A 55266-nucleotide genomic window follows, 5' to 3' on the forward strand; every position below is an offset into this window, starting at 1 on the left:
TGGGAGCTACGAGTTCAAGGCCGCCATCAACGGTTCCTGGGCTGAGAACTACGGCCTCGGCGGAGCCCCGAACGGCAGCAACATCGCGGTGAAGCACGACGGCGGCCCGGTCACCTTCCGGTACGACCCCGCCAGCCACCTGGTCACGCTCCGCTAGCCCAACTAGGTAACAGCAAACGTCGCTCTGGACTGTCAGAGCGACGTTTGCTGTTACTCAGATGGGGTTATTTGTAGCTCAGGCTCAGGAGCATGGACTTCAGCTGGGCGTACTGCGTGGTGCCCATATAGGCCTTGGCTGCCTCGGGAGTTGCGAAGGTGGGCTGCTTGTCGAAGTCGAACAGCACGTAGGCGTTCATGAATCCATTGGGCATCCTGATCAGGTTGGTTCCCGAGTCCGTCTCCCCGGACTGGAGCTCCGAGGCCAGGCGAACGTCCATGAAATAGTACGGATCACCCAGGACCTTGGCACTGCCCTCCGGTGCTCCGTACGGAACATACCTGGACTGGTTGGCCGCGAAACCAAACTCCACAAGATTGCCGGAGATGTCCCTAAGTCCCGGGACTGCAGCCCGGTCATAGACAGTCCGGGTTACCTCGCCTGCGGTGCCGTCTCCGTAAAACCCGCTGCCCACCATTGCTACCTTGGTGCCTGCACTGTCCAGGACGGTGGCCCCTTGGGATGCAGCCTTCGTTTCCTCGGAAAGATACGGCCCCGGCTCTGTATATGCGCTCCAACCAACCGGAAGCGTGAAGGAGAGGTGCCCGTCGGGGAAGGTAAAGGTCCGCGAAAGGGAAGCGTGCGGCAGTGTCGTGGTGGAAACGGGGGTAGGCGCCACCACGGGAACCGTTGGAGCCGGCGGGGAAGTGGGCGCGGCGGCCGTTGCCGTAGCCGTGGGCTTGGCTGATGGCGTAGCCGGCGGCGTGGTGGGTGTTGGCGTGACGGAAACGCTGGGCGTGGGTTTCGCTTCTGTCGTGGTGGCCGTGACGGCAGGTGCCGGCGCAGTGTTCACCGAGCCAAGGTTGGCGGCTACCAGCACTCCCGCCGTGACGGCCGCAGCTGCGAGCAACAGCCCGCCCGCAATTTGTGCCTTACGTCGCCTGCGCTGGTCAAGGGACGTCACCGCCGCCACCGGGTGGCTGTCGCTGAACACCGTGGAGCCGGAAAGGATCCTGTGCAGCGCTTCTTCTCCGTTGGGCTCGGCAACTGCATCGACAGTGAGCGGGTCAATCGCTGAAATCTGGTTCTTGATCGGATCCATTGTCTTCAGACCCCCATCTTGTGTGTGGTGGTTTCGGCCCCTGCAGGCATCTGTTTCCGGAACGCCGTTCGGGCCCGGTGGAGGCGGACTTTGGCCGCCGATTCACTGCACTGCAGCACGCCTGCTATTTCTGCGCTGCTCAAGCCGTCCCAGTAGGCCAGCTGCAGGATGTCCCGGTCCTGTTCACGCAGCCGCATCATGGCATCCTGTACCGCGACGTTTTCGGACTCATCGCCAAACCGCTCCACCGCCGTCGTCCGCAGCTTTTCCTGCAGTGCCAGCCGCCGGTCGCGGCTCCTGTACGCGTTCCCCACCAGATTCCGCGCAACCGTCAATAGATACGGGAGCTCCGGGCGTGACTCGTCGGTCCACTTCTGCCAGACGACGCGGAACACGTCAGCCGCGATCTCCTCCGCTGCCTCGGCAGATTCAACGCGTCGGCAAACGAATTTGAAGACGGATGGGTAGCTGTCTTTGTGAATGGCGATGAACGCCAATTCGCGCTCTGAAAGCACGATTTTTCCCCCTGATATAGAGCCCTGAACTGCAGGATACTTGTATAGTTTCCGGCCGGGCCGCCACGGTTACAGGTCCTGGCAGGTTTCTTCAGTCACCCGCGATAGATTCGACTCACAGACCCCCCGAACGAGAGCGTGGAACAACCATGGTGGAAACAGGCCCCTCCGCAGACTGGGCCCGCAAGCAGGTAGACCTTGGGCGCCTGCCCGTTGCTGTCCTGGGGATCGCTTCCAGCCACGGCATCGAGGACGTTGTGGCGTTCGGGACCGACGGCGGCAGGCAGGCCACGGCCGACGACCACTTTGCGCTCTTCTCCGTGTCCAAACCCATCAGCGCCCTAACCGTGATGCGGCAGGTGGAGCAGGGGAAGTTGTCCCTGAGCGCCTCCCTTGGCGCGGCCGTGCCCGGCTTCGGCGTGGGCCGCACGGACACGGTGACCTTGGAGCAGCTGCTCAGCCACCGTTCCGGTATTGCGGACCCAGCGCTCGACGGCGGCACTCCCCTCCGCGAGGCTCTCACCTCAGCGGAGCAAGCGTTCTACGCGGGCTCGTTGGTCCAGTACTGCAACATCGCGTTCGAGGGTGCCGCGGCCATGGCCGAATGGGCTGACAGGCGTCCCTTCGAGGAGCAACTGCTTGCCCTGGCAGCGGACACCGGCGCTGGATCGCTCACGTTTAGCTCGGGCTGCAACCCTCATACGGTCCACGGCACCGAGGCTGCTGGGCTGAATGTGGAGGGTATGTACCGGCACAGGCATCCCGGCGCGGGCCTGTTCGGGACGGCCACGGACCTGCTCAATCTTGGTTCTGAGCTGTTGCGGGATTCGGGGAAAGCAGTAAGGCCCGCAACCCTCGCTGCCATGCGCCGGCCCCGCACCACGGAGGTTTCCCACATCACCACCCGGCCCGCTCCCCTGCGGCACACGGGTCTGGGTTTCCAGCTGCCCGCCAATGAGTCGGAGCTGTTGGCGAAGGGGATCTACGGCCACCCCGGATGGTCCGGGACTGAGTGGTGGATGCTCCCGGAGCAGGACCGCTGCGTCGTCTTCCTGACGAATGTGCTGGACGCCCCGGACCTGGGCGTGGATACGAACGAGTTGTTCAACGCGGTGGCAGCTTCCTAGCCCAAGTAGGTAGCATTTGCGGACTTAGATGGGTTGCGCTGACCGCACATGCCGGCCACGCCAGGCTGATACTGCCCATGCCACCACGAACAGGCCCACCAGGATCAGGCCGGCGTCGCCAAGGTCAATGCTGCCCAGCCACGAGGTCAGGGGATCCTCGAGTTCAAACGCGGAATTCGCGAATCCTCCCAGCGTGATCACAGCAATGAACAGCGCCGAGACGGCCGAAATGCCGGTGATCACGGCGTTGAAACCGAGCTTCCGCTTCGGGCTGTATATCGCGGAGGTGTACATCTTCATCATGGCCACTCCGTTGATGGAATCGCACAGGGTCATGGCGGCTGTGAACGCGAGCGGGAGGGCCATCAAAGCGAGCGGTGAAACCCCGGCGAGTGACGCCGTCGTGGTGATGACCAGCAGCCCGATGGTGGTGGCGGTGTCGAACCCGAGCCCGAACAGGAAACCGATGACATAGATGTTCCGTGGCCGCTCCACCTTGGACAGTGGCTTGGCGAGCAGGCGGGCCACGAAACCCTTCGCTTCGAGGTCCTCTTGGCGCACTTCTCCGCCGGCCTGCACCTTCCGGTACACCTGAGTAGCACGGACGAACGCGGAGCCGTTGAACAGGCCCATCGCCAGCAGGAACAGCCCGGAGACACCGCTGCCAATCAGGCCCAACACCTTGTTGCCCGTGGTGCCGTCCTCCATGAACTGCCCAATCAACGTGGCACCCGCCACCACCAGCAGCCCCGCCAGGATCACCACGGAACTGTGGCCCAGGCTGAACGCAAACCCCACACTCACGGGGTCCTTGCGCTGCGCTACGAACTTCCGGGTCGAATTGTCGATCGCGGCAATGTGGTCCCAGTCGTAACTGTGCTTGATGCCGGCCACATATGCGGTGACCACCAGTCCCAGCGCCAGCGGCTGCGCGGCGCTTGCCGTACCCGCAAGCAACAGCACGACGGCGGCAACATGCAACGCGGCTACGGCACCGAACGTGAACAGCAGCCGGGTCCGCAGGGACAACGTGTCCCGTTCCCGGTACATGGTGGCGAACTCGGTCAGTGCAGTCATCAGTATTTCCTCAGGTTCAAGGGTCCCTGCCCATACCAACGTTCCCGCAGGACGCCGGTGCAAACACCCAGCAATGTGTTAAGTTCCTCAGTGCTGTTGGACAACGATCGCAGCACAAGCCCAGCAGTCCCGGCAATAGTCGCCGTCAGGGAAACTCCCGTATGCGCGTCGAAATCACGGGATATAAGGTCCAGCTCATCAGCGAGCCCCTGGTCAACCCGCGGGTCCACCACCACCAACGACCCCAGATGGCTGAAGCCCTCCATGAACCCCATCCCGGTCACGTCGTTGACGGGTGGGAGAATCAGCAGGTTATCGAGGGCCAACAGTTTCGGTCCGTCCCTGCTCTCGATCCAGATCTCATTCCGCAGCCGCACCTCTTCGAATCTGAAGGATGCCCCGTCCGGCGACCACCCCGGCGTGATGACCTCTGCCATGACAAGGCTCGACGTCGGGTGGAGACTCATGCGCGAATTCTGCCGGTAGCTCGCCTCCCGATACGCAATAAGCTGGTCCGGCATCAGCTCCAACCGCGAGCCCTCCCCCAGCCGGACCTGCATCCGTTGCTCAGCGAACGACCCCGGAGTCCGATAGATCTTCGTGGCAGACTGCGTGGTCAGCAATAGCTCAGCCCCCGCATCAACCTCCACCTCAACAACAAACAGATCGGCCCCAAGATACGCCCCGCCAGGGTTGACCATGACATAGCAAACCTGGCCGCTCTGATCCAAGTAATGGGGCCGGAGCACCCTTAAAGCGCCCTCATGAAACTGCCGCACAGCAACGGACTTCCCCCCGCGCACACCAACGCCAAGCTCCAACCGCCCCCGCACCGGCCGCTCCCCGACAGCCAACGCAGCGTCGAGCACGGGTACGGACTCAAGCGGGGTCATTGGGCCAAGTCGAGCATCAGGACGTCGCGCCGGATCCAGTTGAGGACGGCTTCCAACCCTTCGTCGGTCTTCAGGTTCGTAAAGCAGAACGGTTTGTTGCCGCGGAATTCCTTGGAATCCCTCTCCATGATGGCGAGGTCCGCTCCGACATGGGGTGCCAGATCGGTCTTGTTGATGATGAAGAGGTCGGATTTGATCATTCCCTGGCCGGCTTTGCGGGGGATTTTTTCGCCTTGTGCGACGTCGATGATGTAGATGGAGAAGTCGACGAGTTCGGGGCTGAAGGTGGCGGAGAGGTTGTCGCCTCCGGATTCGACGAAGATGACTTGCAGGTCGGGGTGGCGGGTTTTGAGTTCTTCGATGGCTGCTGTGTTCATGGAGGTGTCTTCGCGGATGGCGGTGTGCGGGCAGCCGCCGGTTTCGACGCCGATGATGCGGTCCACGGGGAGGATGCCGTTGGCGGCGAGGATCTTGGCGTCTTCGATGGTGTAGATGTCGTTGGTGATGGCGGCCATGGAGATGTCACCGCTCATGTGGCGGGTGATGCGTTCCACAAGCTGGGTTTTGCCTGCTCCGACGGGTCCGCCGACGCCGATTTTGATGGGTTCTGTCATGTCTTCTGTCCTTTGCACTAGCTAGCTCATGAACATGCGGGCGCGTTGCCGCTCGTGCCGCATTTGCGAAATTTCAAGTCCGGGGCTGACGGCCCCAAAGTCGTCCCAGCACAGCTGTGCTATATCCAAGACGGCGGCAGCAACGGCGTCGTGCGCATGGCGGAGCACCCGCTGCCCCGCGTTCTGTCCGAGCGGGATGGCCCGCACGGCGTTCTGGGTCAGCGAAGTAACGGTGGCGAACAAGTAGGCCGAAAGTGCGTCCTCCAAAGGAACGCCGAGAGACCGGGCAATGACACCAAAAGCCAAGGGCTGATGCCCCCCGGCCCCACCCCCACGAACCAACTCCCGATACGCTTCCAACTCCCCCGACGGGAACACCTCCCCACCGATTTCCAATAGCCGTCCCCCCATTTTCAAAGAAGCCTCCCGAACCTCCCGGGCCAACAACTGCGCAGAGAGAACAGAGTCCAACAAACCAACGTCCACCCCCTCATAAAGGAAGCGCAAAGCCAACCCATCCGAATAAGTAAGTTGCTGCCCCACAAACACCCCCAACCACTCCCCAAAAGTGACCTCATCAAAAACAAGCTCACGATGTATGTAGCTCTCAAACCCCAAAGAATGAGCAAACGCCCCCGTAGGCAAAGCCGAGTCGGTCAACTGCTGAAGAGCCAGCTGATATGTCGCACTCACAGCCCACCGCCGGAGGTGAGGCCGGGGCGCTTGAGCGGAGCTGGGAAGGGGGCCGCGGCGTGGCGGGCATCGCGAAGCGGGCACGGCCCCCTTCCCAGCGGAGCGCAAGCGTGCGCACCCCACCTGACACGGCGCACAGCTTTAGTGCGAATGCTCAGCATGGCGGAAAGGCACCGGCATGACCCGCTCTTGCCTGTCATAGGGGACGCCGACGCTCTTCAGATAGTCCTCGACCGTGTGGTCATACTGACAAACCATGACTTCGGCCCCGTACTCAGACGCAGAGTCGAAGAACTGTGCCTGCAGATGCCGGTTGCCGAGCGAGTGCGCCACCACCCCCATTTCATGGATGCTTCGCGGCCCGATCACCAGGACGTCGGTGGGCAGTACGGAGATGACGATGAGGTTGGCGTCACTGATGGCTAGGATGTCGCCGTCGCGGAGGTCGCCGGTTCCGGTGGGGAGTCGGATGCCGAGTTCTTTGCCGTGGTCGGTGGTGACGCGTTGGATGCGTTTGACGAGCAGGGCGCTGGGGAGCACAACTTTTTCTTTGTGGTGCCCGGCGTAGGCGTTGGGTTGTTCGTGGAGGTTGCCGAGGATTTTTTCGATGATCATGTGGATTCCTAAACGGCTTAGAAGAGGAAGTAGCGCTGCGCCATGGGCAGCACGTCGGAGGGCTGGGAGGTGACTTCGACGCCGTCGACGGTCACTTTGTAGGTTTCGGGGTCGACGGCGATGTCCGGGGTTTCGCCGTTGTATTTGAGGTCCGCTTTGGTGAGGTTGCGGATGCCGGTGACGGGTTTGATGATGCGTTCGAGGCCGAGTTCGGCGGGCACTCCTGCGTCGATGGCGGCTTTGGACAGGAACGTGATGGACGTCTGTTGAAGGGCTTTGCCGTACGTGGCGAACATGGGCCGCATGGTGCGGGGCTGGGGGGTGGGGATGGAGGCGTTGGCGTCGCCCATGAGTGCGTAGGCGATCTGGCCCCCTTTAATGACGAGCTCGGGTTTCACACCAAAGAAGGCGGGGTCCCAGAGGACGAGGTCCGCGAATTTGCCCTCTTCCACGGAGCCGATGACGTCTGACATGCCTTGGGCGATGGCTGCGTTGATGGTGTATTTGGCGACGTAGCGTTTGAGCCGGAAGTTGTCCGATCCGTCGGATCCGTGGGCAGCGCCTGTCGGGTCTTTCAGCACGCCGCGCTGGCGTTTCATGGCATCCGCTACCTGCCAGGTCCGCGTCACTACTTCGCCAACACGACCCATTGCCTGGGAATCTGAGGAGGTGATCGCGAAGATCCCCAGGTCGTGGAGGACGTCCTCGGCGGCGATGGTTTCGGCGCGGATGCGGGAGTCTGCGAAGGCTACGTCTTCCGGGATGTCGGGGTTGAGATGATGGCAGACCATGAGCATGTCCAGGTGCTCTTCGATGGTGTTGCGCGTGTAGGGCAGTGTGGGGTTGGTGGAGGCGGGAAGGACGTTGGGTAGGCCGGCGATCTTGATGATGTCCGGGGCGTGCCCACCGCCGGCACCTTCGGTGTGGAAGGTGTGGATGACGCGGCCATCGATTGCCCGGATGGTGTCTTCCACGAAGCCGCACTCGTTGAGGGTGTCGGTGTGGATGGCCACTTGGACGTCGTATTCGTCGGCAACGCGCAGGGACATGTCGATGGACGATGTGGTTGAACCCCAGTCCTCGTGCACCTTGAGCCCGACGGCACCGGCGAGGATCTGCTCCGCGAGGGGCTCGACGGCGGACGCGTGGCCCTTTCCGAACAGGCCGATGTTAACGGGCAGTCCCTCGGCGGCTTGCAGCATCCTGGAAATGTGCCAGGCGCCTGGCGTGATGGTGGTGGCTTTGGTTCCTTCGGCCGGGCCGGTGCCACCACCCACCATGGTGGTGATGCCGTTGCAGAGGGCTGCCGGGACCTGTTCCGGGGAGATGAAGTGGATGTGGGTGTCGATACCACCGGCGGTGAGGATCTTCCGTTCGCCGGCGATAATTTCAGTGCTGGCGCCGATCACGATGTCCACGCCGTCGGCAATCTGCGGGTTGCCGGCTTTGCCGATTTTGAAGATGTGCCCGTCTTTGAGGGCAACGTCCGCCTTGTAGATACCGGTGTAGTCCAGCACGATGACGTTGGTGATCACGGTGTCAGGGATGTTTTCCGAGCGGGTCAACTGGCCGTTCTGGCCCATGCCGTCGCGGATCACTTTTCCGCCGCCGAACACCACTTCCTCGCCGTAGACCGTGTAGTCCTTCTCGATCTCGAGGAACAGTTCGGTGTCGGCCAAGCGGATGGCGTCGCCCGTCGTCGGGCCGTACAGCTCGGAGTATTGCTTCCGGGAAATCTCGAAGCTCACTTGGCGTCTCCTTTACGGCGAGTGCCGCCGTCGAGCTTTCCATTGACAGCGTTACTGAGCCCGAAGACCTCGCGCGCCCCCGCAATTTCGACCAACTGCACGGTCTTCCGGTCACCAGGCTCGAATCGCGCGGCGGTGCCGGCCGGGATATCCAAGCGGCGGCCGTGGGCGGCGTCGCGATCGAACTCCAAGGCGCGGTTCGCCTCGGCGAAGTGGTAATGCGAACCGACCTGGACGGGGCGGTCACCGCGGTTCACCACCTCGACGGCGATCGCCTCACGGCCGCTGTTGCACGCGATGGAACCGGGTTGGAGCCTGTATTCGCCGGGGATCATGGGGGGCTCCTAGCGGATGGGTTGGTGGACGGTGACGAGCTTGGTGCCGTCAGGGAAGGTGGCTTCGATCTGGACGTCGTGGATCATCTCCGGCACGCCCTCCATCACGTCTTCGCGCCGGAGCACGGTGGTCCCGTAGCTCATCAGTTGAGCGACCGTCCGGCCGTCACGGGCGCCTTCAATGAGTTCGTAGCTGATGATCGCCACGGCTTCGGGGTAGTTCAACTTCAGCCCGCGCCCTTGGCGGCGCCTGGCGAGGTCGGCGGCCACCACGATCATGAGTTTCTCCTGCTCGCGGGGCAAAAGATGCATCGATTCTCCTCATACGTGGGCACGTCCGTTACAGATGTGACCAGCGTAGGGAGCGGAAGTTTCAGCGACGTTTCCAAACCGTCTCAACCAGGGGTCGAATAGACCCGAATTGACCTCAACTTAAGTTGAGGTCCTAGCATCGTTCAGGTGCGCGTCGACAGCGACGCCATCCCCAACCAGTCCCACGAAGGTTCATGAATGTCCCATCACACCCCCTTGCCGGCAGAGCCGGTTGGCGAGCTTTTCAAGGCCGCCTTCCGCTCTCATCCAGCAGGAGTTGCCATCATCACCGCGCCAGGACCGGAAGGACCCGTAGGGCTCACGGCGTCCTCGGTGGCATCGGTTGCGGTGGATCCGCCGACACTTGCCTTCTCCGTCACCGGCGGCCGGTCAGCTTCGCATATCGCCGCCGCGCAAACAGTCGTGGTGCATCTGGTGGGGGCGGACCAGGTGGGACTGGTGCGGACTTTCGCGGACCCGCAAGCCCCGCGCTTCACCGGTGGAATGAACTGGGAACTTCTGCCCACAGGCGAGCCCCTGCTCAGGGAAGCTCCATGGGCGCTGCGCTGTGAAATCGTCCATCGGGCACCGCTGGGCGGCTCTGTCTTGTTGGCCGCAACCGTTGTGGATATCCGGTTCAACCCCGCCGATTCAGCCCCGCTGGTCTACTACAACCGGGAGTTCCACACCGTGTTCGATAGGGTTCCGGTGCTGGGCTAGTTGTTGCGCCCGCGGGCTGCCACAGCCCACTGCTCCACCACGGCACCATCGCGCACCACCGTGACCTCATCCACGAGGTTCATGGTCAGGCATACATGGTTGGGGATCACCCGGAGCCGGGTGCCAAGCGCCGGAAGTTCGGACGAGTCCGGCCAGACAACCGTGGCGTGGTGCTCAGACAGCGCAGTGACCCTTGCTTCAGGGTATTCGGGAAGCCGTGCGTATCCGGTGGCCCAATCGGGGCGGTCGCTGCCCAGGATCTTACTGCCGGCATCCACCACCACCCGGCGGACGTTGCCACCTGCAGCCTCGTGCCTGCTGACGACGGTGGCCGCGACAGTCAGCGCGATGTCGTCCCACGTGCACCGTTCAAGTTCCAACTGCTGGGCGTCGCCAAACACATACACACCGGGACGAAGCTCCGTGGCCACCGTTTCGCTGTCAATCAGGGCTGTCGGCGTAGATCCCCCGCTGATGGTGGTCACCTCGAAGCCCGCCTCGGACAGTGCCGTCGCAGCCAAGCCAAGCGCCTCATTTTCGTTGCTCGCCGCCCCCGTGGGCATTCCAGGCTTGTAGCTGTGGCCGGGGAATGTGAAAACGCCGGACACCAACAACCCGGCGGCAGCCGCTGCCTGGGCGACGTTCACCACCTCGTCCGGTAGAACGCCGCTGCGGTGATGACCACTGTCCACCTCGATCAGCACCTCAATGCTGCCGGCATCCGCACCGAGCCGGCGACCCATCGCCGTCGCACTTTCAGCGGAATCCACGCCAACGGCGACGCGGGCCGTGGACGCCAAGTCCCGCAGCCGGTCAGCGTGGCGGGCCTCCACCCAGAGCGGGTAGGCGATGAAGATGTCCTTCACGCCGTCCGCCGCGAAGACCTCAGCCTCGCCGATAGTGGCAACAGTGATCCCCACGGCGCCGGCCGACAGCTGCCGCCGCGCGATCTCCAAAGTTTTGTGCGTCTTCACATGGGGTCGAAGCTTAAGTCCCCTGCTGAGCATGCTTGCTGCCATGCGTTCGATGTTCCGGTCCAGGACGTCGACGTCGATCAGGACAGCAGGGGTAATAACTTCAGCGGGGATCACGTTCATTCCTCAAACCCTAACGGCCTACGGCGCCGACTGCCTGACCCGCAGCTCAAATGCCGCCTCCGGCTGCTGCACTTTGTGCGCGGCGGTCCTGCCCTCAATCCGGTCAATAAGGAGTTCGACGGCGCGCTCCGCGATTTCCGCACGCCCCGGCGCCACGGTGGTCAGCGACGGCGAGGCAAAGCTCGCCTCATCGATGTCATCAAAACCGGCTACAGCGATCTCCTCAGGGACCTTCTTGCCACGGACCAGCAGCTCGTGAAGCGCACCCAGGGCGAGCGCGTCGTTAAGTCCGAAAACAGCATCGAATTCCACGCCGCTGGCCAGCAGCCTGGCAGTTGCGTCAGCACCGCCGTCGCGCCGCCAATCGCACCCAACCACCAAGGCAGGATCGTACGGCACCCCGGCGTCAGCGAGCGCAGCCTTGTACCCCTCAAGGCGCAGGCCGTTGCTGCCGGTAGTGTCGCCGTCGTCCGCGCCCAAGACAGCTATACGACGGCGGCCGCCTGCCAGCAGGTGCGTGGTGACTGCAGCGGCGGCTCGGTGGTTCTGGATGAGGACCATGTCCAGCCGGGGGTCCTGCACGTATTCGCCCAGCAGGACCAGCGGCTTCTTGCCGGCGCCGGCAATAATCTGCTCAGCGTCAAGGGCGAGGGGTATGAAAAGGAGACCGTCCGTGAGGGTGCGGAATTGGCCCTGGAGCGCCGCCTTTTCGTGCTCGGGCTCATTCCCGGACTGCTCCACCAGGACGCGGTAGCCCCGGGCCCAAGCGGCCTTCATGATGTCAGACGCCAACTCGGCGTAGTACGGAATGGAAAGGTCGGCCAAGACCAGTCCAAGCATGTTCGTCTTGCCTGAGCGGAGGCTGCGGGCTGTCAGGTTGGTTTCATAGCCCAACTCATCGATGGCATCAAGGACACGCTGTTTGGTGGTGGGCCGGATGAACTCGTAGTTGTTGATCACGTTGGAGACCGTCTTCAACGAGACCCCGGCAACCCGCGCGACGTCGTTCATGGTGACGGCCATCAAGGTGCTCCTTTTGTCCTGTTGGCATACATCGTTGCAGATCAGACCCGTCTGGAGTCAGTCGATGACGGCGGCGATGGCTTCGATCTCCACCAGCTGGTGGTCGTAGCCGAGGACGGTGACGCCCATGAGGGTGCTCGGGACGTCACGATCTCCGAATGCAGCACGCACCACGTCCCACGCTGTGATCAGGTCTGCCTGCTGCGCCGATGCAACGAGGACGCGGGTGGAAATGACGTCACCTATTCCTGCTCCGGCGGCTTCCAACACCAGGCGCATGTTTTCGATGGCCTTTTCCGCTTGGGCTTTGTAGTCGCCGATGCCCGCGGTGGTCCCGTCCTCGTTCAGCGGACAGGATCCCGCCAGGAAGATCAGTCGGGCTTCCGCGGGCGCAGTGGCCGCATAGGCGTACTGGGCTGCGGAACTGAGGCGTTCAGAGCGAATGAGGGTCACAGCGCTGGGCATTGGAGGTCCTTTGATTGTCGCTTTAAATACATCCCATCACACGCCTTCGCCCTGTCATGTTGATGGGCAACGGCGTAGTGTCGGAAACAGGAGATTTCGGGTGCTGTGGGACCGGGGTTGATATTCGGGCTTTGCGCGAATACGAGCGTACTGCCGCCCAGTTGGAGTTGCGTTGACTCCGGCACTGCATGAAGCGAGGCCCCGTGGCCCAGCACAACACAGCCCCATCAGCTCAACAACAGGCCCAAGCGGACCTGACAGATTTTCTGGTGCGGCTTCAGGATCTTTTGGTGGGTAACGCGGATATGCGCGAGTTTCTTGAGGACTTCGCTTGCATGACCGCAACCAAACTAACCAAGGACGGAAATACCATCGCTTGCGGAGTGACGGTCATTCGGCAGAAAAAGCCGGTGGCCGTAGCGGAAAGCGATAGCCTTGCCCGGAGACTGGACGAAATTCAGAATAGTTTTGACGATGGACCGTGCCTCACGGCCCTCCGGACCCGGACCATTTCCCATGTCCCTGACGTTAATGCTGAGCAGCGTTGGCCGGATTACATGAAAGCGGCCGCCGCAACCAACGTCGGCTCCATCCTGGCCCTGCCCATGGAACTGAACAGGACCGCGGAGGCCGTGGTGAACCTCTACTCCACACGCCAGCACGGCTTCTCGGAAAAAGACATCATGGCCGCTGAGCGGATTACGGACACTGGGGCCAAGGCGCTTCACCTCGCAGTAAAAATGGCACAACTGCAGGACACACGCGACAACCTCACGGCCGCGTTGGAGTCCCGCGCGACCATCGATACCGCCGTCGGTATCATCATGGCCCAGAACAGGTGTTGCCGCGACGCAGCCTTCCAAATCCTGGCGAAGGCCTCGAGCCATCGGAACGTCAAGCTCAGGACCGTGGCCGCCAGCGTCATCGCCAAAGTTGCCGGGGACCAAAAGGTCACGGCGAACTTCGAAGAATGACCTTTTTGCTGCTCCCCAATAGCCGTCACACATCGCTCATCCCCTTGCAACGCGCCTGCAACAAACATGCGGAATGCTGGGATCAAATGGACGGCGAAGAGTGAGGGGAGCAGACATGAGCATCGCAAACAGGGATCTTTTCCAAGCACTTAAGATGCAAGCGAGCCTGGCACAGGCATTCGGCACCATGCCGGGCAGCAAGGAAGAACCGCACCGGCTGAGCCCCGGCGACTACATCGAGGCTTGGCATAACGGCCGCCTCTATCACCGGGGCAGCGTGGTGAAAACCGTCGCGGGCACCGACCTTTTCTGGCTGACGGACGATACCGGAAGCCGCCGGCTCCTGGACATGGAGTCCATGGAGATAGTGACGGTTGACCAGCCGGCCCCGGCACCTGCAGCGCAGGCGCCGGAGCCAACTCCCTCAGCCACGGTCACACCGATCTCTGCGTACCCCATGTTCCACGACGGCTCGCAGCAGATCGCCTAGCCTTCAGTTGACCTGGTCCTCAAGCGACAACCGGATCATGGTCCAGCTCACGGCCGGAAGACCAGCGGTGAGGCGACCGCCGTCGAGCTTTACACTGACGTTCTCAGTGGGCAGGACCGATGTCGAATCGTCGGCAGTGGCCTGCCAGTACGGGTCCTTGTTCGAGTAGGTGACGGCCTCAATGACTTTGCTTGCGTTGAGGCTTCCGACGGCGGCATCCAGCGTCAGCGCGTCCGTCGCCGAGCGGTTCACTGCGAACACCACGGCCTCTTTGGCTTCTGCATCATAGGTCGCCACGGCTGACAGGGCGGTGACGCCCGCCGTCTTTTCGGTCTCCAGCAGCGGGGATTCGACGGCGAGGTTCAACACCGCGCCCGAGGCATTCTGCGAAGTGAGCGCAAACGGGTGGAACGTGGTCTGCTTCCATGCCCGCCCACCCGGCTCGGTCATGATGGGTGCGATCACGTTGACCAGTTGGGCAAGGCTCGCGGAGTGGACGCGGTCCGTGTTGCGCAGCAGCGTGATGAGAAGATCTCCCACCACCACGGCGTCGGCAACCGTGTAGCGGTCCTCGAGGAGCACTGGCGCCACGGGCCAGTCGTCGCCTGTGGGCACCTTGGACTCGTCGCGGGACATGTGCCAGACGTTCCACTCATCGAACGAGATATTGATCTGCTTCCCAGACTTTTTGGCCGACTTCACGTGGTCGATGTGGGACACCAGGTCCTTGATGAACGCCTCCATCCGGTGCCCGGCTGACAGGTGCTCCTGCAGGTCACCGAAATCCTCAAAGTACTGATGCGCCGAGATCAGGTCCACCAACTCGTACGTCTCATTGAGGACCACGCGCTCCCATTCGCCGAACGTGGGCATGGTGGGTCCGGAACTTCCACAGGCCACCAGTTCCAGGTCCGGGTTGACCATGCGCATCGCCCGCGCCGTTTCGGCGGCAACCCGCGCGTACTCGCCGGCCTTCTTGTGGCCGATCTGCCAGAAGCCATCCATCTCGTTCCCGAGGCACCACATCTGGATGTTGTGAGGCTCGACGGCGCCATTCGCCTTGCGCTGTTCGGACAAGGCCGTTCCACCCTTGATGTTGGAGTACTCCAGCAGGTCCAGAGCTTCCTGGGTTCCCCTGGTGCCCAGGTTGACGGCCATCATGGGTTCAGCGCCGGCCTTCTCCGACCACTTGGCGAACTCGTCCACGCCCACCAGGTTGGGATCGCTGGAGTGCCAGGCGAGGTCCAGCCTTGTTGGGCGGTCTTCTTTGGGCCCCACTCCGTCTTCCCAGCGGTACCCCGAGACGAAGTTTCCGCCCGGGTACCGGACTGTTGAGACGCCGAGTTCCCTGGTGAGTTCGAGGACATCGGTGCGGAAACCGTCGTCGTCGGCTTTAGGGTGCTCAGGCTCGAAAATGCCCGAGTAGACGCAGCGGCCGAGGTGTTCCACGAAGGCGCCGAAAGTCTTCCGCCTGACGGGGCCTACGACGAACGCGGGGTCGATGGTGATTTTGGCCGTGGGGTTTTCTGGGTTTCCCAAAGGGTGGGTCCTTGTCTGCTGATTTTGCTTGTTCTGCTTGCCGATTTACAACGTTATAGAAACTATGCTGACGTGGCCTTGGCGTGGGAGTCAAGAGATTTCTTGCCGGGCGTTCGGGCTCCTAGGCTGAGTTCCATGACGTCCGGAGTCGTGAGAGCCGCCTATTCAGCCCGTGCAGCCGAGTACACCTCGATGTTCGGGTCCATCAGCAGCACGCATCCGGTCGATAGGGAGCTGGTGTTGTCATGGGCTCAGGGGTTATCCGGAAAGGTTCTCGATGCCGGCTGCGGGCCTGGGCAATGGACAGCCTTTCTGCACTCCGACGGGGTGGACGTCCAAGGCGTGGACTTGGTACCGGACTTTATTGAGACGGCCAAGCAATTCTGCCCGGATGCCCAGTTTTCTGTCGGGTCACTTCAACGGCTGCCTGCGCCGGATGACTCATTGGCGGGAATCCTCGCCTGGTACTCGCTGATCCACATCCCCCCTGCTGAAATCAGCCGGGTTCTGGATGAGTTTGCCCGCTGCCTCAAACCAGGCGGTGGCCTCCTGATCGGCTTCTTCGATGGCCCGGCGGGTGAGTCGTTCTCGCATGCAGTGACGCCTGCCTATTTCTGGTCTCTGGAGGAGATGTCGGGACGGTTGCAGGAAGCCGGTTTCAGCGTGATTGGCACGCACTCGCGCGCCGACCCCGGAGTGCGTCCCCACGCGGCCATCGTCGCGCAACGGCTGCTCACTCCCACTCGCGTTGGCTGAACGTACCTACGCGCATTGATAACTGTGCACCAGCCCAGAGTCAACAAGGGGCCGGGGCTCTTCAGCTCTACTTCGTGATTGGTGAGGGGCTGTCGCTTGCTTCCTGCCTGTCCAATTCCTCATAGATTTCGTGTTGGTTCCCGGCGATGCAGACGGTGTCCATCTCCAGACTGGAGCCTTTGATGTTTGCGTAGTAGGACAGAAGGTGTCCGCCGTTCTCGTCAGCGTAGAGGCGGATGAGACCTGGGTCCCGGGGGTTGGTTTCGGTTCGGGTCGTGAAGCCCTTGGATTCCCAGAACGTTCTGACGACGTTTACTGACGCTTCCAGATCGACGGGGTCGGAAGTTTGGCTCAGGATACTGTAGTTCACTCCGTCTTGCCGGTCGGATGTGCTGCAGGCGCTGTTGACAGGGTTGTCTGTATCCGCCCATTTCTGGGTTCCGATGACTTTTTGGGTTTCGGTTTTGAAGGCGTGGAGATCCTTGAGGGCTTGTTTTAGTTCTTCTACCTGGGCTTTGACGGTTGCGGGGTCGCTGGGATTGCTTGAGCCGGTCATAGCGTTCTCCGTAATGGGTGTGCAGGCGCTCAGTGCAACGGCCGCGCAGACTAACGCGGCGAGTATGCGGCTGGTCTTCATGCGGGCCTAGGGTTCATGGGGCATATGGTTCACTCTTCCTGAGTTGTTCAACGGCCAGCAAACACCGCCGTATCAAAGATCCCCACGCCGAGCCCCCCTCACGTGAATAGTTAATCCATCGAATAGCATAACCGATGGAATTGGAGTGTGGGACGTGACCGGAAAAATAAAAACAGGCCGGAGACTCAAGGTCTCCGGCCTGTCTTGGAGGGTGGGCCCTGTGGGGATCGAACCCACGACCCACGGATTAAAAGTCCGATGCTCTACCAACTGAGCTAAAGGCCCCTCCAGCTGTAGAAACAGCCATGAATACTGTACCCCAACGTCACGGCAGACGAGGAACTCAAGGTGACGTACGCCGTCGCTACCTTCTTTGGGCGAACGTTCGACGGCGGCGCGCGGCGGCAGCAGCGTGTCGGGCCCAAGGCGGCGGCAAAGTAGGTGGTGGCGGCCCGCCAGCGCGCCCGGCAACCGTTACTCGACCCCACCAGAGCACAGGAGTACGGTGAACTCATGAGCGAACAGCCAGGACCACGCGCGTACGGCGGAGCAAACAGGCACCACAAGCCCAAGCCTTTTGCTCCGATCGATTTTGAACCGTTCGCCGGCGGGGCAGACCCCGCGCGGGTTTCCGAGGCCGCCCACCTTGCTGCGCAGGCGTTGGTGAGGCGGGGCCGCGACAGCGACGACCCCAAGGTCACCCGTCGCCTGGTGAAACTGGCCGACGAGCAGGGTCTGGAAGCCATAGCCGAGATGTGGGCCGAAAGCCCCGCGCGCAGCCTTCCCGGCGCGCTGTGGCGGCTCTACGCCCTCCGCGCCGCCACCATCCAGAACCCCGAGAAGATCTCCGTCTACTTCCGGGCCGGACGCGATACCGCGCAGGTTTCCAACGTGGTGGCCGGCGCAGCGGAGCCGCCCGGAGCCGATGAAATGAAAACCATGGCTGACGCCATTTTGTCCGGCGCATTCGACGGCGAGTTCGACGTCGCGCTGGAACGTTCCGCTGCTTTCTGCCGCGTGGTGGCACTGGGCCAGGCGACCCTCGCCGACGGCGCAGAGCACAGCAATGAAAGCCACGCGAGCAAGCTGACCCGCAACTCGCACCAGCTCGTAAAAACGGCCGAGGACCTTGAGCACGCCGCCAATGCATGGCGCCTGGGCGAGCTGGACTAGCCAGCAAAGAGGGCGAAACGTACCCACGTCGGCCCCGGACTGTCAATGTTGACTTAGCCCGCCGGACGGTGAAAACTAAAACTGGTGTCGAACCGCGAAACCCCCGGGCTTCAACTTATAGCCGCTTCGAGCGGCCTACCGCCGAGAGGCGTATCCGGTTCGGCACCATTTTTATGCCCGAACGCAGATTGCCCGGGCCGGCGCTCAGGCCAGCCCGGGCAAAGCTGCAAGGAACTACTTCAACGTGACCGTGGTGTCCGCCGTTTCCTTCTTGTCGTGATCGAGATCGCCTGCGGCGTCCTGGGGCGTCAAGGTCGCCTTGATCTCCGTTTCCTTACCGGCCGTGTAGGCGAAGTTCTCCGCAATGTTGAACGACTCCCCCGGCTTCAGCACGAAGGGGGCCTTTTCCTTCAGCTTGGTCCCGCTGCTGGAAAGCCCATGCTTCTTGTAGCCGTCACTGCTGGAGTCCGACGGCATGCCGCCGAGGTACTTCCAGTCCGTGTACTTGGCCGAAGGGGTGACCAGGGAGTGGCTCAGGGGAATATCTGCTGATGAAGTGTTGGTGACCACGTAGTTCAGGTAAACCACAGGCGCACCCTTCTTCAGCAGGTTCTCCTTGGTGTCCTTGTCCACGAACATGCTGTCCTTGGAAGCCACGTCGGTGGCCACCTGATAGATGTCCACACTGAAGCTATCGCCCTTGAGAGTGCCGAGCTTGTCACCTGCATCTGAAATGGGGAGCGCCCAGGCCGCGGCGGTGTAAGCGCCGGACGAGGTCCCGGCTCCTTCGGAAGAGGCAGCGGACGGCGAGGCCGACGTTGACGCCGAGGCTGACGAAGAAGGAGACGAGGACGACGACGATTCGGCACCACCCGTCGTCGAGCCCGCCGTGGTGGTGCCGCAGGCACTGAGCGCGAGCATTCCAGCCGCCGCGAGGCTGGTGATTTTAACAATATTATTGAGACGCATAGTTCCCCCATTGAGTGGATTAATCCGGAGCTTGCCCAGTCTTTCACAGTGACGGAGGCCTTGCGATGGGGACTTCTCCCCGCGACGCCCCGTGTACTGAGCGGACGCACCCAACGGACCGGTAAAGTTGGGACCGAAATGGGCTGCGTCAAGTCAAGCCGCCCACGCCCATCCGTCCCCAGCCCGGAAAGCGATATGAAGCTGCGCCTTTTCCCCCAGGAACCTGCCGGGCTCGTCCTCCTCGCGCAGATGGCCAGTGTGATCGTGGCCGGCACCGGGACGCTCTCCGAGATTCTTGGAGCCCCCGCCAGCGAGCACGAGCGCCTCGCCGAAGAACTTCACGAGCACGAGTCCAAGTCGTTGGACCTGCACTTCGCCCTGCTGACCCACATGCGCACCAGCTTTGTGAACCCGCTCCCCCGCGAGGACATGTACACGCTGTCCCGCCACCTCACCGAGGCCATGGAGAAACTCGACGCCGCCGGTGACCTTGTAGCCATCTACAAGCTGGACCGACTTCCCAAACGCGCAGCCGACCAACTGGAGATCATCAGCCGGCAGGCCGAGCTCACCGTGGACGCCATGCGGAAACTCGAAGACCTGGACGAGCTTGAGGACTACTGGATCGAGATCCTCCGGCTGGCCAAGCGCGCAGAACGGACCCACCGGATCTGGGTGGCCGAGATGCTCAAGGACATGAAATCCACGCAATATGCGCGGCACAGGGACATCGCCAACCAGTTGGTGGAAGTTACCAAGGACATGCGGAAGGTCGCCACCCAGGTAGGCAGCATCATCGTCAAGGAATCATGACGTGACCATCGCTATCCTGGTCCTGGTAGTTGGCCTGGCTTCCGGTTTCGCATTCCTGAACGGCTTCCGCGACGTCTCCAACGCCGTCGCGCTTTCCACGCGGACCCGCGCACTCACTCCCTCGATTGCGGTGCTCCTGGCCGCCATCTTCAACTTTGTGGGCGCCATGCTCAGCGGCACTTTCATCCTGGCCTTCACCCAGTCCTGGATCACACTGCCGAGCGGCACCAGCGGCCTGACCATCCTCGCCTCGGCCCTCACGGCAGCCATCCTGTGGGGGGTGTATGCGTGGTGGCGCGGCATCCCGCTGTCCTCCACCAACTCACTGGTGGGCGGCCTGATTGGTGCAGGTGCAGCGAGCGTCCTGGTGGGCGGCAACGCGGTAGGCGGCATGGACAATGTCCTGCTCACCCAGGTCGCGCTGCCGTTGGTCTTGTCGCCTGTCATCGCGTTCGTGGCGGCATACCTGCTGGTGTGGCCGGTGACGTGGGCTGCCCGCTATACGCAGCCGAATGTGGTGAACCGGCGGTTCCGGCGGGCGCAGGCCGTCTCCTCCGCCGCCGTAGCGTTCGGCCACGGGCTCCAGGACGGCCAGCGCACAGCTGCGGTCATTTTGCTGGCCATGGTGGCTGCGGGGTTGTCCGGCGGCAACGATGTGCCGCTCTGGATCCTGTTGGTCACAGCCATCATGCTGACTGCGGGCACCATGTTCGGCGGCTGGCGGATCTCCCACACTCTTGGCCACAAGCTCATCAGGGTGGATCCGCTGCGAGGGTTTGTTTCGCAAACACTGACTTCCGTGATGCTGTTCATCGGCGCCATCGCCTTCCACCTGCCGCTCTCCACCACCCATACACTGACAGCGTCCGTGCTGGGTGCGGGGGTCAATCAGCGCTTCCACACCGTCAACAGGCGCTTGGTGCGGAGGATCCTGCTGTTCTGGGTGGCGACTCCCCTGGTCACAGCCGCCGCTGCCTTCATCCTGGAGCTGGCGTTCTCGCCCCTCGCGGACCTGTAGTTGGACAACAAAAAAACGACGGCGACCGTACCCCCAAGGCGACGGCCGCCGTCGTTCTGTGCCGACTCCCCCAGAAGCCGGAACCTGCGAAACCCTTATCCGAAGCGGCCGGAGACGTAGTCTTCCGTGGCCTTCTGGGCGGGGTTGTTGAAGATGCTGGTGGTGTCAGCGAACTCGATCAGCTTGCCTGGCTTGCCGGTGCCTGCGATGTTGAAGAACGCGGTCTTGTCTGACACACGCGCAGCCTGCTGCATGTTGTGGGTCACGATCACCACGGTGTACTGATCCTTGAGCTCGTTGATGAGGTCCTCAACGGCCAGCGTGGAGATGGGGTCAAGGGCGGAGCAGGGCTCGTCCATGAGGATCACCTGGGGCTCAACAGCAATGGCGCGGGCGATGCACAGGCGCTGCTGCTGACCACCGGAAAGGCCGGAGCCGGGCTTGTCCAGGCGGTCCTTGACCTCGTTCCACAGGTTGGCGCCCACCAAGGACTTCTCCACCAGGGCATCCGCTGCGCCCTTGGAGATCTTCTTGTTGTTCAGCTTCACGCCGGCCAGTACGTTGTCGCGGATGGACATGGTGGGGAACGGGTTGGGGCGCTGGAAGACCATGCCCACCTGGGTGCGGACGGTCACGGGATCCACGCCGGGGCCGTAGAGGTTGTCGCCGTCCAGGAGGACCTCGCCCTCGACGCGTGCGCCGGGCAGGACCTCGTGCATGCGGTTCAGCGTGCGGAGGAAGGTGGACTTGCCACAGCCGGACGGGCCGATGAAGGCTGTAACGGATTTGGCCTGGATGTTGATGTTGACGTCCTCGACGGCCAGGAAGTTGCCGTAGTAGACATTGAGGTCTTTGACGTCGATGCGCTTGGACATGGTGTTCCTTTGTTCCTTGGGGGTGTGGAAGTTTTGGATGAGGCCGCAGAAGGGCAGCCTACCGCCCCGTCTTGGGAGCGAACAGACGGGCGATGAGGCGGGCTCCGAGGTTCAGGAGCATCACCAGGATGATCAGCACCAACGCGGCGCCCCAGGCACGCTGGTCCGACGGCTCCGGGTTGGACGGCGACGTCGGGTTGAGGATCTGTGTGTAGATGAACGTAGGCAGCGAGGCCATCCAGCCACCGAACACGTTGTTGTTGATGGTGGTGGCGAATCCGGCGGTGACCAGGATCGGAGCGGTCTCACCGATAACGCGGGCGATCGCCAAGGTGACACCGGACGCGATGCCGGAAATCGCCGTCGGGATGACCACCTTGGTGATGGTGCGCCACTTACGGACGCCCAGCGCGTAGGACGCCTCGCGGAGCTCGTTGGGGACGATCTTCAGCATTTCCTCGCTGGAGCGAACCACAACAGGAATCATCAGGACGGAAAGCGCGACGGCGGCTACCGCACCGGTCTTGGTGCCGGGGCCAACGATGGCGAAGAAGAACGCTGCCGCGAAGAGGCCGGCCACGATCGACGGGATGCCGGTCATGACATCCACGAAGAACGTGATGGCGCGGGCCAGCGGACGGTCGTTGCCGTATTCCACCAGGTAAATGGAGGTGAGGAGGCCCACGGGAACGGAGATCACTGTGGCAAGGAGTGTGATCTGAAGGGTGCCCAGCAATGCGTGGTAGATGCCGCCGAGGACCGGCGCGCCCTCCTCCACGGCTTTGTTGTCGTAGGCGCCGGTTACGCCATTCATGGACGTGCCCAGGAAGCCGGGGGTGATGAGCCCGGGGATGCCGTTGACCAGCACTGTGACGATCACCGAGATCAGCGGCAGCAGCGCAATCAGGAAGGCGCCGACCACCAAGCACGTGGCGAGCTTGTCCTTGGCTTTGCGGCCACCTTCAACGGCACCGCTCCACGAGACCAGGCCCACGGCGAACAGAATGGCGGAGACGATGCCCCAGCCCAAGGCGTTGAAGCCGATGAGCGCCATGATGGCCGCGCCCACAACAAGTGCGATGGCCAAGACAATGTAGGGCGCGAATTTGGGCAGTTGGCCCTTGGTGAGCGCTGAGCGCTTGCGGACTACTGTGGCGGACATTTAGTTGGCTCCCGAGAATTCTTTGTGCCGGGTGATGATCCAGCGGGCGATCATGTTCACGCCCAGGGTGATGACGAACAGCACCAGGCCGGCGGCGATCAATGTGTTGACCTTGAGGCCGCTGGCTTCGGGGAAGTTCAAGGCAATTTCCGCAGCGATGGTCTGGTTGCCGGACTGGATGAGGCTGGCTGTCAGGACACCGGAGGAGAGCACCAGGGCAACGGCCATGGTCTCGCCAAGTGCCCGGCCGAGGCCCAGCATGATGGCGCTGATAATGCCCGGGCGGCCGAAGGGCAGAACGGCCATCTTGATCATTTCCCAGCGGGTGGCTCCCAGCGCAAGCGCTGCTTCCTCGTGCAGCTTGGGGGTCTGCAGGAAGATTTCACGGGACAGGGAAGTGATGATGGGCAGGACCATGACGGACAGGACAATGCCGGCGGTCAGGATGGTCTTGCCGGTGGCCGAGGCCGGACCTTCGAAGATGGGGATCCATCCGAGGTAGGTGGCCAGCCAGTCGTAGGCCGGGGAGATTTCCTTGGCCAGGAAGGCAGCACCCCAGGCGCCGTAGACAACGGAGGGGATGGCCGCGAGCAGGTCCACCACGTAGCCGAGGCCCGATGCGAGCCGGCGGGGGGCGTAGTGCGAGATAAACAGGGCCACACCAATGGCCACGGGGGTGGCGATGACGAGTGCGATGATCGCGGCAATGAGGGTGCCCACCACGATTGGGGCGATGTAGGCGAAGAAGCCGTTCCCGCCCTGGATGTCTTCGGCAGGGGCGGTGAGCGCGGGGATTGCCTGCACCACGAGGAACAACGCGACTCCGAAGAGAACCGCGAGAATCAGGCACCCTGCGGCCATGGCGGCCCCGGAGAAAACCTTGTCCCCGGCGCGTCCTGCGCCTTGGGAGGTTGTCAGGGAGTTGGTGGTCACTTCACGTTCCTTCAGTCTGGAGTGAACTGGTCTTACATGGCTAAGTTCCCTGTCCCGCGCCAGCGGCTCTGCGGCCACGTCGCGCGGGACAGGGAACTTCAGTGTTCAGCCGGGTCAGCAAACCCGCCGGGAAACCTTAGGACTTGGCCTTGATGGTTTCGATAGCGGCCGTGGCCTTTTCCTGCAGCGCCTTGGACAGCGGCGCGGACTTTGCGGCGTCAGCAGCGGTCTTCTGTCCTTCGTCGGAAACGACGTAGCTTTCGAAGGCCTTGACCAGGTCAGCAACTTCCTTGGTCTCGTAGGTGGTGCAAACTACGTGGTACGAGACGAGGACTACGGGGTAGGCGCCCGATTCGGTGGTCTTGCGGTCCAGCTTGATGGCGACGTCGTTTGCGGCGCGGCCGTCAACGGGCTTGCCGGCTTCGACAGCCTTGGCAGCAGCTTCGGCGGAGATCTTGACGAATTCCTCGCCCACCTTGATGGAGGCGGTGCCCAGCTTGCCGGAAACGGCGGAGTCATCAGCGTAGGTCACAGCGCCCGGGGTGTCGGTGACGGTCTTGACGACGCCGGAGGTGCCCTTGGCGTTTTCGCCGGCCAGGGTTGCGGGCCAGATGCCGGCAGCCTTGTCCGTCCAAACCTCGGGAGCAGCGGCTGCGAGGTAGTCGGTGAAGTTGGTGGTGGTGCCGGAGTCGTCAGAGCGGTTGACCGGGGTGACCTTCAGGTCCGGCAGGGTGACGCCTTCGTTGAGGGCGGCGATGGCGGGATCGTTCCAGTTGGCGATTTCGCCGCGGAAGATCTTGGCAACCGTGGCGGCGTCGAGCTTCAGTTCCTTGACGTCCGGAATGTTGAAGGCAACAGCGATCGGGGAGATGTACACCGGGATGTTGATGGCGCCGTCGGGGCCGCACTTGGCCTTGGAGCTCTCAAGCTCCTCGTCCTTCAGGTAGGCGTCCGAGCCGGCGAACTGTGCCGAGCCGTCGATGATGGCCTTGCGGCCTGCGCCGGAACCGTCCGGGGAGTACTGGACTGTGGCACCGGAGTTGGCGGTGGAGAAACCGGCCTTCCAAGCGTCCATGGCTGCGCCGGTGGAGGAGGCGCCAATGCCGGTCAGGGTGCCGGTGACCTTGGGGCCGGACGCTGCCGACTGGGTACCAGCAGGCGTGTTCGTTGCGTTGTCTGAACCGCAAGCAGTGAGCGCGAGAGCGCCGGCTGCGATGACCGCGATTGCCGCGTTGCGGCCGAAGTGAGTTGCCTTCACTTGGATGTGCCCCTTCCAGGGATTCTTCGATGCGGGCCGAACGGAGATTTCGGCGTGCGCGAGCTGAGGACCTTTTGTTCCTTTACTGAAGGTAAGGAGCGCAGGTAACGGGATCTGCAGTGAAAGGTGAACAGAAGGTGAACGACGGCGGACCATTGGGTTATGTGGCGCGCGCCACCTTGAGCGGCACCCGGGATGCGGTTTGCGCCTTCGTCGGAACCCGGGCCGGGCAAATAGACTGGACGACATGGCTGCCGCGAAAGGATTTTCTGCAAGCAAGAGGTTCCTGCGTGCCAGAGTCCGGACGGGTTTGGTCCGCAGCCGGAATTCGTTGACGCCGGCCATCCAGATGACCGTGTGCGCCGTGGGTGCCTACGCTTTCGCCGAATATGTGCTGGGTCACCAGGGCCCGCTGTTCGCCGCGACGTCTTCCCTGATTGCCCTCGGCTTCTCCCGCGATCCGCGCCTGCGCCGGGTGATCGAGGTGGGCCTCGGCTGCACCCTGGGCATCGTTGTTGGTGACCTGCTGCTCCACTGGCTGGGCGCTGGGATCTGGCAGGCCGCCGTCGTGCTTCTTTTCTCCATCCTCCTTGCCAGGTTCCTGGACAGTGGAACCATTTTCACCACTCAACTGGGCCTGCAGTCCTTGCTGGTGGTGCTGCTGCCGGCACCGGCCGGTGGGCCCTTTACGCGCAGCCTGGACGCTGTAATCGGTGGCGTTTTTGCGCTGCTGGTGACCATCCTGGTGCCGAAGGATCCGCGGCGGGAGCCCCGCAAAGATGTCCAGAAGATCCTGCATGAACTCGCCGAAGTGCTGCGCGAATGCGGCAAGGCCCTGACCGAAAGCGATTCCACCATCGCCTGGCACGCCCTGATCCGCGGACGCAACTGCCAGCCTTTGGTTGACCGGATGCGGCAGACGCTGCGCGCCTCTGGCGAAGTGGCAACCCTGGCTCCCGCGCACCGGAGGCACCGCGACGAACTGGCCGGCCTGGAGCACTCCCTGGAGTACATCGACCTGGCCCTGCGTAACAGCCGGGTGTTTGCGCGGCGGCTCACCAGCGCCATCAATCATGCCGCGCTGTCCGATGAAGCGATCGACAGTATCTCCGAAGTCCTGCAGGAAACCGCCGCAGCGATCGACGAGATGACCATCGGATTGTCGGAGCAAAGCGAAGGAACGCGGCGGGTTCATCTGCGCCGCGCCCGGAACGACCTATCGGATATCGCCGCGCGCCTGCACCCCAAGATGCTGGACGTCCAGAGACTTGAGGGTGAAACCGTGGTGATGCTGTTCCGGCCCCTCATGGTGGACCTGTTGGAGGCGAGCGGGATGGAACCGGATGAGGCCCGCGCGGTGCTCCCGGCGCTGTAATTTGCGTGCCCCTGGCGCAGCCTCCCAGAGAAGCCCCAGACCCGTTTGGCAGAATGAACCGATGACCCCTGCCTTTTCCACGCGCTTCCGGGCGGCACCGGCGCTCAAGCTTCGGCAGCGGCCCCTGTTCCTGTGGGCAGGCATTTTGCTGGTGGCCGGGGACGCCATCTTCTGGCTAATGTTCGCCGCCGTGCTGTCCGAGACGGGGCTTGCCACGGTGGACGGCGCGGTCCACAGCTTCATGGTTGATTCGCGCAACCCCTTGCTCACCGCCCTCCTTACGGCAGTAACCACCGTGACCTCACCCCTGTGGATCACCATCATGGCTATGGCGTTGGCAGTGGCGTGGACGGTACGGAAGAAGGAACTCTGGCGGCCGGCCGTCCTCCTGGGCGCCATGGCGTTTGCCGTCATCCTGTCCGCGGTGGTGAGACAGGATGTGGGGCGCTCCGGTCCGCCGTCCTCCGATGTTCTCCTGGGCCCTGGTGCCGCACTGTCTTTCCCCTCCGGCCACACGCTCGGCGCCGGGATCTTCGTGCTTGTCCTCACTTATCTGGTCGTCTCGCGTTCCGGCTCACGGGTAACGGCGGTCCTCGCCTTCTGTGGTGCCGCCCTCTTGACGCTGTTGGTTGCCTGCAGCCGGATCTACCTTGGCTACCACTGGCTCACGGACGTGGTGGCTTCCCTTGGGCTTGCGCTTGGCGTGACGGGCATTGCGGTGTTTGTGGACGCAGCCCGTCACGGCGGACCGCGCGGCTAATACTGTCAGTCCCCGCCACTACGCTTGAACCCATGGCTTCCAAGACGTCCCGCGCATCCAAAACACCCGCCTACAAGTGTGCAGAATGCGGCTGGACCGCCATCAAATGGGTGGGCCGCTGCGGCGAGTGCCAGGCTTGGGGAACCGTTGAGGAATACGGCGCCACGGTAGCGCGTACGACGGCGGCCGCTACAGTTTTGGAACCGGCCCGCCGTATCGCTGAGGTGGATGGCACCACCGCGGCTTTCTTGCCCACGGGCGTGGACGAACTGGACCGCGTCCTCGGAGGAGGGCTCGTCCCGGGTGCCGTCATCCTGCTCGCGGGGGAACCCGGCGTCGGGAAGTCCACGCTGCTGTTGGACGTTGCGGCGAAGTTCGCACGCACCGGCCAAGACGTCCTCTACATCACCGGAGAAGAGTCTGCGGCACAGGTCAAGCTCCGCGCGGAACGGATCGACGCGGTAGCGCACACCCTTTATCTTTCTGCCGAAACCGACCTTGGCCAGGCACTGGGACAGGTGGAGAAGCTTGAGCCCAAGCTGTTGATCGTGGACTCTGTGCAGACCTTGAGCAGTGCCGACGTGGAGGGCAGCGCCGGCGGAGTTTCGCAGGTGCGTGAAGTTGCTGCGTCGATCATTGCCGCAGCCAAGCGGCGCAACATGACCACGCTGTTGGTAGGCCATGTGACCAAGGAAGGCACCATTGCCGGGCCGCGGCTGCTGGAACATCTGGTGGACGTCGTGTGCCAGTTCGAAGGCGAGCGCCATTCGCGCCTTCGCCTGCTCCGTGCTGTGAAAAACCGCTATGGCGCCACGGACGACGTCGGCTGCTTCGACCTGAACGAGGCCGGCATCGAGGGGCTAGCCGATCCCAGCGGGCTGTTCGTTTCGCGGACCCGTGAGCCCGTTTCGGGCACCTGCATTACGGTGACCATGGAGGGTCGCCGGCCGCTGCTGGCAGAGGTTCAATCCCTTCTTGCCGAGAGCGCCAATTCGCAACCACGCCGTGCCACCAGCGGCCTGGAGAGCTCACGCGTTGCCATGCTTCTGGCGGTCCTGCAGCAGCGCGCCGGCTGCATGCTGCACAAGGACGATTCCTACGTGGCAACAGTGGGCGGTGTGAAGCTCACGGAACCGGCGACGGACCTCGCTGTTGCTCTGGCCGTAGCGTCGGCCAAGGCCCGGAAGGCTCTCCCCCAGCGCCTGATTGCCTTTGGTGAGGTTGGCCTGGCTGGTGAAGTCCGTCCTGTTCCCGGTATCAACCAGCGCATCCAGGAAGCACACCGGCTCGGGTTTACGCACGCAATTGTTCCGGCCAGCCCTGCGGGTGCCGGTGTGATTCCGGACGGTTTCTCGGTGCGGGAGGTTGGCCATCTTGCCGAGGCACTGGAATTGCTGATCACGTAGCCATTCCGGGGTGTCGGGGCCGTTCGGGGCACACGGTCGGCAAGGATGGGAAGCATGACCAAACGGAATGTGCTTATTGGGGGACGCTTTTTCTTTGGGCTTTTGACGTTGGTGGCGGTGGGAACCCAGCTGACGGTCCATCTGGGCATGGGCTATGACCTCTGGAACTTCTTCAGCTATTTCACCAACCTGTCCAACATCTTCGCCGCACTGGTGCTGCTGATCAGCGGATACCGGGTGCTGATCCGGAAGCGGCCTACAGAAGCTGACGATGTCACTCGCGGCACTGCCACCATCGCCATGGCCGTGGTGGGTCTGGTTTTTGGTGCTTTGCTGGCCGGCGAGGACCTCGGTTCCCTGTTGCCTTGGGTCAACTTTGTGGTCCATTACTTGATCCCCGTGGTGATGGTGGCTGATTGGCTCTTCCAGCCGCCCCGGGCAACTCTGCAGCTCAAACACGTTTGGTACTGGCTGCTCTACCCCGTTGGCTACTTGGTCTACAGCCTGGTCCGTGGCACCTTGGTGAACTGGTACCCCTACTGGTTCATCGACCCGGACCGAGCCGGCGGTTGGGGCGGGGTGGTGGTGTTCGCACTCGCCATCTCCGTTGGCTTCCTGGTGGTGAGCCTGGCGATGCTATGGCTGGGGAACAAACTCAAACGCCAGGTGGATTACTAGGCGCTTTTCGCTGCGGGTGCGGGCTCAGAGGCTTCGTCACGACGGTTTGCCTCGCCATACCGGCTGATGAGTTCGCTGCTGGCATCCCTCACCGCCTGAATCTTTTGCCTGAGGCCGGCCAGGATCATCACCGTATCGGCCGTAGTGGACGCCGAGTCCGTTGCGATCAGCCCGTCCGCGCGGAGGTTGATCAGTGACTCGACCAGCCGAAAAGCGGTGTCGCCCAGGCCCGGGTCTGCGTCGGAGACCGCCATCAGCTCCCGTCCCAAGTCTCCGTAAATGGACCGGAGTTCCTGCCGTGCTGCCATGAATGGCTGGAAGACTTCCGCCCTGGCTTCCGGCAGGTGATAGAGCACCCCGAGGTTCCAGCGGGAAGTGCAGAGCTGCAAGCCGTCGAACAGGACCACTGCGTGCAGTCGTGCCGCAGCCGACGCAGCGTCAGCCGAGTGCTGATGAATTGCACGCGCGAAGTGAAGGCTGGTGGACACTGTCCCGCCGAGGAGTTCGCCAAGGATCTCGTCCTTGGTGGAGAAGTGGTGATAGAGCGATGATTGCCGGATTCCGACGGCGTCGGCAATGGCGCGCGTGGACGTATTGGCGAATCCTTGGCTGGTAAAGAGTTCGGCTGCGGCATCCAGGATTTCGTCGCGTGCAGTGGCTCCCGGGCGTACAGCTTGCTGCTTGCGGGGGCGTCCCGGTCCGGTTGTAGTCACACCTCATTCTTGCATCGCCGCAACACCAAAGGGCCTGTTCACGACGTGCTGCCGGAACGGTGAGATTTCCTTTACACGGTTGAAACGAGCGGTAACCAAGGCTTTACATTGCCGAAACGCCATGGGGACACCCCGCTGGAAAACTATCAAGTGACCGATATTGACGGACAGGCAGTCAAAACCTCTCCGAACTGGTCCCATATCCCGTTCCAGACACGGAGAAACCCGATGACTTCAACCCTTTCGACGGCGACCCACCGCACCGACGATGCAGACCTGACAGCACTTGGCTACCAGCCCACGCTGCACCGCAAGCTGGGCCGCTACGCGTCGTTCGCCGCAGGTTTTTCGTTCGTCTCCATCCTCACCACCATCTTCCAGCTCTTCGCCTTCGGCTACTCCTTTGCCGGCCCGGCCTTCTTTTGGACGTGGCCCGTGGTCCTGGTCGGCCAACTTCTGGTGGCCCTGAACTTCGCTGAACTCGCCGCCAGATACCCGTTGTCCGGTGCCGTCTACCAATGGTCGCGCCGTGTAGGCGGCGAAGTGGTGGGCTGGTTCGCTGGCTGGTTCATGTCCATCGCCCAGGTCATCACGGCTGCCGCAGCAGCCATCGCCCTCCAGGTGGTCCTCCCCCAGTTGTGGGACGGCTTCCAAGTGGTGGGCGGCGACCCCGCCCTGACGTCCCCCACGGGCGCAGCCAACGCAGTGATTTTGGGCGCCGTTCTCCTGGTGATCACCACCGTGATCAACTGCCTCGGCGTGAAGCTCATGTCACACGTCAACTCCATCGGCGTCACCTGCGAGATTGTAGGCGTCGCTGCGGTAATCCTGGCCCTGTTCTCAGCCGCGCAGCGCGGCCCGGAGGTAGTGGCCGACGTCAGCGTGGTCACAACTTCGGACCTTGGCGCTGTGGGTGCTTTCCTGGTCTCGGGTTTGATGGCCGCGTATGTGATGGTCGGCTTCAACTCAGCCGGCGAACTGTCCGAGGAAACCAAGAACCCCCGCAAGACCGCACCACGCACCATCCTCTCCGCGCTCATCATCTCGGGCATTGGTGGCGGCCTCATGATTATCGCGGCACTGATGGCAGCGCCAAGTCTCGACGACGGCAGGCTCGCCACCGAGGGACTCCCCTACGTGTTGACGGCCGTGTTGGGCACGTTCTGGGGCAAGGTGCTCTTGGTGGACGTAGCGATTGCCATCTTTGTCTGCACCCTGGCCATCCAGACGGCGGGTTCGCGGTTGGTGTTCTCCATGGCCCGGGACGGCAAGCTCCCGGCCTCGGAGATGCTCGCAAAGGTCCACCAGAAGCGCGGAACTCCCATGTGGCCCTCCATCGCGATCGGCGCCTTGGCTGTGGGCATCCTCGCCATCAACATCGGCAACTCCGCGCTCTTCACAACCCTCTGCAGCGTGTGCATCGTGATGGTGTACCTGGCGTACCTGATGGTCACTGTCCCGCAACTGCTCAGCCGCTTCCGTGGTGACTGGGACCGGGTGGGCCAGACCATGCCGGCCGGACTCTTCTCACTGGGCGGGTGGGGCTTGCCAGTCAACATCCTGGCCGTACTCTACGGCGCCCTGATGGTCATCAACCTCTCCTGGCCCCGCCCCGAGGTGTACGACCCCTCCGGCGAACACGGGATCCTGCTCTTCTCCGCCCCCATCATGGTGGGCGCCGTCCTGCTCCTGGGCCTCTGGGTCCGGCGGAACATCCGGGTCCGGGAAAACAAGGCCGCAATCGCCGCAGAATCCGTCAACGCCGGCTGACCCCGCCAAACACCCAAGCACAGAAAAGACAGCCATGACCCAGACTCTTGAAACACGCACTTCTGACAACGGAACCGCCACGACTACCGGCGCCAAGCTGCACGCACGGGCCCAGCACGGGCGCACGGCCGAGACCATGATCCACGTCCCGCCGGCTTCGGCCCCGCCACGTTTGACCGAGGTCCTCCCGGCGGAGGCAAAGGACTCCCTGACGTGGGCGGAAACACTTGCCTTTGGCCGCTACACCCATCTGGAACTGGCCCGCGGGACGCGCATCAGGATCACAGACCTCGACGGCGATGCCTGCGTTCACGCTGTCCTCATCCGGAGCGGCGCCCAGCACGAGCGGCTCAACGTAGCTGATACGGTCAAGGTCCCCTGGCAGGCGTACATCACTACAGGCCATCCCCTGCTGTCCGACGCCGGCCGGCTGATGGCCACCGTCGTGGCCGATTCCTCAGGTAAGCATGATGCCCTCACCGGCACCACCCACCTGGTCGGAAACACTGCCAAGTACGGTGCCGGATCAGCCCACAGCCAGTCACCGGCGGGCCGTGAACTGCTGACCCTGGGCGGCATGAAGCATGGCATCAGCCAGAAAGAACTCCCACCGTCGTTGTCGTTCTTCAAAGGCGTCACCGTGAAGCGGGACGGCAGCATGACGTTCGCCGGCAGCGCCGGTGCCGGAGCCGCCGTCGAACTCCTCCTCCACATGGACACAGTGCTGGTACTGGCCAATACCGCCCACCCGTTGGACCCGCGTCCGGAATTCGCAGGACGCGCCGTGGACATCGCCGCGTGGCGGGCTCCGCAGGACCTTGAAGCTCTCAAGAACGGAACCCTCAACGTAGACCTGGGCCCAGAGGGACGTCTGGCCCTCCACAACACAGAACTCGACTACAACGCAAGGACCTCCGCATGAACGCCATCGCAGAAATCAGCCCCGCCCTGGTCCCTGGCCGCGTCATAGTGGACGAGCTGGTGGAAGCCCGTGGCCCCTGGTCCGCCGTGATTGCTGCCGGCGACGTGCTCACCATTGTGGACCTCGACGGGAACCAAGCCGTGGACTGCATTCTCTACGCGGCACGGGACACCAGTACGCGCTACTCCGCCGCCGTGACCATCGCAACGCAAGGCAGCATCTTCCTCACCACTGGCTCAGTTCTCCGCGCCGACAGCGGCCAGGAACTGATGACGGTGGTGGCGGACGAGGTTGGCGTCCACGACACGATCGGCGGTGCCTGCTCCCAGGAATCCAACACACTCCGCTACGGCCAACACACCCATGAACAGCATGCGTGCGTGGAGAACTTCCTCATTGAAGGTGCCAAGTGGGACCTCGGTAAGAAGGACCTGGTGTCCAACATCAACTGGTTCATGAACGTGCCGGTAGATCCCGACGGCGCCCTGGGCATCGTGGACGGGCTGTCCGCACCCGGAAAGCGGGTGGCCCTCCGCGCCGAGGTGGACACGCTGGTGCTGGTGTCCAACTGCCCCCAGATCAACAACCCCTGCAACGGCTTCAACCCCACGCCGGTGCGCATGATCGTCACACGTCCGGAGGACCGCGCATGAACCGCTTCGACACCCTGCTCATTGCCAACCGTGGCGAGATCGCCTGCCGGATTATCGAGTCAGCACGCAAGGCGGGGCTGCGCACCGTGGCCGTCTTCTCCGAGGCAGACCGCGGCGCCAAGCATGTGAAGCTCGCTGACGAAGCTGTCCTGCTGGGACCCGCACCCGCCAAGGAGTCGTATCTCAAGGTTGACGCCATCCTCAGGGCGGCGGCTGCCACCGGGGCCGGGGCCATTCATCCCGGTTACGGATTCCTGTCCGAGGACGCAGCCTTCGCGGAAGCCGTGGAGGCAGCCGGCTTGGTCTTTGTGGGGCCCACTCCCGAACAGCTCCGGATTTTCGGCACCAAGCACACCGCCCGCGACGCTGCCCAACGCTCCGGGGTACCTATGATCGCGGGATCCGGCCTTCTGGAGGACCTGGACGAAGCCGTCGCAGCAGCGAAAACCATCGGCTACCCCCTCATGCTCAAGGCAACCGGGGGTGGCGGCGGAATCGGCATGGCAGTTTGCCGTGACGAAGCCGAACTCCGCGACAACTACTCACGGGTGGCCCGTTTGGCAAGCTCCAGCTTCGGAACCGCCGGAGTCTTCGCTGAACGCTATATCGAGCATGCCCGCCACGTGGAAGTCCAGGTGTTCGGAGACGGTGCGGGCCGTGTGGTGAGCCTTGGCGACCGTGATTGCTCGCTGCAACGCCGCCACCAGAAAGTGCTTGAAGAGGCGCCCGCTCCGGATCTGCCGGAGGCTTTGCGGGAGGAACTGCACCGCAGCTCCCGTGCCCTCTGCGCCTCGGTGGGCTACCGTTCTGCAGGCACAGTGGAGTTCGTTTACGATCCCGTCCGCCAGGAAGCCTCCTTCCTGGAAGTCAACGCACGCTTGCAGGTGGAGCACCCCGTCACCGAAGCCATCACCGGCGTTGACCTGGTGGAGTGGATGCTGAACCTTGCCCGGAATGAGCCGGTGCTTGATGGCGTGCCGGACAGTGTGCCCGTTACAGGTCATGCCGTGGAAGCCCGTATCTACGCAGAAGACCCGGCCCGCAACTTCCAGCCCAGCGCCGGAACGGTCACCAACGCGCAGTACCCGGCCTCCGACGTCGTGCGCATTGACGCCTGGGTGGAGACCGGCAGCGAAGTCTCCACCAGTTACGATCCCCTGCTGGGCAAGGTCATCACGTCCGGTACTACCCGCGACGCCGCCTTCGACGCCCTGGCTGCGGCGTTGGCGGAAACCCGCATTGATGGCATCGAGACCAACCTGGGCATGCTGCGCGCCGTGGCCGGGATGGACGTGGTCCGCGCCGCGAAGCATTCCACCGGAACTCTGAACTCCGTGGGCGATCCTGAACCACGGATCACCGTTGAACGGCCGGGACTCCAGACCAGCGTGCAGGATTGGCCGGGCAGGACCGGGCTCTGGCAGATCGGAGTGCCTCCGAGTGGACCCATGGATGATTTGTCGTTCCGGTTGGGCAACACCGCGCTGGGCAATCCTGAGGGCGCACCCGGTCTGGAATTCACCATGGCCGGACCGGCGCTCCGCTTCACCCACGCCACCACAGTGTGCGTCACCGGAGCGGACGTCACGGTGACCGTCAACGGCCGTCCGGCCCCAGCGTGGGAACCCATCACCGTCCCGGACAACGGTCTCCTGGATGTCGGATCGGCCGACGGATCCGGGCTGAGGGGATACATCCTGTTCGAAGGTGGGCTTGATGTTCCCCAATACCTGGGGAGTGCATCAACCTTCACCTTGGGCCAGTTCGGCGGCCATGGCGGCCGCGTCCTGCGGGCCAGCGATGTAATCCGCACCGTCACCGGGCACCTCCCTGAGACCGTCCCCGGCCCGGTTCCCGTGGAGAGCCGCCCGGCCCTCACCACGGAGTGGCAGCTGAAGGTAGTGGAGGGGCCGCATGGCGCCCCGGAATTCTTCCAACGCGAAGACATTGAGGAACTCTACGCCGCCGAATACGAGGTCCACTTCAACTCCGCCCGCACCGGCGTCCGCCTGATCGGTCCCAAACCGCGCTGGGCACGCAATGATGGCGGCGAGGCCGGACTGCACCCTTCGAACATCCACGACACCGCCTACTCTGTGGGTGCCTTGGACTTCACCGGCGATACCCCCATCCTGCTGGGCCCTGATGGTCCCAGTCTGGGCGGTTTCGTCTGCCCCGTCACCGTGGTGGCCGGCGAGCGCTGGAAGCTGGGGCAACTCCGCCCCGGGGACAAGGTCCGCTTCGTGCCGATCCGCTCGGCTGAGGCGCCTTCGGTGAAGGAACTTGGCGCCGCGAGGCAACTGATACTGCCGGGTGCCGGCGGGTTCGGCACCGGCTCGGCTTCCGGCATGGCATCAGGCACGGCCGAGTTGCTGCGCGGCGACGGCGACGACGGCGTGCTGGGCCGGGTGCTCGAAGGTGACGGACGGCCTGCTGTCACCTACCGCCGCTCCGGTGACGACAACCTTTTGGTGGAGTACGGCGACATGGTGCTGGACCTTGGCCTCCGCGCCAGGGTCCACGCCCTGCACCAGGAACTTGAGCGTCTCGCCGTCCGGGGCATCGTGGATCTGACGCCAGGTATCCGTTCCCTGCAGATCAAAGCCGATCCCTCCGTCCTTCCCACATCTAAGCTGTTGGGCCTGGTGCAGGAAATAGAGGCCGCACTCCCTGCAAGCTCGGAGCTGGTGGTGCCCAGCCGCAGCGTTCGCCTGCCCTTGTCCTGGGACGATCCCGCTACCCGTGAGGCAATCGAGCGCTACATGGCCGGTGTCCGCGACGACGCCCCGTGGTGCCCGTGGAACATCGAGTTCATCCGCCGCATCAACGGTTTGGACTCCGTCAACGATGTCTTCGATACGGTGTTCAACGCGGAGTACCTCGTCCTGGGACTGGGTGATGTGTACCTCGGAGCGCCGGTGGCAACACCGTTGGATCCGCGGCACAGGCTGGTGACCACCAAGTACAACCCTGCCCGCACCTGGACGCCGGAGAACGCCGTCGGAATCGGCGGAGCCTACATGTGCATTTACGGCATGGAAGGTCCCGGTGGATACCAGTTCGTGGGACGTACCACCCAGGTTTGGTCGCGCTACGCGGATTCGGCGCCGTTTGAGCCGGGCTCGCCGTGGCTGCTCCGGTTCTTCGACCGTATTTCCTGGTACCCCGTCAGTCCCGAGGAGCTCCTGGACCTCCGCGCCGACATGGCTGCTGGCCGTGGCCATGGCGTCGAGATCCAGGAAGGCACGTTCTCACTTGCAGAACATGAGGAATTCCTGGACCGCAACAGCGTCTCCATCGCGGAATTCCGCGAGACCCAGTCGGCGGCTTTCGCCGTGGAGCGGCAGGCCTGGGAGGAAGCCGGCGAGTTCGATCGTGCCGAGCAGGCAGTCTCGCTGGCCCCGCCGGCCGACGACGTTGTTGTTCCCGACGGCGGCACCCTGGTGACGTCGCCGTTCGCAGCCAGCGTGTGGAAAGTGGACGTGGAACCCGGAGACTTGGTGGTGGCCGGCCAATCGCTGGTTTCCCTTGAGGCGATGAAGATGGAGACGGTCATCCAGGCTCCGGTGGATGGCCTGGTCCAACAGGTCCTGCCCGCCGCCGGTGCTCAAGTGGTGGCTGGTGAGGCGCTGGTGGTCCTGGAACCAGTGGACGTCCGGGCACCCGCACTCGTCCTGGAGGGAAGCGCATCATGACTGGAACCACCGTGGTGCGAGTCCTTGCCGCGCTCGAGGCGGTTGACGCCGTCGACCGTCCCGAAATCTGGATCCACCTGCGCGGGCGGGACGAACTGCTCGCGGAAGCGGGCCGGATTGACGCCGCCGTGGCGGCCGGCGGGAACCTGCCGCTTGCCGGTCTCCTGCTCGCCGTGAAAAACAACGTGGATGTTGCCGGGTTAACCACGACGGCGGCCTGCCCCGGTTTTGGGGATGTACCCGCCAGGGATGCGGTGCCAGTTGCGAGGCTCCGCGCTGCCGGCGCTTTGGTGCTCGGGGCCACCAACCTTGACCAGTTCGCCACGGGCCTGGTGGGTACCCGCAGCCCGTACGGTGCTGTCCGTGATTCGAGGCGTCCCGAGAGGATCTCCGGCGGCTCCAGTTCCGGATCTGCCGTGGCGGTGGCCTTGGGTCTTGTGGACATCGCCATCGGCACGGATACCGCGGGTTCGGGCCGGATTCCCGCCGCGCTGCAGGGAATCGTAGGGATCAAACCCACCCTGGGCGTGGTGTCCACCGAGGGTGTGGTCCCGGCATGCCGTTCGTGGGACACCGCCACGATCTTCGCCCGCGATCTCGCCACTGCCGAGCTCGCCATGGGCATCATGGCCGGGCAGGGCCGCACCTGGCCCACCGACGTGAAGGTTGCGGCACCTTCCACCCCGCGGGTGGCCTATCCGGCTGCCCTGCCGGCGCTCCCGGCAGCGTGGGCGTCGGAGTTCCAGGCGCAGATCGGGCGGCTGCGGTCCACAGGAGTGGTGGCGGAACCCATCGACCTGCACGTCTTCCTGCAAGCAGCCCGGCTGCTGTACGACGGCGGATTGGTGGCCGAACGCTACGCCGCCGTCGGCAGCTTCATTGATTCGGCGACGTTGGGCGGGGTAGGTACTTCGGACGGTGCAGCCCAGTCCGGCGAGGTGCCCGCAACGCTGGACCCCACAGTCGCCGGCATCATCAAAGCCGCGGGCAAAGTCCCGGCACACCGGTACGTCGCGGACACGGCGGCGTTGGAGCAGCTCAAACGCCGCGCCATGGAGCGCCTGGACGGATTCGACGCATTGGTTGTACCCACGGCACCGTTCCATCCGACGCTGGCCGAGGTGGCGGCCGATCCGGTGGGGGTCAACTCCCGGATGGGCACCTATACCAATTTCTGCAACCTCTTTGATCTCAGCGCTGTTGCCGTACCGGCGGGCACCGTAACCGAAACAGACGGCGTTGAAACAGGCAGTACCTCCCAGTTCGGCCTGACGGTGGTTGCCCGGACCTTCGAGGACGGGGTGGCCGCGGACATTGCGCGTCGGATCGAGCTCACCCCGGAGCTGCCCGAACTGTTCGCGGCGGGAGCCGCGGCGGGCGCGGCGACAGCACCAGCTCAGTCTCCCGCGCCCAAGGTCCCCTGGCCGGTTGCTGCGGGAGCCGCCGTCGTTCCCCTCGTAGTCGTGGGGGCGCACCGGAAGGGGCAGCCGCTGGCGGCGGAGCTCGAAGGGCGTGGAGCTTTCTGGGACGGCCCGGTGACCACCGCGGCGCAGTACCGGATGGTGGCCTTGGAGACCACGCCGCCCAAGCCCGGAGTGGTTCGTTCGACGCGCGGAGCCGGGCTCGTTGCTGAGAGATGGCTGCTCTCCGAGGCCGCCCTCGGGTCCTTCCTGGCCGAGCTGCCGGAACCCATGCTGCTGGGGTCCATCACGCTGGACGATGGCAGCAGAGCGGTGGGTTTTGCCTGCGACGCTGTGGCCGCGGCAGAGGGACGGGACATTACCGAGTACCGCGATTGGATTAAATACCTGGAGGAAAACGCTGCTGCACCGGGAAGCCCCGGGCTGTGGCGCGAGGCCGGTGGAGCTTTGCTGACCGGGCTCGGGCGCGGCAGGAACTAGGCGGGAGGCGGCTGGTTGGGGGAAATAGGGTTTCCGCCAATCAGCCGCCAAACCACTTTGCGGGCGCGTCCGAACATCACGAAATGACCCACTTTGGGGCTTGCTGGTGCGGTTAACGGTCCCCGGAAGCCCTATCATTGTGCTTGTCGTCATTGGGGCATTTTTTGTTAGTGCCCACTGACGCCGGATTCAGCTTGTCTGTGAGCCGAGGCTTGCACCTTCGAAGGGAAACCCTATGGCCCGGAGCCCGGAAGAGTCGCTTAAGGCGACCTTGGCCAGAGTCGCACCCGGAACCCCGTTGCGCGATGGCCTGGAACGCATCCTCCGCGGACGGACCGGAGCCCTGATTGTCTTGGGCTACGACCGCACCATCGACTCCATCTGTTCCGGCGGGTTCGATATCGGCATCGATTTCTCCCCCACGCGCCTGCGCGAGCTGGCCAAAATGGACGGCGCCATCATCTGCGACAAGGACGCCAGCAATATAGTCCGCGCCGCAGTCCAACTGGTCCCGGATTCAAGCATCGAAACCCAGGAATCGGGCACCAGGCACCGCACCGCTGAGCGCGTGGCTATCCAAACCGGCGTTCCCGTGATCTCCGTCAGCCAGTCCATGCAGATCATCGCGCTCTACGTGAACGGTTTGCGCCACGTGCTGGAGGGCTCCGAAAAGGTCCTCGCCCGCGCCAACCAGGCCCTGGCAACGTTGGAACGGTACAGCGCCAGGCTGGACCAGGTCACCAGTTCCCTCTCCGCCCTCGAAATCGAGGCCCTTGTTACCGTCAGGGACGTCGCGGTCACCCTGCAGCGCCAGGAAATGGTCCGTCGAATCTCGGAGGAAATCGCCCAGTACGTTCTGGAACTTGGCGAAGACGGCCGTCTGCTGTCCCTCCAGGTGGAGGAACTGACCATGGGCCGTGGTCCGGGCAGCGACGTCATCATCCGCGACTACTCGGACCCCGATGCCACGCCCGAGGAGATCGAGGAAGCCGTCCAGGCACTCCTCAACTTGGGACCCACCGAACTGATCGACCTCAGCCGCATCGCACACATCATCGGTTTCGCCGGCGGGGTTGAGCAGTTGGACGCAGTGGTCCAGCCTCGCGGCTACCGCCTGCTGTCCGGTTTGAAGTCGGTGCCCAAGGCAGTGGCCGACCGCCTGGTGGACTACTTCGGCGGTCTCCAGAACCTGATGGCCGCCACCATCGATGACCTGATGACCGTGGACGGCATCGGCGATCAGCGTGCCCGGACGGTGCGTGAGGGCTTGAGCCGCATGGCCGAGGCCAGCCTGCTGGACCGGTTCCTCTAAGCCGCCTGCCGCCGTCGAACGCCTGCTCAGCAGGAACTTAGTTCAGCTGGAAGACAGCCTTGGGGCTGGCTTTGTTCCCCAGCCGCGCCTCGAACGTGTAGTAGGCGCCGCCACCACCCGGTTTGGCGTCGATCGCGGCGCAGCCCTCCAGGGTCCGGTTGCGCTGCCACGGGAAGTTGGCGGTTTCGCTCTTGCCGGGCTGGATGGTTTTGATGAGGTCTTCGCCGCCGGTCTGGCAGTCCTTGGAGGAGAAGATGCGGTCCGCGCCGCTCATCACCAGGTACTCCATTTGGGAGGTTCCCACGTTGACCTCGCACGGAGCGTTGCCGCCGTTGGTGATGGTCATGGTGAGCAGCGGCTTATCTTCCCCACCATAGGCGGGCTTGTCGGTCTTGGCCGCGACAGTCATGAGGTTGAAGTCGCACACAGGCGTCGGCGAAGCAGACGGCGACGGTGTCCCTGACGGCGCGCTTCCCTGTGTCGGCGCCTGCGACGCTTCCGGGGTGCTGACGGCCTGGGGCTCATTCTTTCCGGCGAGCGCGCCGGTGAGGGCCACCCCGCCTCCAACCAGCAGGGCGATCACCAGCAGCAGGGCGCCAAAAACAACTTGCCGACGACGGCGGTACACAGCAGGGCTCGGGCGCCGCCTCTTCGTCGGGGCACCGCGGCCTGTTGTTCCGTTCCGGGATGAGCCACGGGCAGCACCCTTCGCCGGCGCTGAAGAGCGCGCGGTCGACTGCTGCTTACCGTTGGTGGCCATGGTTCTAGGCTAGGCTCGTGGCCCTCGGGGCACCTAACCTACACGCCGCAGGACCCTGATCCGGGACTGTGTGACGTCGGCCATGGCCACTCCCGGGACGGTGAGGCGTCCGGATTCCATTACAGTTGAGGGCAGTATGACTCTTCCTGATTCCGGCCAGCTGGCCAAGCTCCACGACGCGTTGGACCTCTGGTTCGCCGACGCCGCCAGGGATCTGCCATGGCGCGAGCCGGACTGCAGCGCTTGGGGAATCCTGGTCAGCGAGGTCATGCTCCAGCAGACTCCTGTGGTCCGGGTGCTGCCCGTGTGGCGGGACTGGATGGACCGCTGGCCCACGCCGGGCCATCTGGCCGAGGAGCCGTCGGGCGAAGCCGTCCGCCATTGGGGCCGACTCGGATACCCACGCCGCGCCCTGCGACTGCACGCAGCCGCCGTCGCCATCCGCGAGCAGCACGGCGGCAACGTTCCTGACACGTATGCCGAGCTTCTGGGTTTGCCGGGCGTGGGGAGTTACACAGCTGCCGCCGTCGCCGCCTTCGCTTTTGGACGGCGCGAAACCGTGGTGGACACCAACATCAGGCGGGTTCACGCCCGGCTCATTTCCGGGAACGCCCTGCCCGCTCCCGCCTTGACGGCAGGTGAAATGCGCCTGGCCGAGGCCCTCCTCCCCGCCGAACAGGAACTGTCCGTGCGCTGGAACGCGTCCGTCATGGAACTCGGAGCCATGGTGTGCACGGCCCGCAGCCCCAAGTGCGCGGACTGTCCTGTCCGCTCAAGCTGCGCCTGGCTCGCCGCTGGTGAGCCGCCGCCGTCGTACACGCCCAAAGGCCAGTCCTGGCACGGCACCGACCGGCAGGTCCGCGGCGCCGTGATGGCCGTCCTCCGCGAAGCCGCCTCTCCCGTCCCGCGCCAGATGTTCGAGCAAGCGCCGGCGGACCTCGGATTCGCGCCGTCGGGCATCGGGATCCCCCTCGCCGCTCTGCACCGGCTCAACTCGGCGCCGGAGCAACTTGAGCGCGCACTGGATGGCCTGTTGGTGGACGGCTTGGCAGAGATGCACGACGGCGGGTTGCGGCTTCCGGCCTAGCCTTCCGCAGGCGCGGTATCGGTTCGGCAACGGGAACGGGTGAGCCGTAACGATGCAGGTGCTTCTTCGGGACTCACTGGAGACACCGGCTCCGTCCGGCCCTACGCTGAAGCATGGGCAAAATCGGAGTGGCGTTGACCCTTGCCGGAACGGCGGCGTTGCTCCCTGGGTGCTATCCCGAGGCTGTAGCCTGCCCTGCCATTGGGCACATTGCAGGCGTATCCCTGAGTGTTGCAGCGAGTTACGCAGACCAGGTGGGGACGCTGCGGCTCAAGGCCTGCCAGGACGGTACCTGCACCGAAAAGGACCTGGACCTGCACCCGGGCGCCGTAGCCGTGGACCAAGGCTGCACGCCGGATGGCGTGTGCTCCGCGACATCGTCCCCTGACGGGACATTTGTGGGATTCCTTGAGCTTCCCGCCCTCAGCGAAGGCCCTCTGGAGGCGACCGTCAGCGGCACGTCTCCCTCTGGCACAGCCCTGCCCACGCGGACATTGACCTTCGCGCCCAAGGGCGATTATCCGTACGGCGAGCAATGCGGAAGGGTCATTTCCGCCGCGGTGATTTTGGATGAAGACGGGCTAAGTCAGACCTAGACTTTCCACATCGTGAAAATCTTGTTCCGATATTAAACACAACAGGCCTCAGGAATTAGCAATTCGGAAACAAGGCCCTCATAGCGTCTTGTGTGATCCCAGCCGCGACCGCAGCGCGGCCCTCGCACAGACAGGCACCCCCTTGAAAATTCCCACACCCACGGCTTCCGTGACTCCAGCAGCGAAGAAGCCCCTGTACAAATCCTTGTTCTTCCAGATTCTGGTGGCCGTGGTGCTGGGCATCGCTATAGGGTACCTATGGCCAAACATAGGGGCTGCCCTTCGCCCACTGGGCGACGGCTTCATTCAGCTCATTAAAATGATCATCGCTCCACTGATTTTCCTGGTCATCGTCACGGGGATCTCTGCCGTGGGGGACGTCAAGTCCGTAGGCCGCGTAGGTGTTAAGGCATTGATCTATTTCACCGGCGCCACACTCTTCGCCTTGGCATTTGGGCTGGTGGTTGCCAATCTTGTGCAGCCGGGCGCAGGCCTGAACATTGACCCGGCGTCCTTGTCCGAGGATGCAGTGAACGCCAAGACCACCACCGCTCCACCCAAAGATGCGGGTCAGTTCCTGCTGGGCATCATCCCCACCAGCGTCATAGGAGCCTTCGCGTCCAACTCGCTGCTCCAGGTCCTGTGCTTCGCCATCTTCTTTGGCGCAGCAATCGTGGTGGTGGGCCGCGAGAAGTGCAAGCCCGTGATCGACCTCATGGAAACGACACTGGAGCTCTTCTTCAAAATCATGGCGTGGGTCATGCGGGTCGCCCCCATTGGAGCCTTCGGCGCCATGGCCTTCATCATCGGCCAATACGGGCTCAGTTCGCTGAGTACCTACGCCCTCCTGGTTGCGGCATGCTACGGCTCAGCGCTGGTCTTCATCGGCCTGCTGTTTGTGGTGGCTTGGGTCTACCCGCGCGTTCCCCTGTGGCAGTTCATCAAGTACTCCCGCGAAGAATTTATGCTTGCCCTGGGCACGGCCTCCACTGAATCCGTCCTCCCCCGCATCATGACCAAGCTGACCAACGCCGGTTGTTCCCGGGCAACCACAGGCCTGGTGGTGCCCACGGGATACTCCTTCAATCTGGACGGAGCCGCGCTTTACCTTTCCATCTCCCTTCTTTTCCTTGCCCAGGCCTTTGGCCACAACCTGGACCTGGGTCAGCAACTGGCAGCGCTCGGCATCCTGATGCTCACCTCCAAGGGCATGGCCGGCGTTCCCGGTTCCGCCTTCCTCGCCCTCTCCGCGACGGCCGGGGCGCTGGGAATCTTCCCGGTGGCAGGAGTTGCACTCCTGCTTGGAGCAGACCGATTGATGGACTCCATGCGCGTAGTGGTCAACCTGTTGGGCAACTGCGTCGCGACGTTCGTGGTGTCCAAATGGGAGGGACAATTCGATCGCGACGCCATGCTTGCGGCTTTCCGCGGGGAGGACACGATGCAAGAGGACACCGACGCGGCAACCGAGTCTACGGCGCCGGCACTCAAAACTCCCCAGCTGACCTCCGGTACCTACTCGGCGTGAAGCCCAAGTACTTCTGGAAGTCGTTCGTCAGATGCGCATGATCGGCATAGCCGAGTTCGACGGCGATCGCCGCAAGGTCCGCTGTTGGATCGGACCGGGTACGCTCGGCGGCATCCTGAAGCCTCCGGCGACGTATGAGTGCTGCGGGGCTGAGTCCTATGTACTTCCTGGCCAACCTCTGCAGCGTTCGCGATGAGACCGCCAGCCGGGCGGCAGCGTCCTCGAGCAAAAGCACCTCTGGGTCGGAAGCGATCACATCCATCATCCGGTTCGCGAGCAGGGCTTCCTCCGAGAGCACTGCGTCGAGTGAAACCAGCCACGCAACAAAGGCCTCTACTGCCCGCTTGCGGTGAGTGCCGTCGTCGCGCGTTGTGGCACTGCGGGGCTGCATGGCGCTGCGAGGCGGGGCCATCGCGGCCGAAACCGCAGTGTGCAGCTCCGTCAGCTCCAGTGCCAATTGCCTGTCCCGCAAGGCGCCGGGGTCGTCGGTAAACAACGGCACGGCGGCCGGGCGGAGCAGCGCGCCCACAGCCCAGCCAGAGCCGGTCAGGTCGCGGTGTGCGGCGCGGGTGGTTGGTCCCGAAAAGATGACATCCGCAGGCTGCACCACCAAGTTGGACGCAGGGTAGGCGATGAGGTGTTGCCGGGAGGTCCGCCCGGGTTCGATGTCCCACTCGGGGATCCAGAACCACTGCACCAGGCCGGCTACCGATGCCGGCGCGGGTATGCGGTTGAAGGTGGGTAGTCGCGCGGGGTACAGGATGCCTTTGAAGGAACCCTCCATAAGCCCCTCCCGGGTCGGCGTGAACCTGTCGCGAATCTCCAAGCGCCCGGCACCCGGAGGCACGTAGCGTCGTATCCATGACAGATACTACAAGCACAGAATCAACCACGGCCGCCCACGGGGAGCACACCACCCACGGCATTCCCAACGGTCTCACCAGCCTCACGCCGTTCCTCTCGGTGCCGAACGCCAAGGCGGCCATCGCCTTTTACCGGGACGTGTTCGATGCCCGCGTGGTGGGCGAAACTGAGATGGGCGGGATAGTGGTCCATGCCGAACTGGACTTCGGAAACGGCCACCTCCAGCTGGGTGAGCCCAACCCGGAATATCACTTGGTCCAAGCACCGTCCGGCGAAGATGACTGCTACTCCCTGGGCCTCTACTGCTCCGACGCGGACAGCCTGGTCCGTAAAGCGGAGCAAGCCGGCGCCGCCATCCGGGAGCCGTTGACCACCTTCGTTTCAGGTGACCGCTACGCGAGCATCCGCGATCCGTTCGGCGTGCGTTGGTCCATCATGACGCGTGTCGAGGACCTCTCCGAGGAAGAGAGCAACCGCCGCGTCGAGGAATGGGCGGCACAGCAGGGCTAAGGGGCCGGGAGCCGCCACAGGGTTCAGGCCCAGCGGCGGCCAAGCCCTAGCTAAGGCAGAGACAGAACGGGTGCCCGGCCGGATCGAGGAACACCCTGAACGTCTCCCCTGGCTGGTGGTCGGCCTTGGTGGCCCCAAGCGAGAGCGCAACTTCTTCGCCTTTGTCCAGGTCTTCCACCACCATGTCCAAATGCATTTGCTGCGGAATGGTCTGCCCGGGCCACACCGGCGGCTGGTACACCTCCACTTGTTGGAAGGAGATGCAGTTACTGCCATCGCTGGGGCGGATATCGAACCAGTCGCCCTTGTCCTCGACTTCCCAGCCGAAGAGCTCGCCATAGAAGGCAGCCAAGGCGGCCGCGTCAGGACAATCGATGACAACGCTCGGGAACTTAGCTATAGCCATGTTTTTAGACCTCGTCAGCCGTTTTCTTCATGCGGGCCAGGGCGCTCTTGGTGCCCCGCTGGGTAAGAACGTGAACCACGGCGGCGACGGCGGCCGAGACAACCGCGAAGACCAGCACGCCCGGAAGTGAATCATTGAGGTCTGTGCTGTCTTTGGGGGCAGGCTTGCCGGTCTTCTTCTCCCAGAGGCCCTCCAGCGTCTTGTTTGCCAGCGCACCGGCGCCAAGACCGATTGCCAGGCCGAAAATTTTCACCAGTATGTTCACGTACATCCTCCATCAAGTTTGGCGCCGGCGGACGACGCCACAACAATCGCCTCACAAAACAAGGCAGGGCCGCTGCAACCGCAGCGGCCCTGTCCGGATACCTAGTCTTTCTTGAAGGCGTCCTTCAGCTTCTCGCCGGCGCCCTTGAGGTCGGCCTTCGTCTGGTCGCCCTTGCCTTCTGCTTCAAGACGCTCGTTGTCCGTCAGCTTTCCGGCAGCTTCCTTGGCCTTGCCACCAAGCTTCTCGCCAGCGTTCTCCATCTTGTCGTCAGCACCCATGATTCGCACCTCTTCCTTGTAGTGAACCTGTACCTCTACAACATCACTAATCAGCATACTTAGCAATATTTGACAGCAAATCCATCTGAACTAGAGCTCCCCGAACCCTTCTTCCACCAACCGCCGAACGTAGTCAACAGCTTTCTGCGCGCCCTTGCCGCGGGCTTCGACACGAAGCGTGGAACCTTGGCCGGCGGCGAGCGCCATGAGCGCCATGATGGACATGCCGTCGACGCCGTTGACGGTCACCTCGGCGTCCAACCCGGACAGGCCGCCTGCGATCTTCGCGGCGGGCCGGGCGTGCATGCCCAGGGGGTTGATGAGCTCGAAGTCGCCGCTGGCGTCCGGCTCGATGACGCCGGCCGCCTCGGTCGCTTCAACCGGCTCCGCGGGCCGGTATCCCGCGGCTTCCGCGGCCTTGCGGACGTCCGCGACGCCGGAACCTCCTTGGGCCGCGACGGCGGCGGCCACCAGGCCCTCAACCAAGGGTGCATCCGCAAGGAGGACGGCATCAGGGTCGCTCGCAAACTCCATGGCAGACTCAGCCGTCATCACCGCCGAGCCCAAATCGGTCAGTACCACCACGCCGTCACCGCCGGAATCAACCAAGGACTGCTCGACGGCGGCCAGCACCTTCTCCAGGCTGGTGCCGATCCGATCGTCGTCAGTGCCCCCGGCGGCGACCAATTCGACGTCGGGCGCCATCTGCGCGGCGAGTTCCACCGCACCCTCGGCAATCTTGCTGCTGTGCGAAACCACCACGATCCCAACCGTCATACGGCCTCGGTTCCTGTCCCGGCCGTGGAACCGGCAGCAGCCTCGGCGGCCGCACGGAGGAGCAGCGCCGTGGAAGCCGCCCCGGGGTCGCGGTGCCCGGCGCTGCGCTCCCCCAAGTAGCTGGCGCGCCCTTTACGAGCCACCAAGGGATCCGTTGCCATCGCCCCGGTCTCAGCTGCTTCGGCAGCCGCCTCCAGGACGCCTACCGGATCCGCGCCGCCCGCTGCTGCTTTTTGGGCCGCTTCCACGGCGGGTGTCCACGCGTCGATCATGGTCTTGTCCCCCAGCTCGGCTTTGCCGCGCGCCACCACGCCATCACGTGCGGCGGCGAGAGCGGCCGCCAGAGTTTCGGCGTCAATCTCGGCGGCATCGCCCAGCGAGGTAGCTGCCCGCAGATAGGCCGTCCCGTACAGCGGCCCGGCAGCGCCGCCCACCTTGGACATGAGGGCCATCGCGGCGGCTTTGAGCGCGGCTCCGGGAGTTGCGGGTGGCGCCTCGTCGAGTTTCTGGAGGACGGCCTGGAACCCGCGGTCCATGTTTTCGCCGTGGTCCGAGTCGCCGATCGCCCGATCCAGTTCGATCAGTTCCACGCGGTGCTCTTCCATGGCCTTGGCGGAAAGTTTCAACCAGTCCAGGGCCCAGGCAACGGTCAACCCCATATTCAGGCTCCCCACCGCAAGGCTGCGGTGTGGACGGGAGCATCCCATAGCCGGGTCATCTCGTCATCAAGGCGCAGGACCGAGACCGAACAGCCCTGCATCTCCAGGGAGGTCACGTAGTTACCCACCAGCGAACGCTCCACGGTGGCTCCACGCTCGGCCAGGACCTGGGCGGCACGCCGGTAGACGATGTAGAGCTCGCTTTGCGGGGTACCACCCATGCCGTTCACGAACAGCAACACCTTGTCCCCGGATGCCAGGGCAAGATCCTCCAGCACAGGTTCCAGGAGGCGGTCCGTAATAGCGTCAGCGCTTTCCATGGCGATCTTGTGCCGCCCCGGTTCGCCGTGAATACCTATGCCGATCTCGATCTCATTGTCTTCCAGCTCGAAGCTCGGCGTGCCTGCGTGTGGCACGGTGCAGCCGGACAGGGCCACGCCCATGGTCCGAACGTTGGCCACCACCCGTTCGGCGATGGCCGTGACGGCGTCAAGATCATCGCCGCGCTGGGCCGATGCTCCTGCGATCTTTTCCACCAAAACCGTTCCGCCCACCCCGCGCCGGCCCGCCGTGTACAGCGAATCCTCCACCGCGACGTCGTCGTTCACCAGGACCGAACGCACGTGCACGCCTTCGGCCTGCGCCATCTCGGCGGCGGTTTCAAAGTTCAGGACGTCGCCGGTGTAGTTCTTCACGATATGAACGACGCCGGCGCCTGAGTCGACTGCCACCGTAGCTGGAATGATCTGGTCGGGGGTTGGCGAGGTGAAGACGGCGCCGGGCACAGCGGCGTCGAGCATGCCGAGTCCCACGAAACCTGCGTGCAGGGGCTCGTGGCCGCTGCCTCCACCGGAGACCAAGGCAACCTTGCCCGCCACCGGAGCACCCTTTCGGATGACGTACTTGGGCTCGGGATGGACGTCCACAATGTCGGCATGGGCCATGCCGAACCCTTCTACGGACTCGTCCACCACTGCGCGTGGATCATTAATGAGCTTTTTCATGTGATGCTCCTGGGCGTGCTGCGGCTGGTGCTCTGACCCTACTACCGGCGGCCCGGCCCACGGTAGGCCCTGGGCGCCCTTGGTGCGGAGTTATCCCGCGCGGGGATTTTCAGCGCGAGGCCCCGGCCGCTGCCGAACTCCCCAGATCGCTCCTCTCCAGGGCATTACCCGCATTCAGAGCCTCCACCCAAGAGTCAGTGCTGCTGACGGCCGCCCAGTTGGAGTTCAGCAAAGCCATCAGGGTGGTGTGGACTGTTTCCGCATCAGCGAATCCTGCGTCGTTGGCCAGATTGATGGCACCGGTCGCATCCGAGAGGACTTCGGTGCTGAAACCTATAAATTCGGCTTCCACAGCTGAAGCCAGGATGCAGTTGTTGGTCATGTACCCCACCAAGGTGACGGTGTCGACGTCGTGTTCCCGCAGCCATTCGGTCAGGTCCGTCCCGGCGTAGACCGAGCCGTACTCCTTGACGACATCCTTCCAGGAGTCCCTCCGGCGGGCCTCGACGTCAGGGTGGAGGGAGAATTCCGCGGTTCCCGGAGCGAAAACCGGCGCACCTTCTCCAGCGCTGTGCTGGATGGCGGCAACCGGGATGCCAGCGGCCGTTGCGGCGTCTATGGCCTTGCTGATCATTCCAATGGATTCCTGATGAGGTGGGAACTGGATCTCGAGGGGTCCGCTGAAGTACTGCTGCTGGACGTCTACCAGGACAAGGGCGCGGCGGGGAGTGTTCATGATGCTCTCTTTCCGTGAAGTGGAAGGCAGTGGCCGGCTTGCGGCACCATTCCATCCTCGGCGTCTTCGGAACCGGCCACCAGTGGCATGAATGCCCTTATACGATTGATTCAGGCCAATCAAAGGAGGATCCGTGCGCATTGCTGTGTATGCCTTCCATGACGTCACGATGTTCCACCTCGCTGTCCCCCAAATGGTCTTCGACGAGGTCGCGCGCCAAGGACTCGCCGAGTGGACCACCCTGCTTTTTGCGGACCAGGCGGGCCACATCCGCACCGCGGAAGGCTATCAGCTGGGAGAAATCCGGGGCCCCGAAGCTGCGGACGAAGCCGACGTCATAGTGGTGCCCTCATGGTTTGATGACGGCCGCGAGCCCAGTGAACAGCTCCGCAACGTACTTCAGCAGGCGCATCATCGCGGCGTCACCATCCTTGGCCTCTGCCTTGGCACCATTCCCGTTGCCGACGCCGGCCTGCTGAAAGGACGATCCGCCGTCACCCATTGGGAGGCCTTCAGTTCGCTCTCGGCACGCCACCCGGATGTCTTCCTGGACCGGACGGTGCTGTACATCGATCACGGCGACGTGTTGACGTCGGCCGGCACCGCCTCCGGGCTGGACGCCTGCCTGCATCTGGTCAGGACCCGCCTGGGATCCGCTTCAGCCAACCAGGTGGCACGCAGCTTGGTCATCGCTCCGCACCGCGAGGGCGGACAGGCGCAGTACATTGAGCATCCCCTGCCGCCACGTTCCTCCGACGACCCCATGGCGCGCCTCCTTGAGTGGGCACTGGGGCATCTGGGCGAGGATCTGACCATCGAGACGCTCGCCAACCAGGCCCACCTGAGTCGCCGGACGTTCATTCGCGCCTTCAGGGCATCCACCGGCGCCACACCCTCAGCGTGGGTGCGTTCCCAGCGGCTGGATGCAGCCAGGCACCTCCTGGAAAGTTCCAGCCTGTCCGTAGACCAGGTGGCAGTCGAATGCGGCTTTGGCAGCGCCGTGACCCTCCGGCAAAACTTTGCCCGGGCCTTCTCCACCACGCCCACGGACTATCGACGCCGCTTCGACGCCCAACCAGGCGCTGCACTGCCCGGTGCCCCGCGGCTGTGAGGGTTGGCATGGCTGAAGGGACAGCCTCCTGGAGCCGTCCCTTCCGCCCTGCCTCACCTCCGCGGGCCTGATTTCCGCCGGCTACTCCTCAGCCCGCGGTGTCGCCACCGCCTCGGATTCCCGCCTGGCCGGGAACTCGGGCCAGAAGGCAGAGTACAGATCCGGGTCGGAGTGCCTGTCCCCGGGCCAAGAGGCTTCGTGCGGCCATGATCCGTGCGGAATGTCGATCTGGAAGGCGGAGAAGTCGGGGAACGTGACGCGGTTGTTCATCGCCCTCAGCCCCTAGTTGTTCAGCACGGCGTCGCCGCCGGCAGTCACGACGTCTTCAAGCAACACTGTCTGGTCAATGACCGGGAGCCCCACTACATGCCCGAAGCTGAACATGTTCTGCGGGTCCAACTCAGCCTTTGCCTTGCGGAGCCGTTCCAACGCCGTTGCCCGCCAGGGCCGTTCCCTGTCTTCGGCATCCACGAAGTGGCCGTGCAGGTTCACGAAGGTTCCGGCATTGGCGGCAGGCCGAAGGTCTTCATGGACGGCATTGAAAACCGCGGGCAACATCGCAACCACCGGCGGGACGGCAATGGCGCCCATGAAGAAGCTGAACGAAGCATCGCGGCCACCCACAATGTCGTCACCGTCTGCGCTCGTCGCCAAAGCACCGCCGAGCAACCGGAGTTCGGCCAACAGCACAGGACTTTCGACGCCGGGGCCAAAGTGCCGCAGAAGCGTTTCGGCTTCCGGCGCATCCAGCCTGTCCAAGAGGAACCCGTGTTCCATCACGGGAACTGGTTGGTCCGGGTCCTGGTGGATGGAGTCGAAAGCAGTAGCTTCAAGTGGGCCGGTGGCATCCATCATGAACGGTGCACTCCGGCGCATCGGCTCCACGAGTTGCGCCGCCGCCGCCAGATCACCCTGGTAGGCATAGCGGAGGTGGATCACGAACTTTCCGCGCAGAGGTTCCGGCACCATCTCCATGTCCGGCAGCCGCAGGAAGGCAAGTGACGCCGATGCCTCTACAGGCAGGGCAGGCGCCCAATCCCTGAACGCCTGCAGTACTTCTGGAGCTTGCTCACCGTCAAAGTAGATTCCGCCGGCGTAGAGGTCGGAGCCAGGGAAGAGGTGGAACTCCATGGCCGTGACGATTCCCAGATTGCCCTTGCCGCCACGAAGGAGGAAGAACAACTCCGAATCCTCGTCCCGGGTTACCCTGCGCAGGGTTCCGTCTGCCGTGACGATTTCAAACGCAATCACATGGTCAGAAGCGAATCCGTACTTGCGACCCAGGATCGGCAGCCCACCGCCCAGCGTGTAACCCACCACGCCAACATCAGTGGTTGAACCGCAGAGCCCCATGAGGCCGAAGGTCCCGGCGAGATCCACCACGGCCTTCCAGCGGACACCCGCACCGACGCGGGCTGTCTTCTCCAGGGGATCAATACTGAGCTCGAGCATTCGTCGGGTGCTGATCAGCAGGCCACCCTCGATCGCGTTCGTGGCGCCGTGCCCGGTTGACTGGACGGACACGGGCACACCGCGCTCCGCTGCCCAGCGGATCGCTGCCGAGACATCCTCTGCATCGAGGGCTCCGAAGGCGAGATCGGGCTGGTGCTGTGTGGATAAGTTGAAGGCCGCTATTTCAGCGGCGAAGCCGGGATCGGCAGGCGTGAACACTGGACCGCGCACGCTGAGTTGGAGTTCTGAAACATCTGAAAGGGACGCGTGGGACTGCATGATCTTCTCTCAATTGACCGATGTGGTGGAAGCTTCCCCAGCAAGCCTTGATCAGTTTATCCATCAATTTTAGATAAGAAAAGAGGATTAAATCACTCATAATCGGACGCGCTTGAAAGACGCGCCATTTACCCGCAGGATCGCTACGCGGAGGGAAGGGGAAGCAGGCCTAGAGCTGCTTGATCATGCGGGTATTGCCCAAGGTGTTCGGCTTCACCCGAGCCAGGTCCAGGAACTCAGCCACGCCCTCGTCATGCGAGCGCAGCAGCTCGGAGTAAACCTGGGGATCCACGGCCGACTGATCGGCCATGACTTCAAACCCGTGGCGCTTAAAGAAGTCCACCTCGAACGTCAGGCAGAATACGCGGCTCACTCCAAGGGCCCGCGCTTCCTCAAGGAGATTTTCCACCAGGACATGCCCCACGCCCCGCCCCCGCCAGGAATCGGCAGCCGCCAGAGTGCGGATCTCGGCCAGGTCCTCCCACATCACGTGGAGCGCGCCGCAGCCAATGACTTCGCCGCCGTCAGACTCGGCAATCCGGAATTCCTGCAGGCTCTCGTAATAAGCCACAGTCTCCTTGGCCATGAGGATCCGCTCCTCAGCCAAGGGCGCCACAAGCCTCTTGATCGCCGCTACATCGCTGGTGCGGGCAGGACGGAGGCTGAAGGTCGAATTCACTCCCCCATCCTAGCGAGGCAAACAGGTACCGGACGCCCCAGCCCCGCGCATGACAGAATGCGGGGCTGGGACCGAACGAATCGCCTATAAACCCAACTCCTCCGGTAAAGCAACGTCCTCGCCCAGCACCTGCTTTGCCAGGAAGTGCTCCACCACGCCGTACCAGATCTTGGCGTGCTGCGGCTGGAGCACCCAGTGGTTTTCGTCGGGGAAGTAAAGGAAGCGGTGTGGGCTCTGGCCGTTGTCGTCGGCTGGCAATTGCGAGGAGGACAGGAGTTCGTACCAGAGACGCAGTCCCTCGCCGATCGGAACCCGGTAGTCTTTGTCGCCGTGGATCACCAGCATGGGTGTCTTGATGTTTCCCACGTTCAGGTGCGGCGAGTTCTCCATGGCCATTTCAACGGTCATTTCCTTCAGCCAGTACTGGGCGGCATCCGTGGTGGGACCGAACTGGTCCAGCGCCCACAAACTGGCGTGGGTAACAATTGCTTTGAACCGGTCGGTCTGCCCGGCCACCCAATTGGCCATGTAGCCGCCGAACGATCCCCCCATCGCAGCTGTCCGCGACTCGTCAATGTCCGGGCGCCCAACCACCGCGTCGGTGATGGCCATGAGGTCGGTGAAGGGCTTCTTGCCCCACTCGCCCCAGCCGCGCTGGATGAATTCCTGACCGTAGCCTGTGGAGAGCGCGGGATCGGGCAGCAGCACGGCGTAGCCCTTGGCGACGAGCAGCCAGGGGTTCCAGCGCCACGTCCAGGCGTTCCACGAACCCAGTGGGCCGCCGTGGATCCACAGCAGGAGCGGAGCAGGCTTCCCTGCCGATGCCCCTTCAGGGAGGGCGAGGTAGGCGGGGATTCGTGAACCGTCGTTCGCTGTCGTTTCAACGCGCTCCAGGCGACCCTTGTACACAGGCCGCTCAGCGGGTGCCTGAAGCCTGGTCACTTCTCCGGTGGCGAGGTCTATCCGGACCGCTTCGGCGGGGAATTCGTACGAGCTCCGCAGGGCATACGCCGCCGTCCCGTCGGGAGAAATCACGACGTCGGAATAGGCGGAGGCGTCTTGCGTCACCCGGGTGACCCCACCGTCAGCGACGCTGATCCGGAAGACTGGCGACGCGCCGTCGTCGTCCGCTTTGGCCAGGACGGCGCTGCCATCCGGAAGCCAGGCAAGGACGGTGGCCCAGCGATCCCAGTGGTGCGCCAGCGGCTCAAGGTCCGTGGTCTCGCCGCCGGCAACGTTGAGCAGGTGCAGCTTCACCTGCGGAGCCTGCGTCGGCGTGGTGTCGCTTTCGCTTTCTACCACGAGCGTGCCGTTGTCCGGGCTGACGGGTCCCGGGAAGTAGCTCATGCCTTCGTGGTCCAGCAGCACCTTGACGTTCCCGGTGGCGACGTCGACGGCGGCCAACACCTCCCGGCTGTCGGCCTTGGCGAGCGCCTTGGTCATGCTGGTGTAAATGGTCTTCCCGTCCGGGCTCACCACTGTTTTTGACTCACGCAGCGAACCGCCGACGCCGACCGTCAGGTTGCGGAGCTTGAGTGGAGCCGCGGCGTCCACCGTTGACGGCTTGCCCGGTTCCTGCTCGTCACCCTGCTCAACGGCAAAGATCCGCGGCTCTGCGGGGCCGAGGTCGGCATCCCAATAGCGGACCGGGTAGCCGCTGTGCAGGATGGCCGAAACCTTGTTGTCCTTGCGGGCCTTTCGGCGCTTGTCGTCGTTGTCTTCGTCGGCGGATCCTGCCAGGACCTCGGCGCTGACGAACGTGGCATCTACGTCCTTCGCGGCCATGACCGAACTGATGCCACCTGCGCGCGAGTGCACCACGCGGGCTTCTCCACCGTCGGCGGGGAGCAGCCAAAGGGCGTTCACCGGGTCAGCGTCCGGGCTGTCCGGGTCCGGGCGCGCCGAGGTGAAGTAGAGGTCGCCGTTTGCCGCGAACGCCGCGCCGGCCTCGCCCTTGGAACTGCGGGTGATGCGGCGTGCGTGCTTCTGGCCGGTGGGGT

58 protein-coding genes and 1 tRNA gene (2 of these 59 only partly in view) are annotated in these 55266 nt (G+C 63.7%); 24 read left to right on the forward strand and 35 right to left on the reverse strand.

Annotated features, from left to right (window positions below; translation table 11 throughout):
- A protein-coding gene (locus ABIE35_RS10030; protein WP_354514554.1) for an alpha-amylase family glycosyl hydrolase crosses the window boundary here: on the forward strand, positions 1 to 157 show its 3' end. The gene continues 2636 nt to the left of window position 1, outside the view; the window shows 157 of its 2793 coding nt (coding positions 2637-2793); its start codon lies beyond the left edge, outside the window; it ends in the stop codon at positions 155 to 157.
- Positions 158 to 224: 67 nt separating this feature from the next.
- Here the strand turns inward: ABIE35_RS10030 and ABIE35_RS10035 are convergent, their stop codons facing one another.
- Both ABIE35_RS10035 and ABIE35_RS10040 read right to left on the reverse strand, forming a co-directional pair.
- On the reverse strand, positions 225 to 1259 hold the full coding sequence (locus ABIE35_RS10035; RefSeq protein ID WP_354514556.1) for a hypothetical protein: 1035 nt from the start codon (positions 1257 to 1259) through the stop codon (positions 225 to 227).
- A gap of 5 nt (positions 1260 to 1264) precedes the next feature.
- Positions 1265 to 1774: an RNA polymerase sigma factor gene (locus ABIE35_RS10040; protein WP_354514557.1), complete on the reverse strand. Its 510-nt coding sequence runs from the start codon at positions 1772 to 1774 to the stop codon at positions 1265 to 1267.
- Positions 1775 to 1923: 149 nt separating this feature from the next.
- Here ABIE35_RS10040 and ABIE35_RS10045 point away from each other — a divergent pair, with 149 nt between their 5' ends.
- Positions 1924 to 2901, forward strand: coding sequence for a serine hydrolase domain-containing protein (locus ABIE35_RS10045; RefSeq protein ID WP_354514559.1), 978 nt, complete (start codon positions 1924 to 1926; stop codon positions 2899 to 2901).
- A gap of 24 nt (positions 2902 to 2925) precedes the next feature.
- Here the strand turns inward: ABIE35_RS10045 and ABIE35_RS10050 are convergent, their stop codons facing one another.
- The 8 genes from ABIE35_RS10050 to ABIE35_RS10085 all read right to left on the reverse strand — a co-directional run bounded on the left by ABIE35_RS10050 (position 2926) and on the right by ABIE35_RS10085 (position 9188).
- A complete protein-coding gene (locus tag ABIE35_RS10050) occupies positions 2926 to 3978 on the reverse strand; it encodes a HoxN/HupN/NixA family nickel/cobalt transporter (protein WP_354514561.1) in 1053 nt (350 codons plus the stop codon).
- Positions 3978 to 4871 carry an urease accessory protein UreD gene (locus ABIE35_RS10055; RefSeq protein WP_354514563.1) on the reverse strand — a complete coding sequence of 298 codons (894 nt, stop codon included), beginning with the start codon at positions 4869 to 4871 and terminating at the stop codon, positions 3978 to 3980. The genes ABIE35_RS10050 and ABIE35_RS10055 overlap by 1 nt, the downstream gene beginning before the upstream one ends.
- Positions 4868 to 5485: an urease accessory protein UreG gene (gene ureG / locus ABIE35_RS10060; RefSeq protein WP_354514565.1), complete on the reverse strand. Its 618-nt coding sequence runs from the start codon at positions 5483 to 5485 to the stop codon at positions 4868 to 4870. Before ureG ends, ABIE35_RS10055 begins: the two co-directional genes overlap by 4 nt.
- Positions 5486 to 5506: 21 nt before the next feature.
- Positions 5507 to 6178 carry an urease accessory protein UreF gene (locus ABIE35_RS10065; protein ID WP_354514567.1) on the reverse strand — a complete coding sequence of 224 codons (672 nt, stop codon included), beginning with the start codon at positions 6176 to 6178 and terminating at the stop codon, positions 5507 to 5509.
- Positions 6179 to 6319: 141 nt separating this feature from the next.
- The gene (gene ureE / locus ABIE35_RS10070; RefSeq protein ID WP_354514569.1) at positions 6320 to 6793 is read right to left on the reverse strand and encodes an urease accessory protein UreE; all 474 of its coding nucleotides are present in this window, start codon (positions 6791 to 6793) and stop codon (positions 6320 to 6322) included.
- Between the two features lie 17 nt (positions 6794 to 6810).
- Positions 6811 to 8541 (reverse strand): urease subunit alpha, encoded by a 1731-nt coding sequence (ureC, locus tag ABIE35_RS10075; RefSeq protein WP_354514570.1) that lies wholly within the window; start codon positions 8539 to 8541, stop codon positions 6811 to 6813.
- On the reverse strand, positions 8538 to 8876 hold the full coding sequence (locus tag ABIE35_RS10080; protein WP_354514572.1) for an urease subunit beta: 339 nt from the start codon (positions 8874 to 8876) through the stop codon (positions 8538 to 8540). Before ABIE35_RS10080 ends, ureC begins: the two co-directional genes overlap by 4 nt.
- A 9-nt stretch (positions 8877 to 8885) precedes the next feature.
- Positions 8886 to 9188 (reverse strand): urease subunit gamma, encoded by a 303-nt coding sequence (locus tag ABIE35_RS10085; protein ID WP_354514574.1) that lies wholly within the window; start codon positions 9186 to 9188, stop codon positions 8886 to 8888.
- Between the two features lie 198 nt (positions 9189 to 9386).
- Here ABIE35_RS10085 and ABIE35_RS10090 point away from each other — a divergent pair, with 198 nt between their 5' ends.
- The gene (locus ABIE35_RS10090) at positions 9387 to 9908 is read left to right on the forward strand and encodes a flavin reductase family protein (protein ID WP_354514576.1); all 522 of its coding nucleotides are present in this window, start codon (positions 9387 to 9389) and stop codon (positions 9906 to 9908) included.
- Here the strand turns inward: ABIE35_RS10090 and ABIE35_RS10095 are convergent.
- From ABIE35_RS10095 to ABIE35_RS10105, 3 genes are read right to left on the reverse strand one after another with little or no spacing between them, the layout of a single operon-like run.
- Positions 9905 to 11005, reverse strand: coding sequence for a D-TA family PLP-dependent enzyme (locus tag ABIE35_RS10095; RefSeq protein ID WP_354514577.1), 1101 nt, complete (start codon positions 11003 to 11005; stop codon positions 9905 to 9907). The genes ABIE35_RS10090 and ABIE35_RS10095 overlap by 4 nt on opposite strands.
- An 18-nt stretch (positions 11006 to 11023) precedes the next feature.
- A complete protein-coding gene (locus ABIE35_RS10100; protein WP_354514578.1) occupies positions 11024 to 12028 on the reverse strand; it encodes a LacI family DNA-binding transcriptional regulator in 1005 nt (334 codons plus the stop codon).
- Between the two features lie 57 nt (positions 12029 to 12085).
- Positions 12086 to 12493 carry a RidA family protein gene (locus tag ABIE35_RS10105; protein ID WP_354514580.1) on the reverse strand — a complete coding sequence of 136 codons (408 nt, stop codon included), beginning with the start codon at positions 12491 to 12493 and terminating at the stop codon, positions 12086 to 12088.
- A 335-nt stretch (positions 12494 to 12828) separates the two neighbouring features.
- Between ABIE35_RS10105 and ABIE35_RS10110 the strand changes: the two genes are divergently transcribed.
- The gene (locus tag ABIE35_RS10110; protein WP_354514582.1) at positions 12829 to 13467 is read left to right on the forward strand and encodes an ANTAR domain-containing response regulator; all 639 of its coding nucleotides are present in this window, start codon (positions 12829 to 12831) and stop codon (positions 13465 to 13467) included.
- A gap of 115 nt (positions 13468 to 13582) precedes the next feature.
- Positions 13583 to 13957 (forward strand): hypothetical protein, encoded by a 375-nt coding sequence (locus tag ABIE35_RS10115; RefSeq protein WP_354514584.1) that lies wholly within the window; start codon positions 13583 to 13585, stop codon positions 13955 to 13957.
- A 3-nt stretch (positions 13958 to 13960) separates the two neighbouring features.
- Here the strand turns inward: ABIE35_RS10115 and arfA are convergent, their stop codons facing one another.
- Positions 13961 to 15496, reverse strand: coding sequence for an arabinosylfuranosidase ArfA (arfA, locus tag ABIE35_RS10120; RefSeq protein ID WP_354514586.1), 1536 nt, complete (start codon positions 15494 to 15496; stop codon positions 13961 to 13963).
- A 135-nt stretch (positions 15497 to 15631) separates the two neighbouring features.
- Between arfA and ABIE35_RS10125 the strand changes: the two genes are divergently transcribed.
- Positions 15632 to 16252: a class I SAM-dependent methyltransferase gene (locus ABIE35_RS10125; protein ID WP_354514588.1), complete on the forward strand. Its 621-nt coding sequence runs from the start codon at positions 15632 to 15634 to the stop codon at positions 16250 to 16252.
- A gap of 67 nt (positions 16253 to 16319) precedes the next feature.
- Here the strand turns inward: ABIE35_RS10125 and ABIE35_RS10130 are convergent, their stop codons facing one another.
- Both ABIE35_RS10130 and ABIE35_RS10135 read right to left on the reverse strand, forming a co-directional pair.
- A complete protein-coding gene (locus ABIE35_RS10130; RefSeq protein WP_354514590.1) occupies positions 16320 to 16889 on the reverse strand; it encodes a hypothetical protein in 570 nt (189 codons plus the stop codon).
- A gap of 212 nt (positions 16890 to 17101) precedes the next feature.
- Positions 17102 to 17174: transfer RNA gene (locus ABIE35_RS10135), tRNA-Lys, on the reverse strand.
- Positions 17175 to 17402: 228 nt separating this feature from the next.
- Here ABIE35_RS10135 and ABIE35_RS10140 point away from each other — a divergent pair.
- Complete coding sequence (locus ABIE35_RS10140; protein ID WP_207595776.1) at positions 17403 to 18062, forward strand: hypothetical protein; 660 nt, start codon at positions 17403 to 17405, stop codon at positions 18060 to 18062.
- 234 nt (positions 18063 to 18296) lie between these two features.
- Here the strand turns inward: ABIE35_RS10140 and ABIE35_RS10145 are convergent, their stop codons facing one another.
- Entirely contained in the window at positions 18297 to 19031 is a 735-nt protein-coding gene (locus tag ABIE35_RS10145) for a hypothetical protein (RefSeq protein ID WP_354514592.1), read from the reverse strand.
- A 195-nt stretch (positions 19032 to 19226) separates the two neighbouring features.
- On the opposite strand from ABIE35_RS10145, the gene ABIE35_RS10150 reads away from it, so the two are divergent.
- Positions 19227 to 19844 (forward strand): DUF47 domain-containing protein, encoded by a 618-nt coding sequence (locus tag ABIE35_RS10150; protein ID WP_089593243.1) that lies wholly within the window; start codon positions 19227 to 19229, stop codon positions 19842 to 19844.
- A 1-nt stretch (position 19845) separates the two neighbouring features.
- Positions 19846 to 20862 carry an inorganic phosphate transporter gene (locus ABIE35_RS10155; RefSeq protein ID WP_354514593.1) on the forward strand — a complete coding sequence of 339 codons (1017 nt, stop codon included), beginning with the start codon at positions 19846 to 19848 and terminating at the stop codon, positions 20860 to 20862.
- A 95-nt stretch (positions 20863 to 20957) separates the two neighbouring features.
- On the opposite strand, the gene pstB is transcribed toward ABIE35_RS10155, so the two are convergent.
- From pstB to pstS, 4 genes are all read right to left on the reverse strand, one after another.
- Entirely contained in the window at positions 20958 to 21737 is a 780-nt protein-coding gene (pstB, locus tag ABIE35_RS10160; protein ID WP_017197024.1) for a phosphate ABC transporter ATP-binding protein PstB, read from the reverse strand.
- A gap of 58 nt (positions 21738 to 21795) precedes the next feature.
- Positions 21796 to 22899, reverse strand: coding sequence for a phosphate ABC transporter permease PstA (gene pstA / locus ABIE35_RS10165; RefSeq protein WP_354514595.1), 1104 nt, complete (start codon positions 22897 to 22899; stop codon positions 21796 to 21798).
- Complete coding sequence (gene pstC / locus ABIE35_RS10170; RefSeq protein WP_089593240.1) at positions 22900 to 23832, reverse strand: phosphate ABC transporter permease subunit PstC; 933 nt, start codon at positions 23830 to 23832, stop codon at positions 22900 to 22902.
- 136 nt (positions 23833 to 23968) lie between these two features.
- Positions 23969 to 25090, reverse strand: coding sequence for a phosphate ABC transporter substrate-binding protein PstS (pstS, locus tag ABIE35_RS10175; RefSeq protein WP_354514596.1), 1122 nt, complete (start codon positions 25088 to 25090; stop codon positions 23969 to 23971).
- A gap of 247 nt (positions 25091 to 25337) precedes the next feature.
- Here pstS and ABIE35_RS10180 point away from each other — a divergent pair, with 247 nt between their 5' ends.
- The 4 genes from ABIE35_RS10180 (at position 25338) to ABIE35_RS10195 (ending at position 29309) form a co-directional block, all read left to right on the forward strand.
- The gene (locus tag ABIE35_RS10180) at positions 25338 to 26465 is read left to right on the forward strand and encodes an FUSC family protein (RefSeq protein ID WP_354514597.1); all 1128 of its coding nucleotides are present in this window, start codon (positions 25338 to 25340) and stop codon (positions 26463 to 26465) included.
- 61 nt (positions 26466 to 26526) lie between these two features.
- A complete protein-coding gene (locus ABIE35_RS10185) occupies positions 26527 to 27225 on the forward strand; it encodes a phosphatase PAP2 family protein (protein WP_354514598.1) in 699 nt (232 codons plus the stop codon).
- Positions 27226 to 27257: 32 nt separating this feature from the next.
- On the forward strand, positions 27258 to 28631 hold the full coding sequence (radA, locus tag ABIE35_RS10190) for a DNA repair protein RadA (RefSeq protein ID WP_311211742.1): 1374 nt from the start codon (positions 27258 to 27260) through the stop codon (positions 28629 to 28631).
- Between the two features lie 54 nt (positions 28632 to 28685).
- A complete protein-coding gene (locus tag ABIE35_RS10195; RefSeq protein WP_354514600.1) occupies positions 28686 to 29309 on the forward strand; it encodes a Pr6Pr family membrane protein in 624 nt (207 codons plus the stop codon).
- Here the strand turns inward: ABIE35_RS10195 and ABIE35_RS10200 are convergent.
- Entirely contained in the window at positions 29306 to 30022 is a 717-nt protein-coding gene (locus ABIE35_RS10200; RefSeq protein WP_354514602.1) for a TetR/AcrR family transcriptional regulator, read from the reverse strand. The genes ABIE35_RS10195 and ABIE35_RS10200 overlap by 4 nt on opposite strands.
- 228 nt (positions 30023 to 30250) lie before the next feature.
- Between ABIE35_RS10200 and ABIE35_RS10205 the strand changes: the two genes are divergently transcribed.
- The 6 genes from ABIE35_RS10205 to disA all read left to right on the forward strand — a co-directional run bounded on the left by ABIE35_RS10205 (position 30251) and on the right by disA (position 40275).
- Positions 30251 to 31792: an amino acid permease gene (locus ABIE35_RS10205; protein ID WP_354514603.1), complete on the forward strand. Its 1542-nt coding sequence runs from the start codon at positions 30251 to 30253 to the stop codon at positions 31790 to 31792.
- A gap of 34 nt (positions 31793 to 31826) precedes the next feature.
- Positions 31827 to 32714 carry an urea amidolyase associated protein UAAP1 gene (locus ABIE35_RS10210; RefSeq protein WP_354514605.1) on the forward strand — a complete coding sequence of 296 codons (888 nt, stop codon included), beginning with the start codon at positions 31827 to 31829 and terminating at the stop codon, positions 32712 to 32714.
- A complete protein-coding gene (locus tag ABIE35_RS10215; protein WP_354514607.1) occupies positions 32711 to 33367 on the forward strand; it encodes an urea amidolyase associated protein UAAP2 in 657 nt (218 codons plus the stop codon). Before ABIE35_RS10210 ends, ABIE35_RS10215 begins: the two co-directional genes overlap by 4 nt.
- Positions 33364 to 37062 (forward strand): urea carboxylase, encoded by a 3699-nt coding sequence (gene uca, locus ABIE35_RS10220; protein WP_354514609.1) that lies wholly within the window; start codon positions 33364 to 33366, stop codon positions 37060 to 37062. The genes ABIE35_RS10215 and uca overlap by 4 nt, the downstream gene beginning before the upstream one ends.
- Positions 37059 to 38963: an allophanate hydrolase gene (atzF, locus tag ABIE35_RS10225; protein WP_354514611.1), complete on the forward strand. Its 1905-nt coding sequence runs from the start codon at positions 37059 to 37061 to the stop codon at positions 38961 to 38963. Before uca ends, atzF begins: the two co-directional genes overlap by 4 nt.
- Positions 38964 to 39198: 235 nt before the next feature.
- Positions 39199 to 40275: a DNA integrity scanning diadenylate cyclase DisA gene (gene disA / locus ABIE35_RS10230; RefSeq protein ID WP_024819020.1), complete on the forward strand. Its 1077-nt coding sequence runs from the start codon at positions 39199 to 39201 to the stop codon at positions 40273 to 40275.
- A gap of 37 nt (positions 40276 to 40312) precedes the next feature.
- Here disA and ABIE35_RS10235 read toward each other — a convergent pair whose 3' ends face one another.
- Entirely contained in the window at positions 40313 to 41035 is a 723-nt protein-coding gene (locus ABIE35_RS10235) for a hypothetical protein (protein ID WP_354514613.1), read from the reverse strand.
- 136 nt (positions 41036 to 41171) lie between these two features.
- Here ABIE35_RS10235 and ABIE35_RS10240 point away from each other — a divergent pair, with 136 nt between their 5' ends.
- From ABIE35_RS10240 to ABIE35_RS10250, 3 genes are all read left to right on the forward strand, one after another.
- Entirely contained in the window at positions 41172 to 42122 is a 951-nt protein-coding gene (locus ABIE35_RS10240; RefSeq protein WP_354514615.1) for an iron-sulfur binding domain-containing protein, read from the forward strand.
- A gap of 113 nt (positions 42123 to 42235) precedes the next feature.
- Positions 42236 to 42718 carry a hypothetical protein gene (locus ABIE35_RS10245; protein WP_354514616.1) on the forward strand — a complete coding sequence of 161 codons (483 nt, stop codon included), beginning with the start codon at positions 42236 to 42238 and terminating at the stop codon, positions 42716 to 42718.
- A gap of 142 nt (positions 42719 to 42860) precedes the next feature.
- A complete protein-coding gene (locus ABIE35_RS10250) occupies positions 42861 to 44246 on the forward strand; it encodes a cation:dicarboxylate symporter family transporter (protein ID WP_354514618.1) in 1386 nt (461 codons plus the stop codon).
- Here the strand turns inward: ABIE35_RS10250 and ABIE35_RS10255 are convergent.
- A complete protein-coding gene (locus ABIE35_RS10255; RefSeq protein ID WP_354514620.1) occupies positions 44206 to 45030 on the reverse strand; it encodes an AraC family transcriptional regulator in 825 nt (274 codons plus the stop codon). The genes ABIE35_RS10250 and ABIE35_RS10255 overlap by 41 nt on opposite strands.
- A gap of 77 nt (positions 45031 to 45107) precedes the next feature.
- Here ABIE35_RS10255 and ABIE35_RS10260 point away from each other — a divergent pair, with 77 nt between their 5' ends.
- Positions 45108 to 45620 carry a VOC family protein gene (locus ABIE35_RS10260; protein ID WP_354514621.1) on the forward strand — a complete coding sequence of 171 codons (513 nt, stop codon included), beginning with the start codon at positions 45108 to 45110 and terminating at the stop codon, positions 45618 to 45620.
- A gap of 46 nt (positions 45621 to 45666) precedes the next feature.
- On the opposite strand, the gene ABIE35_RS10265 is transcribed toward ABIE35_RS10260, so the two are convergent.
- The 7 genes from ABIE35_RS10265 to ABIE35_RS10295 form a co-directional block, all read right to left on the reverse strand.
- Positions 45667 to 46026: a VOC family protein gene (locus ABIE35_RS10265; protein ID WP_354514623.1), complete on the reverse strand. Its 360-nt coding sequence runs from the start codon at positions 46024 to 46026 to the stop codon at positions 45667 to 45669.
- 4 nt (positions 46027 to 46030) lie between these two features.
- Complete coding sequence (locus ABIE35_RS10270; RefSeq protein WP_354514625.1) at positions 46031 to 46297, reverse strand: DUF4235 domain-containing protein; 267 nt, start codon at positions 46295 to 46297, stop codon at positions 46031 to 46033.
- 95 nt (positions 46298 to 46392) lie between these two features.
- Complete coding sequence (locus ABIE35_RS10275; RefSeq protein ID WP_035760998.1) at positions 46393 to 46569, reverse strand: CsbD family protein; 177 nt, start codon at positions 46567 to 46569, stop codon at positions 46393 to 46395.
- Between the two features lie 90 nt (positions 46570 to 46659).
- The gene (dhaM, locus tag ABIE35_RS10280) at positions 46660 to 47346 is read right to left on the reverse strand and encodes a dihydroxyacetone kinase phosphoryl donor subunit DhaM (protein WP_354514627.1); all 687 of its coding nucleotides are present in this window, start codon (positions 47344 to 47346) and stop codon (positions 46660 to 46662) included.
- Entirely contained in the window at positions 47343 to 48005 is a 663-nt protein-coding gene (gene dhaL, locus ABIE35_RS10285) for a dihydroxyacetone kinase subunit DhaL (protein ID WP_354514629.1), read from the reverse strand. Before dhaL ends, dhaM begins: the two co-directional genes overlap by 4 nt.
- Positions 48006 to 48007: 2 nt before the next feature.
- The gene (dhaK, locus tag ABIE35_RS10290; RefSeq protein ID WP_354514631.1) at positions 48008 to 49009 is read right to left on the reverse strand and encodes a dihydroxyacetone kinase subunit DhaK; all 1002 of its coding nucleotides are present in this window, start codon (positions 49007 to 49009) and stop codon (positions 48008 to 48010) included.
- A gap of 109 nt (positions 49010 to 49118) precedes the next feature.
- Positions 49119 to 49745, reverse strand: a complete 627-nt coding sequence (locus ABIE35_RS10295; protein ID WP_354514633.1) for an isochorismatase family protein — start codon at positions 49743 to 49745, stop codon at positions 49119 to 49121.
- A 133-nt stretch (positions 49746 to 49878) separates the two neighbouring features.
- Here ABIE35_RS10295 and ABIE35_RS10300 point away from each other — a divergent pair, with 133 nt between their 5' ends.
- A complete protein-coding gene (locus ABIE35_RS10300; RefSeq protein ID WP_354514635.1) occupies positions 49879 to 50856 on the forward strand; it encodes a GlxA family transcriptional regulator in 978 nt (325 codons plus the stop codon).
- Between the two features lie 81 nt (positions 50857 to 50937).
- On the opposite strand, the gene ABIE35_RS10305 is transcribed toward ABIE35_RS10300, so the two are convergent.
- The 4 genes from ABIE35_RS10305 to ABIE35_RS10320 form a co-directional block, all read right to left on the reverse strand.
- The gene (locus ABIE35_RS10305; protein WP_354514637.1) at positions 50938 to 51126 is read right to left on the reverse strand and encodes a hypothetical protein; all 189 of its coding nucleotides are present in this window, start codon (positions 51124 to 51126) and stop codon (positions 50938 to 50940) included.
- Positions 51127 to 51138: 12 nt separating this feature from the next.
- Positions 51139 to 52587 (reverse strand): FAD-binding oxidoreductase, encoded by a 1449-nt coding sequence (locus ABIE35_RS10310; RefSeq protein ID WP_354514639.1) that lies wholly within the window; start codon positions 52585 to 52587, stop codon positions 51139 to 51141.
- A gap of 169 nt (positions 52588 to 52756) precedes the next feature.
- Positions 52757 to 53266, reverse strand: a complete 510-nt coding sequence (locus tag ABIE35_RS10315; RefSeq protein ID WP_311211759.1) for an amino-acid N-acetyltransferase — start codon at positions 53264 to 53266, stop codon at positions 52757 to 52759.
- 84 nt (positions 53267 to 53350) lie between these two features.
- On the reverse strand, positions 53351 to 55266 hold the 3' portion of the coding sequence (locus ABIE35_RS10320; protein WP_354514641.1) for a S9 family peptidase. 187 nt of this gene lie beyond the right edge of the window; the window shows 1916 of its 2103 coding nt (coding positions 188-2103); its start codon lies off the right edge, out of view — the gene reads right to left on this strand; its stop codon occupies positions 53351 to 53353.

It is taken from the genome of Paenarthrobacter sp. 4246 (assembly GCF_040546855.1).
GTDB lineage: Bacteria > Actinomycetota > Actinomycetes > Actinomycetales > Micrococcaceae > Arthrobacter.

Bases quoted from the DNA above. Each gene is read 5' to 3' on its own strand.
- ABIE35_RS10245 (WP_354514616.1), top strand. From the start codon at position 42,236: ATGGGCAAAATCGGAGTGGCGTTGACCCTTGCCGGAACGGCGGCGTTG.
- ABIE35_RS10255 (WP_354514620.1), bottom strand. From the start codon at position 45,030: ATGGAGGGTTCCTTCAAAGGCATCCTGTACCCCGCGCGACTACCCACC.
- ureG (WP_354514565.1), bottom strand. From the start codon at position 5,485: ATGACAGAACCCATCAAAATCGGCGTCGGCGGACCCGTCGGAGCAGGC.
- ABIE35_RS10210 (WP_354514605.1), top strand. From the start codon at position 31,827: ATGACCCAGACTCTTGAAACACGCACTTCTGACAACGGAACCGCCACG.
- ABIE35_RS10130 (WP_354514590.1), bottom strand. From the start codon at position 16,889: ATGAAGACCAGCCGCATACTCGCCGCGTTAGTCTGCGCGGCCGTTGCA.
- dhaM (WP_354514627.1), bottom strand. From the start codon at position 47,346: ATGACGGTTGGGATCGTGGTGGTTTCGCACAGCAGCAAGATTGCCGAG.
- ABIE35_RS10195 (WP_354514600.1), top strand. From the start codon at position 28,686: ATGACCAAACGGAATGTGCTTATTGGGGGACGCTTTTTCTTTGGGCTT.
- pstA (WP_354514595.1), bottom strand. From the start codon at position 22,899: ATGTCCGCCACAGTAGTCCGCAAGCGCTCAGCGCTCACCAAGGGCCAA.
- ABIE35_RS10215 (WP_354514607.1), top strand. From the start codon at position 32,711: ATGAACGCCATCGCAGAAATCAGCCCCGCCCTGGTCCCTGGCCGCGTC.
- ABIE35_RS10260 (WP_354514621.1), top strand. From the start codon at position 45,108: ATGACAGATACTACAAGCACAGAATCAACCACGGCCGCCCACGGGGAG.
- ABIE35_RS10125 (WP_354514588.1), top strand. From the start codon at position 15,632: ATGACGTCCGGAGTCGTGAGAGCCGCCTATTCAGCCCGTGCAGCCGAG.
- ABIE35_RS10150 (WP_089593243.1), top strand. From the start codon at position 19,227: ATGAAGCTGCGCCTTTTCCCCCAGGAACCTGCCGGGCTCGTCCTCCTC.
- ABIE35_RS10055 (WP_354514563.1), bottom strand. From the start codon at position 4,871: ATGACCCCGCTTGAGTCCGTACCCGTGCTCGACGCTGCGTTGGCTGTC.
- radA (WP_311211742.1), top strand. From the start codon at position 27,258: ATGGCTTCCAAGACGTCCCGCGCATCCAAAACACCCGCCTACAAGTGT.
- ABIE35_RS10305 (WP_354514637.1), bottom strand. From the start codon at position 51,126: ATGAACAACCGCGTCACGTTCCCCGACTTCTCCGCCTTCCAGATCGAC.
- dhaL (WP_354514629.1), bottom strand. From the start codon at position 48,005: ATGGGGTTGACCGTTGCCTGGGCCCTGGACTGGTTGAAACTTTCCGCC.
- ABIE35_RS10035 (WP_354514556.1), bottom strand. From the start codon at position 1,259: ATGGATCCGATCAAGAACCAGATTTCAGCGATTGACCCGCTCACTGTC.
- atzF (WP_354514611.1), top strand. From the start codon at position 37,059: ATGACTGGAACCACCGTGGTGCGAGTCCTTGCCGCGCTCGAGGCGGTT.
- ABIE35_RS10310 (WP_354514639.1), bottom strand. From the start codon at position 52,587: ATGCAGTCCCACGCGTCCCTTTCAGATGTTTCAGAACTCCAACTCAGC.
- ABIE35_RS10235 (WP_354514613.1), bottom strand. From the start codon at position 41,035: ATGGCCACCAACGGTAAGCAGCAGTCGACCGCGCGCTCTTCAGCGCCG.
- ABIE35_RS10145 (WP_354514592.1), bottom strand. From the start codon at position 19,031: ATGCGTCTCAATAATATTGTTAAAATCACCAGCCTCGCGGCGGCTGGA.
- dhaK (WP_354514631.1), bottom strand. From the start codon at position 49,009: ATGAAAAAGCTCATTAATGATCCACGCGCAGTGGTGGACGAGTCCGTA.
- ABIE35_RS10275 (WP_035760998.1), bottom strand. From the start codon at position 46,569: ATGGGTGCTGACGACAAGATGGAGAACGCTGGCGAGAAGCTTGGTGGC.
- ABIE35_RS10140 (WP_207595776.1), top strand. From the start codon at position 17,403: ATGAGCGAACAGCCAGGACCACGCGCGTACGGCGGAGCAAACAGGCAC.
- ABIE35_RS10080 (WP_354514572.1), bottom strand. From the start codon at position 8,876: ATGATCCCCGGCGAATACAGGCTCCAACCCGGTTCCATCGCGTGCAAC.
- ABIE35_RS10240 (WP_354514615.1), top strand. From the start codon at position 41,172: ATGACTCTTCCTGATTCCGGCCAGCTGGCCAAGCTCCACGACGCGTTG.
- ABIE35_RS10050 (WP_354514561.1), bottom strand. From the start codon at position 3,978: ATGACTGCACTGACCGAGTTCGCCACCATGTACCGGGAACGGGACACG.
- ABIE35_RS10205 (WP_354514603.1), top strand. From the start codon at position 30,251: ATGACTTCAACCCTTTCGACGGCGACCCACCGCACCGACGATGCAGAC.
- ABIE35_RS10180 (WP_354514597.1), top strand. From the start codon at position 25,338: ATGGCTGCCGCGAAAGGATTTTCTGCAAGCAAGAGGTTCCTGCGTGCC.
- ABIE35_RS10105 (WP_354514580.1), bottom strand. From the start codon at position 12,493: ATGCCCAGCGCTGTGACCCTCATTCGCTCTGAACGCCTCAGTTCCGCA.
- ABIE35_RS10095 (WP_354514577.1), bottom strand. From the start codon at position 11,005: ATGAACGTGATCCCCGCTGAAGTTATTACCCCTGCTGTCCTGATCGAC.
- ureE (WP_354514569.1), bottom strand. From the start codon at position 6,793: ATGATCATCGAAAAAATCCTCGGCAACCTCCACGAACAACCCAACGCC.
- ABIE35_RS10045 (WP_354514559.1), top strand. From the start codon at position 1,924: ATGGTGGAAACAGGCCCCTCCGCAGACTGGGCCCGCAAGCAGGTAGAC.
- ABIE35_RS10265 (WP_354514623.1), bottom strand. From the start codon at position 46,026: ATGGCTATAGCTAAGTTCCCGAGCGTTGTCATCGATTGTCCTGACGCG.
- ABIE35_RS10270 (WP_354514625.1), bottom strand. From the start codon at position 46,297: ATGTACGTGAACATACTGGTGAAAATTTTCGGCCTGGCAATCGGTCTT.
- ABIE35_RS10295 (WP_354514633.1), bottom strand. From the start codon at position 49,745: ATGAACACTCCCCGCCGCGCCCTTGTCCTGGTAGACGTCCAGCAGCAG.
- ABIE35_RS10100 (WP_354514578.1), bottom strand. From the start codon at position 12,028: ATGGCCGTCACCATGAACGACGTCGCGCGGGTTGCCGGGGTCTCGTTG.
- ABIE35_RS10090 (WP_354514576.1), top strand. From the start codon at position 9,387: ATGTCCCATCACACCCCCTTGCCGGCAGAGCCGGTTGGCGAGCTTTTC.
- ABIE35_RS10115 (WP_354514584.1), top strand. From the start codon at position 13,583: ATGAGCATCGCAAACAGGGATCTTTTCCAAGCACTTAAGATGCAAGCG.
- pstB (WP_017197024.1), bottom strand. From the start codon at position 21,737: ATGTCCAAGCGCATCGACGTCAAAGACCTCAATGTCTACTACGGCAAC.
- disA (WP_024819020.1), top strand. From the start codon at position 39,199: ATGGCCCGGAGCCCGGAAGAGTCGCTTAAGGCGACCTTGGCCAGAGTC.
- ABIE35_RS10110 (WP_354514582.1), top strand. From the start codon at position 12,829: ATGACCGCAACCAAACTAACCAAGGACGGAAATACCATCGCTTGCGGA.
- ABIE35_RS10185 (WP_354514598.1), top strand. From the start codon at position 26,527: ATGACCCCTGCCTTTTCCACGCGCTTCCGGGCGGCACCGGCGCTCAAG.
- ABIE35_RS10085 (WP_354514574.1), bottom strand. From the start codon at position 9,188: ATGCATCTTTTGCCCCGCGAGCAGGAGAAACTCATGATCGTGGTGGCC.
- uca (WP_354514609.1), top strand. From the start codon at position 33,364: ATGAACCGCTTCGACACCCTGCTCATTGCCAACCGTGGCGAGATCGCC.